General features: G+C 72.9%; 48 protein-coding genes. 19 read left to right on the forward strand and 29 right to left on the reverse strand.

The window, feature by feature from the left end; all coding sequences use genetic code 11:
* Positions 1-115: 115 nt before the first annotated feature.
* The gene (locus ACFVFR_RS28490; protein WP_349989863.1) at positions 116-490 is read right to left on the reverse strand and encodes an RNA polymerase-binding protein RbpA; all 375 of its coding nucleotides are present in this window, start codon (positions 488-490) and stop codon (positions 116-118) included.
* Between the two features lie 353 nt (positions 491-843).
* A complete protein-coding gene (locus ACFVFR_RS28495) occupies positions 844-1,488 on the reverse strand; it encodes a YitT family protein (protein WP_383706914.1) in 645 nt (214 codons plus the stop codon).
* 252 nt (positions 1,489-1,740) lie between these two features.
* On the opposite strand from ACFVFR_RS28495, the gene ACFVFR_RS28500 reads away from it, so the two are divergent.
* On the forward strand, positions 1,741-3,246 hold the full coding sequence (locus ACFVFR_RS28500; RefSeq protein ID WP_383706842.1) for a PLP-dependent aminotransferase family protein: 1,506 nt from the start codon (positions 1,741-1,743) through the stop codon (positions 3,244-3,246).
* A 64-nt stretch (positions 3,247-3,310) separates the two neighbouring features.
* Here ACFVFR_RS28500 and ACFVFR_RS28505 read toward each other — a convergent pair whose 3' ends face one another.
* Both ACFVFR_RS28505 and ACFVFR_RS28510 read right to left on the reverse strand, forming a co-directional pair.
* Positions 3,311-4,909, reverse strand: coding sequence for an FtsK/SpoIIIE domain-containing protein (locus ACFVFR_RS28505; protein WP_383706844.1), 1,599 nt, complete (start codon positions 4,907-4,909; stop codon positions 3,311-3,313).
* A gap of 28 nt (positions 4,910-4,937) precedes the next feature.
* Positions 4,938-5,132, reverse strand: a complete 195-nt coding sequence (locus tag ACFVFR_RS28510) for a hypothetical protein (protein WP_383706846.1) — start codon at positions 5,130-5,132, stop codon at positions 4,938-4,940.
* Between the two features lie 361 nt (positions 5,133-5,493).
* On the opposite strand from ACFVFR_RS28510, the gene ACFVFR_RS28515 reads away from it, so the two are divergent.
* Positions 5,494-5,916, forward strand: a complete 423-nt coding sequence (locus tag ACFVFR_RS28515; RefSeq protein ID WP_383706916.1) for an ankyrin repeat domain-containing protein — start codon at positions 5,494-5,496, stop codon at positions 5,914-5,916.
* A 189-nt stretch (positions 5,917-6,105) separates the two neighbouring features.
* Positions 6,106-7,461 carry an amidase gene (locus ACFVFR_RS28520; protein ID WP_383706848.1) on the forward strand — a complete coding sequence of 452 codons (1,356 nt, stop codon included), beginning with the start codon at positions 6,106-6,108 and terminating at the stop codon, positions 7,459-7,461.
* A 126-nt stretch (positions 7,462-7,587) separates the two neighbouring features.
* Here ACFVFR_RS28520 and ACFVFR_RS28525 read toward each other — a convergent pair whose 3' ends face one another.
* The 8 genes from ACFVFR_RS28525 to ACFVFR_RS28560 all read right to left on the reverse strand — a co-directional run bounded on the left by ACFVFR_RS28525 (position 7,588) and on the right by ACFVFR_RS28560 (position 16,603).
* Complete coding sequence (locus ACFVFR_RS28525; protein WP_383706850.1) at positions 7,588-8,280, reverse strand: lactate utilization protein C; 693 nt, start codon at positions 8,278-8,280, stop codon at positions 7,588-7,590.
* Positions 8,277-9,752 (reverse strand): lactate utilization protein B, encoded by a 1,476-nt coding sequence (locus ACFVFR_RS28530; RefSeq protein WP_383706919.1) that lies wholly within the window; start codon positions 9,750-9,752, stop codon positions 8,277-8,279. The genes ACFVFR_RS28525 and ACFVFR_RS28530 overlap by 4 nt, the downstream gene beginning before the upstream one ends.
* 17 nt (positions 9,753-9,769) lie before the next feature.
* Positions 9,770-10,522 (reverse strand): (Fe-S)-binding protein, encoded by a 753-nt coding sequence (locus ACFVFR_RS28535; protein ID WP_383706852.1) that lies wholly within the window; start codon positions 10,520-10,522, stop codon positions 9,770-9,772.
* A gap of 271 nt (positions 10,523-10,793) precedes the next feature.
* Entirely contained in the window at positions 10,794-11,855 is a 1,062-nt protein-coding gene (locus ACFVFR_RS28540; protein ID WP_383706921.1) for an FAD-dependent oxidoreductase, read from the reverse strand.
* A gap of 432 nt (positions 11,856-12,287) precedes the next feature.
* Complete coding sequence (locus tag ACFVFR_RS28545; protein WP_383706854.1) at positions 12,288-13,520, reverse strand: LLM class flavin-dependent oxidoreductase; 1,233 nt, start codon at positions 13,518-13,520, stop codon at positions 12,288-12,290.
* Positions 13,520-14,563: an ABC transporter substrate-binding protein gene (locus tag ACFVFR_RS28550; protein ID WP_383706856.1), complete on the reverse strand. Its 1,044-nt coding sequence runs from the start codon at positions 14,561-14,563 to the stop codon at positions 13,520-13,522. The genes ACFVFR_RS28545 and ACFVFR_RS28550 overlap by 1 nt, the downstream gene beginning before the upstream one ends.
* Positions 14,564-14,750: 187 nt before the next feature.
* Positions 14,751-15,485: an ABC transporter ATP-binding protein gene (locus tag ACFVFR_RS28555; RefSeq protein WP_383706923.1), complete on the reverse strand. Its 735-nt coding sequence runs from the start codon at positions 15,483-15,485 to the stop codon at positions 14,751-14,753.
* Between the two features lie 308 nt (positions 15,486-15,793).
* On the reverse strand, positions 15,794-16,603 hold the full coding sequence (locus ACFVFR_RS28560; protein ID WP_383706858.1) for an ABC transporter permease: 810 nt from the start codon (positions 16,601-16,603) through the stop codon (positions 15,794-15,796).
* Positions 16,604-17,351: 748 nt separating this feature from the next.
* Between ACFVFR_RS28560 and ACFVFR_RS28565 the strand changes: the two genes are divergently transcribed.
* A complete protein-coding gene (locus tag ACFVFR_RS28565; protein ID WP_383706925.1) occupies positions 17,352-17,648 on the forward strand; it encodes a hypothetical protein in 297 nt (98 codons plus the stop codon).
* Positions 17,649-18,019: 371 nt separating this feature from the next.
* On the opposite strand, the gene ACFVFR_RS28570 is transcribed toward ACFVFR_RS28565, so the two are convergent.
* Together ACFVFR_RS28570 and ACFVFR_RS28575 are read right to left on the reverse strand one after the other, a co-directional pair.
* Positions 18,020-18,649, reverse strand: a complete 630-nt coding sequence (locus ACFVFR_RS28570; protein ID WP_383706860.1) for a potassium channel family protein — start codon at positions 18,647-18,649, stop codon at positions 18,020-18,022.
* Between the two features lie 186 nt (positions 18,650-18,835).
* Positions 18,836-19,426: a hypothetical protein gene (locus tag ACFVFR_RS28575; RefSeq protein ID WP_383706862.1), complete on the reverse strand. Its 591-nt coding sequence runs from the start codon at positions 19,424-19,426 to the stop codon at positions 18,836-18,838.
* A gap of 505 nt (positions 19,427-19,931) precedes the next feature.
* Here ACFVFR_RS28575 and ACFVFR_RS28580 point away from each other — a divergent pair.
* On the forward strand, positions 19,932-20,414 hold the full coding sequence (locus ACFVFR_RS28580) for a GNAT family N-acetyltransferase (protein ID WP_383706864.1): 483 nt from the start codon (positions 19,932-19,934) through the stop codon (positions 20,412-20,414).
* Positions 20,415-20,688: 274 nt separating this feature from the next.
* Here ACFVFR_RS28580 and ACFVFR_RS28585 read toward each other — a convergent pair whose 3' ends face one another.
* The 6 genes from ACFVFR_RS28585 to ACFVFR_RS28610 form a co-directional block, all read right to left on the reverse strand.
* Positions 20,689-22,320 carry an ABC transporter ATP-binding protein gene (locus ACFVFR_RS28585; protein ID WP_383706927.1) on the reverse strand — a complete coding sequence of 544 codons (1,632 nt, stop codon included), beginning with the start codon at positions 22,318-22,320 and terminating at the stop codon, positions 20,689-20,691.
* A gap of 254 nt (positions 22,321-22,574) precedes the next feature.
* A complete protein-coding gene (locus tag ACFVFR_RS28590; protein WP_383706866.1) occupies positions 22,575-24,383 on the reverse strand; it encodes an ABC transporter ATP-binding protein in 1,809 nt (602 codons plus the stop codon).
* Between the two features lie 49 nt (positions 24,384-24,432).
* Complete coding sequence (locus ACFVFR_RS28595) at positions 24,433-25,479, reverse strand: iron-siderophore ABC transporter substrate-binding protein (protein WP_383706868.1); 1,047 nt, start codon at positions 25,477-25,479, stop codon at positions 24,433-24,435.
* A gap of 272 nt (positions 25,480-25,751) precedes the next feature.
* Positions 25,752-26,594, reverse strand: a complete 843-nt coding sequence (locus ACFVFR_RS28600) for an ABC transporter ATP-binding protein (protein ID WP_383706870.1) — start codon at positions 26,592-26,594, stop codon at positions 25,752-25,754.
* A 39-nt stretch (positions 26,595-26,633) separates the two neighbouring features.
* Positions 26,634-27,695, reverse strand: a complete 1,062-nt coding sequence (locus ACFVFR_RS28605; RefSeq protein ID WP_383706872.1) for a FecCD family ABC transporter permease — start codon at positions 27,693-27,695, stop codon at positions 26,634-26,636.
* Positions 27,692-28,750, reverse strand: a complete 1,059-nt coding sequence (locus ACFVFR_RS28610) for a FecCD family ABC transporter permease (RefSeq protein WP_383706874.1) — start codon at positions 28,748-28,750, stop codon at positions 27,692-27,694. Before ACFVFR_RS28610 ends, ACFVFR_RS28605 begins: the two co-directional genes overlap by 4 nt.
* 459 nt (positions 28,751-29,209) lie before the next feature.
* Between ACFVFR_RS28610 and ACFVFR_RS28615 the strand changes: the two genes are divergently transcribed.
* Positions 29,210-29,743 carry an AAA family ATPase gene (locus tag ACFVFR_RS28615; protein ID WP_383706929.1) on the forward strand — a complete coding sequence of 178 codons (534 nt, stop codon included), beginning with the start codon at positions 29,210-29,212 and terminating at the stop codon, positions 29,741-29,743.
* A 145-nt stretch (positions 29,744-29,888) separates the two neighbouring features.
* Here ACFVFR_RS28615 and ACFVFR_RS28620 read toward each other — a convergent pair whose 3' ends face one another.
* From ACFVFR_RS28620 to ACFVFR_RS28640, 5 genes are all read right to left on the reverse strand, one after another.
* Positions 29,889-30,512, reverse strand: a complete 624-nt coding sequence (locus ACFVFR_RS28620) for a CE1759 family FMN reductase (protein WP_383706876.1) — start codon at positions 30,510-30,512, stop codon at positions 29,889-29,891.
* Complete coding sequence (locus ACFVFR_RS28625; RefSeq protein WP_383706931.1) at positions 30,509-31,639, reverse strand: LLM class flavin-dependent oxidoreductase; 1,131 nt, start codon at positions 31,637-31,639, stop codon at positions 30,509-30,511. Before ACFVFR_RS28625 ends, ACFVFR_RS28620 begins: the two co-directional genes overlap by 4 nt.
* 416 nt (positions 31,640-32,055) lie before the next feature.
* Entirely contained in the window at positions 32,056-32,520 is a 465-nt protein-coding gene (locus ACFVFR_RS28630) for a VOC family protein (RefSeq protein ID WP_383706878.1), read from the reverse strand.
* 154 nt (positions 32,521-32,674) lie between these two features.
* Positions 32,675-32,950 (reverse strand): type B 50S ribosomal protein L31, encoded by a 276-nt coding sequence (locus ACFVFR_RS28635; RefSeq protein WP_383706880.1) that lies wholly within the window; start codon positions 32,948-32,950, stop codon positions 32,675-32,677.
* Positions 32,951-33,381: 431 nt separating this feature from the next.
* Positions 33,382-33,696: a tetratricopeptide repeat protein gene (locus tag ACFVFR_RS28640; protein ID WP_383706882.1), complete on the reverse strand. Its 315-nt coding sequence runs from the start codon at positions 33,694-33,696 to the stop codon at positions 33,382-33,384.
* 817 nt (positions 33,697-34,513) lie between these two features.
* On the opposite strand from ACFVFR_RS28640, the gene ACFVFR_RS28645 reads away from it, so the two are divergent.
* The 4 genes from ACFVFR_RS28645 (at position 34,514) to ACFVFR_RS28660 (ending at position 38,275) form a co-directional block, all read left to right on the forward strand.
* On the forward strand, positions 34,514-35,239 hold the full coding sequence (locus tag ACFVFR_RS28645) for a flavodoxin family protein (protein WP_383706884.1): 726 nt from the start codon (positions 34,514-34,516) through the stop codon (positions 35,237-35,239).
* A 20-nt stretch (positions 35,240-35,259) separates the two neighbouring features.
* The gene (locus ACFVFR_RS28650; RefSeq protein WP_383706886.1) at positions 35,260-36,219 is read left to right on the forward strand and encodes a DUF5996 family protein; all 960 of its coding nucleotides are present in this window, start codon (positions 35,260-35,262) and stop codon (positions 36,217-36,219) included.
* A 720-nt stretch (positions 36,220-36,939) separates the two neighbouring features.
* A complete protein-coding gene (locus tag ACFVFR_RS28655; RefSeq protein WP_383706888.1) occupies positions 36,940-37,515 on the forward strand; it encodes a TetR/AcrR family transcriptional regulator in 576 nt (191 codons plus the stop codon).
* Between the two features lie 532 nt (positions 37,516-38,047).
* Positions 38,048-38,275, forward strand: a complete 228-nt coding sequence (locus ACFVFR_RS28660) for a hypothetical protein (protein WP_383706890.1) — start codon at positions 38,048-38,050, stop codon at positions 38,273-38,275.
* A 44-nt stretch (positions 38,276-38,319) separates the two neighbouring features.
* Here the strand turns inward: ACFVFR_RS28660 and ACFVFR_RS28665 are convergent, their stop codons facing one another.
* Positions 38,320-39,183, reverse strand: a complete 864-nt coding sequence (locus ACFVFR_RS28665; protein WP_383706892.1) for a DUF4436 family protein — start codon at positions 39,181-39,183, stop codon at positions 38,320-38,322.
* Positions 39,184-39,218: 35 nt separating this feature from the next.
* On the reverse strand, positions 39,219-40,373 hold the full coding sequence (locus tag ACFVFR_RS28670) for an agmatine deiminase family protein (protein ID WP_383706894.1): 1,155 nt from the start codon (positions 40,371-40,373) through the stop codon (positions 39,219-39,221).
* A 1,285-nt stretch (positions 40,374-41,658) separates the two neighbouring features.
* Between ACFVFR_RS28670 and ACFVFR_RS28675 the strand changes: the two genes are divergently transcribed.
* The 6 genes from ACFVFR_RS28675 (at position 41,659) to ACFVFR_RS28700 (ending at position 46,527) form a co-directional block, all read left to right on the forward strand.
* Entirely contained in the window at positions 41,659-42,492 is an 834-nt protein-coding gene (locus tag ACFVFR_RS28675; RefSeq protein WP_383706896.1) for a HipA family kinase, read from the forward strand.
* A complete protein-coding gene (locus tag ACFVFR_RS28680; protein ID WP_383706898.1) occupies positions 42,489-42,884 on the forward strand; it encodes a DUF3037 domain-containing protein in 396 nt (131 codons plus the stop codon). The genes ACFVFR_RS28675 and ACFVFR_RS28680 overlap by 4 nt, the downstream gene beginning before the upstream one ends.
* Before the next feature lie 135 nt (positions 42,885-43,019).
* Entirely contained in the window at positions 43,020-43,781 is a 762-nt protein-coding gene (fabG, locus tag ACFVFR_RS28685; protein WP_383706900.1) for a 3-oxoacyl-ACP reductase FabG, read from the forward strand.
* Positions 43,782-43,818: 37 nt separating this feature from the next.
* On the forward strand, positions 43,819-44,589 hold the full coding sequence (locus tag ACFVFR_RS28690) for an SDR family oxidoreductase (RefSeq protein WP_383706902.1): 771 nt from the start codon (positions 43,819-43,821) through the stop codon (positions 44,587-44,589).
* Between the two features lie 204 nt (positions 44,590-44,793).
* Positions 44,794-45,474, forward strand: a complete 681-nt coding sequence (locus ACFVFR_RS28695; protein WP_383706904.1) for a uracil-DNA glycosylase — start codon at positions 44,794-44,796, stop codon at positions 45,472-45,474.
* A 291-nt stretch (positions 45,475-45,765) separates the two neighbouring features.
* Positions 45,766-46,527: a hypothetical protein gene (locus ACFVFR_RS28700; protein ID WP_383706933.1), complete on the forward strand. Its 762-nt coding sequence runs from the start codon at positions 45,766-45,768 to the stop codon at positions 46,525-46,527.
* 400 nt (positions 46,528-46,927) lie between these two features.
* On the opposite strand, the gene ACFVFR_RS28705 is transcribed toward ACFVFR_RS28700, so the two are convergent.
* Positions 46,928-47,464, reverse strand: a complete 537-nt coding sequence (locus tag ACFVFR_RS28705; RefSeq protein WP_383706906.1) for a DinB family protein — start codon at positions 47,462-47,464, stop codon at positions 46,928-46,930.
* A 367-nt stretch (positions 47,465-47,831) separates the two neighbouring features.
* Between ACFVFR_RS28705 and ACFVFR_RS28710 the strand changes: the two genes are divergently transcribed.
* Positions 47,832-48,731 carry a Gfo/Idh/MocA family protein gene (locus tag ACFVFR_RS28710; protein ID WP_383706908.1) on the forward strand — a complete coding sequence of 300 codons (900 nt, stop codon included), beginning with the start codon at positions 47,832-47,834 and terminating at the stop codon, positions 48,729-48,731.
* A gap of 142 nt (positions 48,732-48,873) precedes the next feature.
* On the opposite strand, the gene lnt is transcribed toward ACFVFR_RS28710, so the two are convergent.
* Entirely contained in the window at positions 48,874-50,556 is a 1,683-nt protein-coding gene (lnt, locus tag ACFVFR_RS28715; protein WP_383706935.1) for an apolipoprotein N-acyltransferase, read from the reverse strand.
* 260 nt (positions 50,557-50,816) lie between these two features.
* Here lnt and ACFVFR_RS28720 point away from each other — a divergent pair, with 260 nt between their 5' ends.
* Entirely contained in the window at positions 50,817-51,956 is a 1,140-nt protein-coding gene (locus tag ACFVFR_RS28720) for a CaiB/BaiF CoA transferase family protein (protein ID WP_383706910.1), read from the forward strand.
* 225 nt (positions 51,957-52,181) lie between these two features.
* The gene (locus ACFVFR_RS28725; RefSeq protein ID WP_383706912.1) at positions 52,182-52,592 is read left to right on the forward strand and encodes a DUF1992 domain-containing protein; all 411 of its coding nucleotides are present in this window, start codon (positions 52,182-52,184) and stop codon (positions 52,590-52,592) included.
* Positions 52,593-52,756 lie beyond the last annotated feature (164 nt).

The following is a 52,756-nucleotide window of genomic DNA, read 5'->3' on the forward strand; positions in this document are numbered from 1 at the left end:
TCACACCCTCGGCCGTCACCAGCCGGTAGGGGGTGGCGTCCGGGCCTACGGGCAGTGGCCCCGGCCCTCGATGTGGTGTTGTCTCGGTCGCCGGGTGGTCCCGGCGACGCGTCCGTCAGGCGGACTTGCGGTTGTCCCGCGGGTGCACGGCGATGTTCATGGCGCCGGAGCGCAGGACGGCCAGCCGCTCGGCCAGCACCTCCTCCAACTCCTCGCGGGTGCGTCGCTCCATGAGCATGTCCCAGTGCGTACGCGCGGGCTTGCCCTTCTTCTCCTCAGGCCCATCGCCATCCACCAGGAGCGCCTGGGCGCCGCACGCCTTGCACTCCCACTCCGGCGGAATCTCCGCCTCTACCGAGAAGGGCATCTCGAATCGATGTCCGTTCTGGCATGCGTACTCCACCGCCTGGCGCGGGGCCAGATCGATGCCGCGGTCGGTCTCGTAGCTGGTCACCACGAGTCGCGTGCCGCGGAGAGCTCGCTCACTCATGAATCGTGCCTCCCGGGCTTTGTCGCCCACAGGACAGGTGTCGCTGTCGTCGTCATCCGTTCAACGTCCGGTCGGCGGTGAAGATTCCCGTAGTGGGACATGCGTCGCCCGTCGTGCCGCCCCGTTGTTCTACCCACCGGCGCCCGGTTTGTCACATCTGACAGTAGATGTCACCCAGCGTTTGCCGTCCTTTAGCGCGCAGTAACGGTCCGCCTGGTAGGTCGAGGGCGTACACTACTCGCCCTCATGCGTCAGCTCTAAATCCGGTCCACTGTGCGGTCAGAAATCGACGTTCACTGATCGAGGGTCTAGCCCTTTCGTACCCTAGTGCGCCCTCTCCTATCCTGGACGCCTCAAGCCGCCCGATGGTTGCCACCGGCCTCCCGCGACCTCTCCGCGTCCGTGGCGTCCGAGGTGTCCGGGGCGTCCGCCGCTCGGCCCGGGCCGCCGGCCACGACGCCGCGCTGGTTCTGGTCCAAGCCCGGGATGGCGAAGAGCCTCAGGAAGAACTGGGCCAGCGGCCCGATCGCCACGGCGTACAGCAGGGTGCCCACGCCGACGGAGCCGCCGAGGGCGAAACCGGTGGCCAGGACGGCCACCTCGATGCCCGTGCGCACCAGACGGATCGAGCGGCCGGTGCGGCGGTGCAGTCCGGTCATCAGTCCGTCGCGCGGGCCCGGGCCGAAGCGGGCGGAGATGTAGAGGCCGGTGGCCGCGCCGTTGAGCACGATGGAGAAGACCAGCAGCGGAACGCGCACGGCGAGCGCCGTCGGCTCGGGCGTCAGCGCCAGCGTCGCGTCCATCATCAGGCCGATGACCACCACGTTGGAGACCGTGCCGAGTCCCGGGCGCTGGCGCAGGGGAATCCACAGCGCGAGCACCGCCGCGCCCGCCAGGATCACCACCGTGCCGATCGACAGCCCGGTGTGCTCGGCGACGCCCTGGTGGAACACGTCCCAGGGGTCCAGGCCGAGCCCCGCGCGGAGTTGGAGCCCCATGCTCACCCCGTACAGCGTCAGGCCGACGTACAGCTGGGTGAGGCGGCGGGTGAGGTGGGTCCCCCTCGGTATCGGCACGGTGCGCTCCTTCGGGTGTGCGGGGTGCGGCCGGGGCCGGTGTGGCGGGGCCGCGTGTGGCCGGGGCCGTCCTCCCGGAGGTGCCGGGTGGTGACGGTGGCCTGTCTCGTGACACCCTGTGGCCCGGTAGTAGGCCACTTCCAGGGCCAATCTCGGAAGGGTGGACTGGTGATCATGGGTGAGTGGACCTCTGCGGTGGGGGCGCCGCAGTTGGCGCGGCTCTTGGGGTCGCAGCGTCCGGCGCCGGGCGCCGCCGAGGTCGCCGGGCGCCGAGTGCCGGCCTACCGGGCCCTGGCCGACGGTGTGCGTCTGCTGGTGATCGAAGGGCGGCTGCCGGTGGCCGCGCGGCTGCCGGCCGAGCGCGAGCTGGCCGCCGCCCTCGCGGTCAGTCGAACCACCGTCGCCGCCGCGTACGAGGCGCTGCGCGGTGAGGGATTCCTGGCCTCGCGTCGGGGCTCGGGGAGCTGGACGGCGGTGCCGGCCGGCAGCCCGCTGCCCACCCGTGGCCTGGAGCCGCTGCCGCCGGAGGCCGCCGGCTCGGTGATCGACCTGGGCTGCGCGGCCCTGCCCGCCCCCGAGCCGTGGCTGACCCGCGCGGTGGGCGGTGCGATGGAGGCGCTGCCGCCGTACGCCCACACCCACGGCGACTACCCCGCCGGGCTGCCCGCCCTGCGTCAGGCGCTCGCCGACCGCTACACCGAGCGTGGCATCCCCACCATGCCCGAGCAAATCATGGTGACCACCGGCGCGATGGGCGCCGTGGCCGCCATCTGTCGCCTGATGGTCAGGCCCGGCGAGCGCGTCGCGGTCGAGTCACCCTCGTACGCCAACGTCCTGCAACTCATGCGCGACATGGGGACCCGGCTGGTGCCCGTGGCGATGGCCGACGGGCTGCGGGGATGGGACGTCGCGGGCTGGCGTCAGGTCCTGCGCGACGCCGCGCCACGGATGGCCTACGTGGTCGCCGACTTCCACAACCCGACGGGGGCGCTCGCCTCCGACGACCAGCGGCGCGCCCTGGTCGAGGCCGCGCGTTCGGCGGGCACCGTGCTCGTGGTGGACGAGACGATGGCCGACCTGCCGCTGGAGCCCGAAGTGCGGATGCCCCAGTCGATGGCCGCGTTCGACCCGTCGGGCAGCGCGGTGATCGCGCTGGGCAGTGCGAGCAAGGCGTTCTGGGGCGGTCTGCGTATCGGCTGGGTCCGGGCCACGCCGGAGGTGATCCGCACCCTGGTCGCGGCCCGCGCGCACGCCGACCTCGGCACCCCCGTCATCGACCAGCTCGCCGTGAACTGGCTCTTCGGCAACGGCGGCTGGGAGGAGGCGGTCGCCATGCGGCGGGCCAGCGCGCGGGAGAACCGGGACGCGCTGGTGGCCGCGCTCCAACGGCACCTGCCCGACTGGGAGTTCACGATCCCGCGCGGCGGGCTCACGCTGTGGGTGCGCACCGGGGGTCTGTCCGGCTCGCGGATCGCCGAGGCGGGGGAGCGGCTGGGGGTGCGCGTGCCGTCCGGACCGCGCTTTGGCATCGACGGGGCGTTCGAGGGGTACGTCCGGCTGCCGTTCACGGTCAACGGCGCGGTGGCCGACGAGGCCGCCGTCAGGTTGGCGTCCGCGGCCCGGCTGGTGGCGACCGGGGGCGGCGCGGAGACGGAGCCGGCCCGGCTGTTCGTGGCGTGAGCGCGCGAGGCCGTACGGGTGACCGTGCGCCCTTCACGCCGCTCTCGGTGGCGTCGGGGGTGCCTCAGCGGGCGGGGGCCGGCCGGGCGCCGGGCCCGGGGTCGCCGCGCCCGCTCTCCCCGGGCGCGGTCATGGCCTCGACGGCCACGCCGACCGTGGTGGGACCCGGCAGCAACGCCAGGACCGCCGCGCGCTCGGCCTCGTTGGTGGCGTCGTCGTACGGGTCGGGTGTGGCGGGGACCTGGAGGCGGTAGACGGGGCCGTCGCCGAGGCGGGCGAAACCACGGCCCGGCGGCACCTGGGGCAGCGGCGAGGTGGGTGGCGGCGCGCCGAGCGTGTGGTGGAGCTGTTCCCGGGTTGCGGGGCCGAGCACCACGCGGGCCCGGGCGCAGGCGGCGACGTAGGGGCCGAGGGTGTCCAGGCTGTCGGGCGCCTCGGCGACCAGCACGCTGATGCCCGCGGGGCGGCCGTGTCGCAACGGGACGCGGAGCGACTCCTGGGGGCCGGGGCGGCTGTCGGCGCGCGGCAGGTGGGTGAGGGCGGCCGGGCGGTCCACCACGATCCACAGCGGACGCCGGGTCTCCTCGGGGACGGGCTGGCCGACCCGCCGTGCCTCGTGGGCGCGCACCAGCCGCCGCTCGGTCTCGTGCGCGGCCCAGTCCAGGGCGGCCAGCGCTCCGGCCGGGTCGCTCTCCACGGCCAGGACGCCGGCCTGGCCGTGCAGGAAGCCGTAGCCGCCGCTGCCCGCGCCGTCGATGACCAGCACGTCGGCGTGCGGCAGGGCCTGCAGGACCAGCGAGCGCAGCAGTGTGGTGGTGCCGCTGCCCGGCCGGCCGAGCACGAGCAGATGCGGCTCGGTGGACCGGGCGCCGGTGCGCCACAGGACCGGCGACGCGTGGTGGGTGGGCCGCCCGCCGAGATCGGTCACCGGGACGGTGCGCCGCACCGCGTCCGGGTCGGTGAAGCCCAGCACCGCCTCGCCCGGCCCCGTCACGAAGCGCTGGGCGCACAGCGTGGTGGGCAGGGCGGGCAGCACGCTGAGGGTGAGCCGGCCCGCCTCCGGGTCCCATGCGAAGCGGTACTCGCGGCCCCGCCCGGACTTCGCGGCCAGCAGCCGTTCGATGTGCCAGCGCGCGGCGGGCTCGCCGTCGGCGAAGTAGGCCGGGTAGCGGAGCGTCAGGTGGGTGGGGCGGCCGTCGTCCGCGAAGGCGTACTCCTCGAAGGCCCGCTCCCAGGTGTTGGCGTACGCGTAGAGCGGGTCGGGGTCGTCGGGGGCGGCGAAGTGCGGCACGAGCGCCTCGTACAGCGTGCGCAGCCGCGCGGCCTCGGCCTCGCTCGGCGCGCCCCGCGCCCGTGTCCGGCGGCGGCCCGCCCAGCCGGCCGCGGCCAACAGGCCGAGCAGCCCCACGAGCGGCCCGTACGGGGCCAGTCCGAGGGCCAGCGCGCAGGCGGCGACGGAGAACAGCGCGGGGCCGCGCCGTTCCCGGGGAGTGCGCTCCCACCGGCCGCGCCCGGCCGAGGCGAGTGCCGGCAGCCCGCGCCCCACGACGAGCAGCGGGTACAGGACGTCGGTGACGCCGCCGGCCAGGGTGCGCGCGAGGGCGCGGCCCCGGGCGTGGGGGGCCTTGGCGGACGGGGCGCGGAACGGGGCGAGGCGGGCCACGGCGATCTCCTGGTGGTGGCGGACGCGGTCAGATCCTGATGTCGCCCAGCAGGGTGGCCAGGCTGGCGCTGCCCGCCTGGATGCTGGGGGCGATCGCCGTGCCGGCCAGGTAGAAGCCGAAGAGGGCACAGACGATGGCGTGCGACGCCTTGAGGCCGTCCTTGCGGAAGAACAGGAAGACGATGACGCCGAGCAGCACGACGCCGGAGATGGAGAGGATCATGACGGGTCTCCTGATGAATGGGACGATCACCGCGAGTGGCTCAAGACTCACAGAAAGTGCGAAAGGGAGAAAGTTGCGAATGGGTGATTTATCGGTCAATTCATTCGCGCGGGAGTGATGATCGATCCGTAGGGTGGGAGTGCGGCGCGGGCCACGCCCGCGGCGACCCGGTGCGGCCAACCGGGCCCGCCCGCACATCGGGGCGGGCCCTCTTCCACAGAGCGAAGGGCGGAATCTCATGAGCGAACACGGCGGTCGCGGCGAGCGGGCGGGGCAGGTCGAGGGGGCGGAGCGCCGCGACCCCACGGGTGTGGCCGGCCAACCCGCGCCCGGCCAGCCCCAGGGGGCGACGGCGAGCGGGGTGGCTTCGGGTGCCGAGGCGGCCCAGGGCGGCGAGCCGGCTCACGACCCGGAGGTGCTGCAACTGGCGGCGAAGGTCTTCGACCTGGCCCGGCACGGTGACACGGACACCCTGGCCGCCTACGTGGACGCGGGTGTGCCCGCCAACCTCACCAACGACCGGGGCGACTCGCTGATCATGCTGGCCGCCTACCACGGTCACGCGCCGACCGTGGAGGCGCTGCTGCGGCGCGGCGCCGATCCGGACCGTGCCAACGACCGGGGGCAGACGCCGCTGGCCGGCGCGGTGTTCAAGGCCGAGGACGCGGTGGTCCGACTGCTGGTGGCGCACGGCGCCGACCCGGCGGCGGGCACCCCCTCGGCCGTCGAGGCGGCCCAGGTCTTCGGCCGTCAGGACCTGTTGGGGCTGTTCACCCAGGAGTGAGCGGCGGCCGTCGAGCCCGGGCGGCGGCCCGCCCGCACGTCGGGTGGACGCGTGGGGCGGGCCGGGCGCGGGGCCTGGTTCCGCGCGTCGCGGGCCGCCGCCCGGTGGCTGGTTCCGGCCGTACGCGGGCCGGGCCCCGGTCTCCCACGAGCCGGGGTGGCGGACGGGGTGCCCCGTAGCCTGTCCGCCATGACAGACAGGGAAGAGCTGGTCAGGAACCGTCCGTTGGGGGCCGAGGCGGCGGCCCTGCGATCGGGTGCGTGGGACGTGCTCGCCCATGTCGCGCGGACCTGCGAGCGCGTTGACGCGCTGGACGGCCGGATATCCGCGTTCGTCGCCGAGCCGGACCGGCGCGGGCGGCTGCGGGCCGAGGCGAAGGCGGCCCTGGCCCGCTGGCCCGAACCGGCGGAGCGGCCCGCGCTGTACGGCGTGCCAGTGGGCGTGAAGGACATCATCCACGCCGACGGGCTGGCCACCGCGGCCGGATCGGCGGTGCCCACAGCGGCTCTGACGGGAACTCAGGCGACGGTGGTGGAGCGGCTGCGCGCGGCCGGGGCCGTGGTGGCGGGCAAGACGGTGACCGCCGAGTTCGCTGTCACGGCCCCCGGCCCCACCCGCAACCCGCACCACCTGGAGCACACGCCGGGCGGTTCCAGCAGCGGCTCGGCGGCGGCCGTCGCCGCGGGCATGGTGCCGCTGGCGGTCGGCACCCAGACGGTGGGTTCGATGATCCGGCCGGCCGCCTACTGCGGTGTGGTCGGGTTCAAGCCCAGCTACGGCCGCGTTCCCGTGGACGGTGTCATCGCCAACGCGCCCGGCCTGGACACGGTCGGCCTCTTCGCCTCCGACGTGGCGGGCGTGGCCCTCGCGGCGGGAGTGGTCTGCGACGACTGGCGAGCTGGAGCGGTGCGAGAGGCGGGCGACGCGGGGCGCGGCCTGCCCGTGCTCGGCGTCCCCACCGGGCCCTACCTCGACCGCGTCGACGCGCCCGCCCTCGCGGCCTTCGACGCGCGGGTCGAACGCCTGCGGAGGGCCGGCTTCACGGTGCGCCGGGTGCCGTTCATGCCGGACTTCGAGACCGTCTACACCCAGCAGTTCCTCGTCAACCGGTACGAGGTGGCGCGCACGCACGCGGAGTGGTTCCCCCGCTTCGGCGACCTCTACCGCCCCCAGACCCTCGCCGCGATCCGCGAGGGGCACGCGGTGACGGAGGCCGACTACGCGGCGGCCCGCGAGCACCAGCGGCGCTTCCGTGACCGGGTGCACGCCACCATGGCGACCGAGGGCCTCGACCTGTGGATCACCCCGGCCGCGACCGGCGCGGCCCCCGAGGGGCTGGCCACCACCGGCAACTCGGTGATGTGCCTGCCCTGGTCGTACGCGGGGTTGCCGGCGCTCACCGTCCCCGCCGGCACCCTCGCCCCCGGCCTGCCGGTGGGGGCGCAGTGTGTGGCACGGTTCGGCGCCGACGAGGAACTGCTGGGCCTGGCGGCGGCCGTCGAGACGGTGACGGCACCGGACACCGCCGCGCCCGACGCGGTCTGAGGCGGTCGCCGGCGGCACCCCGAGGTCCGGGCGGCCGCGCCGACGGGAGCCCGCCCGGGTGCGCCGGCGGCCTCCGCCGGGGGACGGGCGCCACGTCCCGCCCCCGGCCACCTCGGGCGGGGCGGCTCACGGTGTCGGGGGCGGCGGTGGGGCCTCGGACACCAGCACCACGTCCAGGGCGCGCGGGCCGTGCACCCCCTCCACCCGGCTCAGCTCGATGTCGCTGGTCGCGGAGGGGCCCGAGATCCAGGTCAACGGGCGGCGCGGGTCCAGCCGTTCCAGCGCCTGCGGCAGGGAGTCCACCACCTGCGTCGGCACCCGTACGACGCACACGTGGTGGTCGGGCACCAGGGTGAGCCGGCGTCGCCCCTGCCCCGGGCCGGCGTCCAGTACCAGCGTCCCGGTCTCGGCGATCGCCACCGCGCATCCGGTGACCACGCTGTCCACCGCGTCCAGGTCACGGGCCGTCAGGGCCGCCGCGTCGGGCAGCCGCTCGGCGCCGACCTCGGACAGCCAGTCGGCCGGCAACCCGTCCGGCACCACCACCGCGCGCGCCCCGCGCTCGGCGAGCAGCCCCGCGACGACGGCGGGCAGCCCGGCCGCCTCCGTGTGGTGGACCCGGGCGCGGTAGTCCGCCAGGTGCGCGGCGAGCAGTTCGACGCGCTCGGCGGCCGTGCGTCGACCGTGAACCCGGAGGTAGTCGCGGGCCACGTCGTCCCGGTCGGGCCCGGGTCGTGCGCCGTCCGGGCCCGCGGGCCCCTGCCGTGTGTCGGCCAGCGCCCGGCGTACCCGCCCCAGCACCCGCTCCCGGCTGCTCACGCCGTCCCCCGCTCGCCACGGGTGCGCCGCCACCAGTCGCGGAAGGACTCCGCCGGCACCTCGGGCACCTCGCGGCTGCGGGTCCACGCGCGGCCGGGGCCCGGCAACCGCCGTGGGTGCAGCGACCGGGTGCGGGCGGCCAGCCGCTGGCCGGCGCGGAGCGCGCGCGGGTGCTCGAAGGTCCAGCGGGCGGCGCGCATCGCGGCCCGCTCGGCCGCGTGCCCCCGGGCCGGCCGGATCACGGCCCGGGTGCCCCGCACGGTCACCGGGCCGCCCTCCACCACCCGCTCCCGCAGTCGCACCAGCACCTCGGGGATGTCGATGGCTACCGGACAGACCTCGTAGCAGGCGCCGCACAGCGAGGAGGCGTAGGGCAGGGAGGCGTCCAACGGACTGACGGTGCCGCGTAGTTGGGGCGTCAAAATGGCGCCGATCGGGCCCGGGTACGCGGAGCCGTAGGCGTGGCCGCCGGCCCGCTCGTAGACGGGGCACACGTTCAGACAGGCCGAGCAGCGGATGCAGCGCAGGGCCTGGCGGCCCACCTGGTCGGCGAGCGCGTCGGTGCGTCCGTTGTCGAGCAGCACCAGGTGGAAGGCGCTGGGCCCGTCGCCGTCGGTGGTGCCGGTCCACATCGAGGTGTAGGGGTTCATGCGCTCGGCGGTGGAGGAGCGCGGCAGCAGTTGCAGGAAGACCTCCAGGTCCCGCCAGGACGGGATGACCTTCTCGATACCGACGACCGAGATCAGCGTCTCGGGCAGCGTCAGGCACATCCGCCCGTTGCCCTCCGACTCGACGACGACCAGCGTGCCGGTCTCGGCGACGACGAAGTTGGCGCCGGAGACGGCGACCCGGGCCGTCAGGAACTTCTCCCGCAGGTGCAGCCGCGCCGCCTCGGCGAGCTCGGCCGGCTCGTCACCGAGCCCCGGAGGTGCCGGCCGGCCCGCGCGGCCCATCCGGTCCCGGAAGATGTCGCGGATCTCGGCGCGGTTGCGGTGGATGGCCGGCACCAGGATGTGCGAGGGCAGGTCGTCGCCGAGCTGGACGATCAGCTCGGCCAGGTCCGTCTCGTACGCGGTGATCCCGGCCGCCGCCAACGCCTCGTTGAGCCCGATCTCCTGGGTGGCCATCGACTTGACCTTGACCACCTCGCGCTCGCCGGTCTCCCGCACCAGACGGGTGACGATCGCGTTGGCCTCGGCGGCGTCGGCGGCCCAGTGCACCTGCCCGCCCGCCTCCGTGACGGCGGCCTCCACCCGCTCCAGGTAGTGGTCCAGGTGGCGCAGCGTGTGGTCCTTGATGGCGGCGCCGGCCGCGCGCAGCTCGGCCCAGTCGGAGAGCTCGGCGACGGCCGTGGCGCGCTTGGCGCGGATGGTGTGCGTGGCGTGCCGCAGGTTCCGCCGCAGGGTGATGTCGCGCGTGGAGCGCTCGGCCGCCTCGGGGAAGGTGGGCGCGGCACCCGGCGGGGTGGGCATGCCCAGGTGGACGCGGGTCACCACGGGTCTCCTTCCGTGCTGGCCAGGATCTCGGCGAGGTGCACCGGGCGCACCGCGTGCCCCTGGCGGGCCAGGGTGCCGCCGATGTGCGTCTGGCAGGAGTTGTCCACGGTGCAGACCGCCTCGGCGCCGGTGGCCACGATGGCGCGGGCCTTGTCGGCGCCCATGGCGGCCGAGACGGCGGCGTTCTTGACGGCGAAGGTGCCGCCGAAGCCGCAGCACTCCTCGGCCCCCGCCAGCTCCACCAGCTCCAGCCCGCGCACCCGGCGCAGCAGGGCACGCGGCCGGTCGCCCAGCCGCAGCACGCGCAGCCCGTGGCAGGTGGGGTGGTAGGTGACGGTGTGCGGGTAGTACGCGCCGACGTCGGTCACCCCGAGGACGTCCACGAGGAACTCCGTCAGCTCGTACGTCCGCGCCGCCACGCTCCGCGCCGCCTCGGCCAGCGCCCCGCCACGCCCCTCGGCGCGCGCTCTGGCCCCCAGGCGCGGGTAGTTGTCGCGCACCATGGCCGCGCAGGAGCCGGAGGGGGTCACGATGTGGTCGTAGTCGCGGAAGACGTCGGCGTGGTGGCGTAACAGGGGCTCGGTCTCGTGTCGGTAGCCCGTGTTGTACTGCGGCTGCCCGCAGCAGGTCTGGCCGACGGGGAAGTCCACCGCGACGCCCAGCCGTTCCAGCAGGGTGACCACGGCCTGGCCGGTGCGCGGATAGAGGGTGTCGTTGACGCAGGTGACGAAGAGGGCGACGCGCACAGACGCTCCTTTTGGCCCCGACCCGCCCCGCGAGGCGGCCCCGGGCCCTTCCGGTTCGGCCGTTGCCCGGGCCGCTGGCGCCGGCCGCTCGCCGGGGTGTCCCGGGGAGATCGGCCGCGGTGGTCATCCTGCCGCAGCGGGTGAGCGGTGTGAAGGAGGACCGGGCGCGCTCTCCCCGTGCCCGTCGACCGGGTTCGCCCGGTTGGCCGGGGCGGGTGCCCGGCCGGCGACCGGTTCCGTGACCGGGGCGGGCCGGCGGCCGGCGCGAGGCTCAGGCGGCGACCGGCGCCGGTCGGGCGAGCAGCCGGTCGATCTCGCGGACGGCCGCGCCGCCGGCCCGGTTGGCGCCGATGGTGCTGGCCGATGGTCCGTACCCGACGAGGTGGACGCGCGGGTCGCGGACCGCCCGGGTGCCGTCCAGGGCGATGCCACCGCCGGCCTCGCGCAGCCGCAGCGGCGCCAGGTGCTCGATGGCGGGCCGGAAACCCGTCGCCCACAGCACCACGTCCGCCGCGAACGTCCGACCGTCGTCCCAGGCGACGCCCTCGGGCGTGAGTCGGTCGAACATCGGCAGCCGCTCCAGCACGCCCGCCGCCCGCGCCCGCTCCATCGCCTCGGTCATCGGCAGCCCCGTCACCGAGACCACGCTGCGCGGCGGCAGCCCCTGCCGCACCCGCTCCTCGACCATCGCCACCGCCGCGCGGCCGTGCTCCGCGTCGAAGGGCCCGCTGCGGAACACCGGCGGCCGGCGGGTCACCCAGGCGGTCGCGGCGGCCACCTCGGAGACCTCCAGCAGGTGCTGCACGGCGGAGGTGCCGCCGCCGACCACGACGACGCGCTGCCCGGCGAACGGCGCGGGCCCCGGGTAGCGCGCGGTGTGCAGTTGGCGGCCGGCGAACGTCTCCTGGCCGGGGTAGCGGGGCCAGAACGGGCGGTCCCAGGTGCCCGTCGCGCTGATGAGCGCGCGCGGCGCCCAGTCACCGGCCGACGTCCGCACCAGCAGCCGCCCGCCCTCGCCCTCGCGCACCGCGCTGACCTCGACGGGGCGGCGTACGGCCAGCTCGAAGGCGCGCTCGTAGTCGGCGAAGTACGCGCCGATCACCTCGGACGAGGGCCGTAGCGGGTCCGCGCCCGTCAGCTCCATGCCGGGCAGCGCGTGCATGCCGTGCACCTTGCCGTACGTCAGGGTGGGCCAGCGGAACTGCCAGGCGCCGCCCGGCGCGGGGGAGTGGTCGAGCACGACGAAGTCCCTGCCCGGTCGGTACCCGCGACGCCGCAGGTGGTACGCGCTGGAGAGGCCGGCCTGACCAGCACCGACGACCACGACGTCCAGCGGCGTCGGCGCGCCGCCCCCGCGGCCACCCGCGTCGGGGCCCAGGTCCTCGCCCGCCGCCGGACCGCCCGCCGCCGCCCGCTCCCGTACCGCCTCAGCATTGTTCACGCTTCTACTAACTGGGACGGCCCGGAAAACCTTCCCGCCGCCGCGAGCTCGCCGTGTCCCGGCGCGAGCCGGTCGCGCGAGCCGCCGCGAGCCCGCCGGGCGGCCCTTCCGGCCGGGCGGCCCCACACGGCCGGGCGGCCGCTGGCCGGGGAGGGCCGCCGGCCGCGTGGACCCGGCGAACCAGGGCCCCGCCCCGTCCGCCGCGCACCCGGCGTCATCCGTCGTGCGCCCGGCGGCGGTCGCTCGGCTGACCGGCCGGGCGGTCGAAAGGGCCCGTCCGACCCCGCTCGCGCTGGCGGGGCCGGACGGGAACGCCGCTGCCCCTCACCGCCCCCCGGCGATCAGCAGCGGCGCGCCACCCGACGCGGGCGTCGGGTGGCCGTGTGGGGTGGGCGCCCGCGTGTCCTCGAACGAGGTGGCCAGCAGCCCGCGCGCGGCGAGCTCGGGCCGTACGCCCTCGCCGAACCAGTACGCCTCCTCCAGGTGCGGGTAGCCCGAGAACACGAAGTGCTCGATGCCCAGCGCGTGGTACTCCTCGATCCGGTCGGCGACCTCGGCGTGGTTGCCGACCAGCGCGGTGCCCGCGCCGCCGCGTACCAGGCCGACCCCGGCCCACAGGTTGGGGGAGATCTCCAGCTTGTCCCGCGAGCCTCCGTGCAGCGCCAGCATCCGCCGCTGGCCCACCGACTCGCTGCGCCCCAGCACCTGTTGGGCCGCCGCGACCGTGTCCGCGTCCAGGTCCTCCAGCAGCCGGTCGGCGGCGGCCCACGCCTCGCGCGCGGAGTCCCGCGAGATGGTGTGCAGCCGGATACCGAACCGCACCTCGCGCCCCTCCCGCTCGGCCAGCCCCCTGATCCACTCGACCTTCTCCCGCACCTGCGCGGGCGGCTCACCCCAGGTGAGATAGACGTCCGCGTGTCGCGCCGCGACCGGCCCGGCGGCGGCCGACGAGCCGCCGAAGAAGATCGGCGGCCGGGCCAGCCCGCCGGCCGACTCCGCCGTCGGCGGGGCGGGCGGCAGATGCGCCAACCCGCCCTCGATCCGGAAGTGCTCGCCGGCGAAGTCGTACGGCTGCCCGCGCCACGCGCCGCGCACCACCGACAGGAACTCCGCCGTGCGGGCGTACCGCTGGTCGTGGTCGAGGTGGTCGCCGAACCGACGCTGCTCGGCGGAGTCGCCACCGGTCACCACGTTCAGCAGCAGCCGGCCGCCGGTCAGCCGCTGGTAGGTGGCCGCCATCTGCGCGGCGAGCACCGGCGAGAGGACCCCGGGCCGGAAGGCGACCAGGAACCGCAGCCGCTCGGTGTGCTGGGCCAGGGCCACCGTCGTCAGCCACGCGTCCTCGCACCAGGTGCCGGTCGGCGTCAACACGGCCTCGAAACCCAGGTGTTCGGCGGCCTTGGCGATCTGCGTCAGGTAGGCGAGATCGGGGGCGCGTACCCCGCTCACCGGACCGATGCCCGAGCGTCCGCCGTCGGCGGCGGCGTAGGCGTACCGGTCCACCAGGGTGCGGCCGTCGCCGCCGGTGGGCAGGAACCAGTGCAGGTGCACGGACATCAGTGAGCCTTTCCGTAGGAGCGGGGCTTGGCGGTGGACGGCGGCAGCCCGGCGTTGAACCGGGTGTCCACGAAGTCCCCGAAGTCGAACCGGCGCGGGGTCAGGCCCAGGTCCGCGAAGGTGTCGGCGATCTTCTGCTCGGAGGCGATCGCGGCCTGGTCCACCGCGACGGTCACCCGGGTGCCGTGCGACCGGCGCACCGAGTCCAGCGCCGTCTCGTAGGGCAGCCCGGTCTCCTTGGCCCACACCTTGGCCCACTCCTCGGGGTGCTTGAACACCCAGCTCTGGGCGCGGCGCAACCGCTTCAGGTAGTCGGCGATGGCCTTGGACTTCCCGTCGTTGCCGAGCGCGGAGGGGGCGGCGACCTGGAAGCCGAGACCGTTGACCACACCCTGTCCCGTGGTGAGCACCCGGGCGTCCGCGCTGCGCAGGGCCTGTGAGGTGTACGGGTCCCAGATCGCCCACGCGTCCACCTTGCCCCGGGTGAACGCGGCCAGCGCGTCGGCCGGCTGGAGCAGGCTCACCTTCACGTCGTCGATCGACAGCCCGGCCTTGGCCAGGGAGGCGGTCAGCTGGAAGTGCGCGGAACTGCCCTGGGCGACCGCGACTGACTTGCCCTTCAGATCGGCCGTCCGGCGGAACGAGGACCCGTTCTTGACCACGATCGCCTCGCCGTACGAGGTGCCGTGCGTGGCCGCGACCACCTTGATCCGCGACTTGGCGGCGGCGGCGAACACCGGCGGCGTGTTGCCCACCGCGCCGATGTCCACGGCCTTCGCGTTGACCGCCTCCAGCAGCGGCGGCCCCGAGGTGAAGGTGGACCACCTGATCTTGTACGGCAGGTCGTCCAACTCGCCGGCGGCCCGCAGCACCGCCTCCGAACCACCCTTCTGGTCGCCGACGTTCAGCGTCACCGAACCCTTGCCGTCGGTGTTGCCCGACCCGCCCGAACCGCTGGCCGACGACGTGCCCGAGCAGCCCGACAGCAACAGGGTCAGCGGAAGCAGCAGGGCCGGGATGGTGATGGTGGTGCGCGCTCTCATGTCAGCGAGTCCGTTCGGGTGCGAAGGCGGGCGGTGGTCCGGGGGCGGGTGAGTGGCGCCGAGCCCGGGGCGGAGCGTGCGGCGCGGCGCTCGCTCGAAGGGCGGCGGCACCCGTGGTCCGCGAACGGCGCGGGGCCGGCGGGCCGCCCGGGGCCCGCGAGCGGTGCGGACGAGGGGAGGTGCACGCTCACGCCTCCCCGCCTACGTCGACCGAGGCCGGGGCGGCCACACCCAGGTGGTCCAGGAGCGTGGCGCGCAGCGCGGTGAACGCCGGGTCGCCGATGTCGCGCGGCCGGTCCAGACCCACCGGCGTCTCGTACGCGATCACCCCGCGGTCCATCACCAGCGCGCGATCGGCCAGCAGCAGCGCCTCGTCCACGTCGTGGGTCACCAGCAACACCGCGCAACCACGCCGCTGCCACACGTCGGCCACCAACCGCTGCGCCGTGATCCGGGTCAGCGCGTCCAGCGCGCCGAAGGGCTCGTCGAGCAGCAACAGATCGGGCTCGCGCACCAACGCCCTTGCCAGCGAAGCACGTTGGGCCTCCCCGCCGGACAGGGTCTTGGGCCAGGCGGTGGCCCGCTCGGCCAACCCGACCTCGGCCAGCGCCTGCTCGGCCTTCGCCCGATCAGGGCGCCCCGGCAGGCCCAACAGCACGTTGCGCCACACCCGCTTCCACGGCATCAGCCGGGGAGCCTGGAAGGCGACCGCCCGAGCGCGCGGCACCCACACCCGGCCCTCGATCTCGCGATCGAGACCGGCCAACACGCGCAGCAACGTCGACTTCCCGCACCCGCTGCGCCCCAGCAGGGCCACGAACTCGCCCGGCCGGACCGTCAGATCGAGGTCGTCGATCACCCGTCGCCCGCCGAAGGACCGACTGAGCCCAGCCACCTCGATGGCCGTCTCGGCACCGTCCACAGCGGCACCCGCCTCACCCTGGGCGGTGCGGGCCCGGGTGGCGGTCGGGGCGGCTGCCTTCGGCTCCGCGTCGCTGGCCGGTGCGTCGGTGGCCTTCGCGGGGTCGGTGCGCGCGCTGGTGGCCTTCGCGGGGTCGGTGCGCGCGCTGGTGGCCTTCGCGGGGTCGGCCCGTGCGGTGTCGGCCCGTGCGGTGTCGGACGCCGTGGCGTCGGTGGCCGCCGCGTCGCTCGGCGCTGTCGCGCCCCGCGCCGGTGGCACGTCGCTCGCGTGCTGCTCGGCCCGGTCGGCGGCCGTCTTCTCCAGGGGGCCTACGCGCCCGTGAACGTCGGTCGCCATTGCAGCAACAGCCTTTCCAGAGTGCGGACGATGAAGTCGGCGAGCAGCCCGAGGACCGCGTACACGAGCAGGCAGACCACGATCACGTCGGTCTGGAAGAACTCCCGTGCCCGGTTGAGCAGGAAGCCGATGCCCTCGTCGGCGTTGATCGTCTCGCCGAAGACCAGCGCCAGCCACGCGGTGGCCAACGAGTACCGCAACCCGGTCATCGCGCCCGGCAGCGCGCCCGGCAGGACGACGTGCCGCACCAGGCCCCACCGTCCCAGGCCGAGCGCCGTGCCGGCCTCGATGAGTCCGGCGTCCACGCCACGGATGCCGGCGTAGACGTTGAGGTAGAGGTGGAAGGCGACGCCGAGCGCGATGAGCGCGATCTTCGGGGCCTCGCCGATGCCGAGCCAGATGATGAACAGCGGGATCATGCCGACCCAGGGAATGCTGCGCAGCATCTGCACGCTGGCGTCGATCAGGTCCTCACCGAGCCGGGAGAGCCCGGAGAGCAGGGCGAGTGTGACGCCGACGACCCCGCCGAGCAGCAGCCCGACCAGCACCCGCTGTACGGACACCGCCATGGCGTCCGGCAGCGTGCCGTCACGGGTCATGTCGGTCGCGGTGCTGGCGATGGTGCCGGGCGAGGCGAGCGTGTCGGGGCTGAGGACCCCCGTCGCGCTGCACACCTGCCACAGGGCGAGCAGGACGACGGGGCCGGTGGCACGGCGCAACCAGCGCGGCACGGACCGGCGGCGCGAGGACAGGGGAACAACCGGTTCGAGGACCGGAGACATGGGGGCTCCACGGAAGTGGGTAAGCCGAAGCGACCGTCGGCGCGCGGCGCGCGCAGCACACACCGGGGGCGGTTCGGACGAGCGGGGCGAGCGGGGGCGGCGACAGCGCGTACCCCACCGTCGAGCCATGTCGACGGCGGCACGCGCGCCGGTTACCGGTCCGACCGGGCCGCCTGGCTCAGGAGCGAGCCGGGCGGAGCGGCGGAGCTGTCAGCGCGAGGGGGAACGCGGTAGGGAAGCGGGAAACGGTGCGTCAGCGGGCGCGGCGACACGCGGCGGAGACCACCCGCAGCAGGTCGATGTGACCGCGCGTGGTGAGCAGAGCTGACGTAGACATGCGCTCGAACGTAGCGACGGGTCCCGTACGGGTCAACGCCCGTCTCGCCTGCCGGACCTTTGTTGCGGTGGCCTTACGGACGTGCGTACCGGCGCGAGGGACCGGCGTACGCGGGCGGGTGGGTGGTGGCGGGTGGGAGTGGGGCGCGCGGCTGTCGGACGGCTCGTCAGGGTGGGACAGGCCAGGGGCGCCTGGGAAGGGCTTCGTACCGAGTGGCGGGGTGTTGTCGCCCGAGGTCGGGCGGGTGGTGGCGCGCTCGGGTCCAGCGCGCCGTGGTCGCACTGGCGATGGGGCGGCCACGCGATGGGGTGACGGCCGGATGGGTGGTGTTCCGCTGGGGCAGGACGCCTACGGCCACCCAGTCAGTGGCCGTCAGCCCGTGGTGAGTCCTCCAAGGAGCCGTTCGTGTCCATGATCCAGACCGGCAAGGTCACCCTGTCCTCCAACCAGCCGATCGAGACCCGGGGAGGCGAGACCTCCACCTTCACTCGCGTCACCTTTCCCACCCCGTTCCCCGACGGCGCGCAGGTGGTCGTGCTCACCCAGACACAGACCTTCAACGGCCCGGAGACCCCTGGCATCCGCCTGCACGACGTCAACCCGCGCGGCTTTTTGATCCGCTTCAACGAGGTCAACGTCAACGCGAACGTGCGGAGTGACGGCCGGCACGCCTCCGAGACCGTTGGCTGGATCGCCAGCACCGTCTGACAGCGGGCGCGGGACCGGGGCGCTGGTGTGCGACGCGCGTCCGCGCGGACGACGAGACCGGTGCGGCACCCCGCGGGGCCTGTCGCACCGGAGTCGGCGGGGCGGCCGTGACGGTTGTGGCCATGTCGGAGCCCGCGACAGGGGAGAGGACGCCGAGCGCCTTGGCACGCTTCTCGCCCTCGAAGTTGGTGGTGACCAGGGAGAGGGCGCTGGGCACGGCGACCGCCGCATCGACGCCCTGTCCGGGCCAGGCCCGCGCTCCGGGTCGGCCTGCGTCGGCCACCGTGCCGGCGCCTCCTTCGCGGGACCACGCTCGGGCGCGGCGAGCGGCGGTAGCGGTGAACGCGCCGCGGACGGGTGACGCGGACGGGTTACGGCCCGGCCACGGGCCCTTCCCGGTGACCGGCATCGGAGTGCGACGAGGCCGCCGGGGTCCGGTGCTGTCGGTCCAGCCCCGCCCGTACCGCGCCCGCCAACACCCGGACGGCGACCCCGACGAGCAGCAGCCCACCCGCCATCTGCGCCATCGTGAGCGCCCGCCCGGGCTCCGAGCGTGCCGTGATGTCCCCGTAGCCGACGGTGCTGAACGTGGTCAGGGTGAAGTACAACGCGTCCGTCCTGGTCAGCGGCTCGCTGAAGGAACCGGGCGCGGAGCGGCCCAGCAGGTAGTACGAGGCCGCGAAGAGGAGCAGGAACAGCACCAGTGTGGTGGTCAGACCCTCGATGGCCCGCAGCCGTGGATGGGGGGACCGCGTGATGGCCCGAACCTCCCAGCAGAACACCAGGAGAACCGCGAGCAGGCCGCACACCAGCAGCAGCGACGTGCCGGCCGTGAGCCGCTCGTCCAGGGGAAGCAGGTAGTAGGCGGTGACGAGGCCGCCGGCCACGAGACAGGCACGCGTGACGGCGACCCAGGCGGCGCGTCGGAGCAGGCCGAGCCATCCGCGCGGGGCCGCTTCACGCGGGTCCCGGTCCCTGTCGCCGGCGCTCGTGCCGCCCATCTCACCTCTCCTCGCACCGTCCAACCCCCGTGGTCCGAGCATGCCCGCAGCTCACCCCGCCGCCCCGACGACAAGGCGGGATCACCCCTGACGGGTGACCCCTTCCCCAGCTCCGACCCACCCTCGGGAACAGACCCGGAGGTGCGCCCGGTGCGCACCTCGTCGTCGGTGTTCCCGGGAAGCCCGTCAGAGGTTTAGACCGCGATCACGCTTCCCGCCTGCCACTCGTTCCGTGGCGGCTGTGTCCACCCTGTTGCGTCGCTTGTGGTACGCGACGGTCAGCACGGCCAGCAGCGGTCCCCACAGAATCAACGGCGTGTAGCAGATGTAGAACCAGGCGGATTCCCAGCCGCCGGCCTTTCCGGGGAAGTCGTCGGGCAGGTCGTCGCCACGGATCGTGGTGTCCTGGATCTCGTTGACGACGGCCAGGACGGTGAACACGGCCGTGAGGAGCGTGGCTCCGAGGGCGGCCGGGATGACCGCGACTCTCGTCGGGACACGGCGCCCGCGCAGGCCGGGGACCCAGTGCGGGAACACCTCGCCCCAGCGGGCCACGAGCCCGATCGCGGTGAAGGCGAGAAGCTCGGAGAGCACGGAGAGGAAGAGGATGTACAGGTTGAACCCCCTCTCGAACGCCGCGGGAAGTCGCCACAGGCTTGAGGGCAGGACGACGAGTGGTACGGCGTAGGCGGTGAGCCGCAGCCAGCGGGGCACCGTGGCGACGGGCTCGTGGGCGGCCCGCCAGGCCGAGCGGAGCCGACCGGGCGGGGCGACCACGAGGGTTTCGATGTCTGGGAGGGGTGCATGTCAGTCCTCGGCTTCGGCAGGCTGGCGCTTGGCGCGTTCACGACTGACCATCGCAGCCGCCCCGGTGCGCGGGATCGCGCCACGGAGTGAACTCGCCTCCGCCGCTGGGCGTACGGCCGGCGCGACCTCGGGATGACACCGGGTGCTTCGACATCGGAGGGTGTGTCCGAACGACGAGTTCACCGCCCTCCGGGCCTGGGCACTCGTCGCGGATCGCCTCAGGCGGGTGGCGGGAGTGCGGCGAGGCGGGCCGCTCCATGGTGGCCGTCCTCGTCGCGGCGTCAACGAGTGGCTGTGATCGAAGCACTGGGAGCACGCACCGGCCGCTACGATGCGGGCCATGGAGTGTTTCGACGCCCGGCGTACCCGTCGCTGAGGAGCCCGTCTCACCGCCGTTTCTCCGGCAGGGAGCGGGCTGAACGATGTCCGTGTTCCACCCCGGGTATCAAGCCCTTGGCCTGAGAGGCACACCTCCGTGCTCATCCGCGCGTTCACCCAGCACGACCTCGCGGCACTGACCGCACTGACCATCGACACGTTCCGGCCGTTCTACGAGGAATCCTTCCGCCCACGGGTGGGCGAGGCCGTCTTCGCCGTTCAGCACGGCGACTGGCGCGACGACTACCGCGAACAGGTCGCCGAACTCCACGCCCCCGAACGGCACACGCACGTGGCCGTCGCCGAAGTGGAAGGCGCCGTCGCGGGTTACGTGGCGTGGAGCGTCGACCCTGCCCGCAGGAAGGGCGAGGTCACGATCCTGGCCGTCGCGACCCAGCACCGCCGTCACCATGTGGGCACGGCACTGTGCGAGCACGCCTTCGACCGGATGCGGGCCTTCGGCGCCGAGGTCGTCGAGATCGGCACCGGAGGAGACCCGTTCCACGCGCCGGCTCGAGCGCTCTACGAGGCGCTCGGGTGCACTCCCTACCCGGTCACGGTCTACTTCCGTCAACTCTGACACCTCCCGGGCGGGCGCCCCCGGACGCCCGCCCGGGGGCGGCGGTCAGCTACAGAGCCCCTTCCGCAACGGGCCCCGGCGCCACCTCGGGCACCATCCGCCCTGTCCCGCGACGACGCGTGGGCGCCGGGTGTCGGCATGCGGGTCGTGCCAGAGGGCGTAGCTCCGCACCACGCCCGGCCGCGCCGCCGGGGCCCCGGTCGGACCCCTGTGCCGGCCCGGGCCCGCCGGGAGTGATAGCGGGTGGGGCGGCCCGAACGCGTCCACGCGGATGTCAGCGGGCCACGGCCCGGCGGTAGCGCTCGTCTCCGGCCAGGAGGGCGCGGTGGGTGTCCTCGGCGGTGATGACGCCGTCGTCCAGGACCAGGACGCGGTCGGCGACGTCCAGAAGTGGCGGACTGCTGGTGATCACGATCGTGGTGCGGCCACGGCGCAGCCGCGCGAGGTTGCGCGCGATGAGTTGTTCGGTGACCGCGTCGACGGCTGTCGTCGGGTCGTGCAGGACCAGCGTGTCGGTGTCGGCGGCGAGTGCGCGGGCCAGGGACAGGCGCTGGCGCTGCCCGCCGGACAGGTTGGCGCCACGGTCGCGTACCGCGTAGTCGAGGCCGTCCCGGTGCAGGGCGACGACATCGGTCAACATGGACGCCGCGACGGCCTCGGCCACCGTGCCGCTGGTGCCGGACGGGTCGATGTTCGTACGGAGGGTGCCCGCGAAGATCTCCCCGTCGTACGGGTTCACCAGCAGGTGGGCGCGGAGTGCCTCGATCGACAGGTCCGCGATGGCGCGCCCGCCGATCCGCACCACCCCCTCGTACGTCTGGGGCGCGGTGCGCACGGCCAGGATCGAGGCGAGATCGGCCGCCGCGCGGGGCTCGTAGGCGGCGATCGCCACGAAGTCGCCGGGGCGGACTTCGAACGTGAGCCCGCGCAGGGACCCGTGTCGGACACGGTCGACGTCGAGTTCGTCGCCGGTGACGGGGTGCTGGGAGCCGGGGGTGGTCACCGGTGGCGCGGCGAGCACCAGGGACATGCGCTCGGCCGAGGCGCGGGCGATCATCACGTACTTGGGCATCTCCGAGAACAGCTTGAGCGGCTCCATGACGAACTGCGCGAGGCCCACCGCCATCACCAGCTCCCCGACGGTGATCCGGCCGTCGAACGCCAGCCAGCCGGCGGTCAGGGACACGGCGGTGGCGAGGGCGGCACTCAGGGCCAACGCGGCGCCCTCGTACGCCCCGTGCACCCGGGCGACCGTGATGGCCTGCTCCTTCGCGTCCGTGCTGACCCGGCGATAGGACGCGAAGGCGGCGTGGTTGCCGCCGAAGCCGTGCAGCGGGCGCAGGCCGGTGATGAGGTCGGCGACCTTGGCGCCGGCGCGTGCCACGCGGGCCTGCTGTTCGCGCGTGCTGGCCCCGATCCGTTGGGACATGACGGCCAGGATCGACAGGACGGCGACGGTCCCCACGATCACCAGCAACCCCAGTCGCACATCGGCCAGGCCGAGCGCGGTGGCCGCGACAGCGATCGCGACCAGGGAACTGACCAGCAGCGGCACCACCTCGACGATGTCGGCGGTCTGGTCGGCGTCCTCGGTGGCGATGGTCAGCACCTCGCCGGACTTCAGATCGACGTCCCTGGCCACCGGCTGGAGCCCGCAGGCGGCCACCTGTACGCGCCAGTGGTGGGCCTCGGTCGTGTTGGCCTTCTGCAGGACGCGCATCCCGAACCGCCACGACAGCGACACCGTGGTGATGATGACGGCCAGGGCGCCGACGGACAAGCCCAGCGCGAGCAGGCTCCGGTCCCGCATCGTGTGTTCGACGATGAGGCCGAGCGCGATGGGGAACGCCGTCTCGCCCGCCTGGTACAGGCCCATGAGGGCGGTGCCCCCGGCCATGGCGCCCATGTTGCGGCGCAGCGCGACCCGCAGGATGTCCGACCCCGGGCGGGGTCGCTGGGTGTCAGGGGACTTCGTCACGGTGGCAGGCCATCGCTTCCGGGGTACGCGGAGCCGTCGGTTGAGGGGTCGGGCCGTCGGGACCGCGATCCCGGGGGAGCGGTCAGAGCGGCCACAGACGTGGGAGTGGTCGGGGCGTCGTCGGGAGGGGCCCGCCGCGCGACGCGACCTCGCTCACCGCGCCCGCCCCGTCATCGCCGGGGTCAGGAGTCGGGCACGCGGGCCACCTCGCTGCCCCTGGTCCAGGCGCGCCACAGCCGGGCGTACGGCCCGCCCCGGGCCACCAACTCCTCGTGCGTTCCCTCCTCCACCACGCGCCCCGCGTCGAGTACGGCGATCCGGTCGGCGGCCATCGCCTGGGTCAGCCGGTGGGCGACGAACAGTGCCGTACGCCCCGCGCACGCGGCCCGTACGGCACGCTCCAGCTCGGCGGCTCCCGCGCTGCCCGCCTCCGCGGTCGACTCGTCGAGCACCACCACCGGCGATGAACCCAACGCCAGTCGGGCGAGCGCGAGTTGGGCGACCTTGGTGCTGTCCAGGCGCGCCCCGCCCTCGCCGACCACGGTGCGTATCCCGTCGGGGAGCAGCTCCACCCACTCGGCGGCACCGACCGTGCGCAACGCGTCCGTCAACTGGGCGTCGCTCGCCCCGGGCGCGGCGAGCCGCAGGTCGTCGGCGAGGGGGCCCGAGAACACGTGGGTCTCCTGGGTCAGGATGCTCACCAGGGCCCGCGCGCCCGCCTCGTCCAGCCCCGCGAGGTCGTGCGGCCCGACGCGTACCGACCCGTGCTGCGGGGTCCCGATGCCGGCGACCAGCGCGGCCAGGGTGGACTTGCCCGCGCCTGTCGCTCCCACCAGGGCGAGCGAACCACCCGCGGGGATGGTGAGGTCGACGTCCCGTAGTGCCGGTTCCTCGGAGTCGGGGTAGCGGAAGGTCAGGCCCGCCACCCGCACCGGGTACGGCCCCTCGCTCGCGGGAGCGACGGACGCGTCGCCCACCAGCCGCTCCTCCGCTGGCTCCTTCACCACCCCGACCAGGCGGGTCAGGCTCGCGCCCGACTTCTGCGCCTCGTCGAAGGTGAACATGATGGCGCCCAGCGGTGTGAACAGCCGGTGGAAGACCAGCGGGGCCGCCGCCACCTCGCCCAGGCTGGCGGCGTCGGCCTCCAGCAGGGCGTAACCCACCACGAGGATCAGCACCAGGCCGATGAACTCGGCGCGGTTCTCCCGGCCGACGAACCGGCCGAAGAAGCGAAACACCTCGACGCCCAGGTCGCGCACCCGCCAGGACTCGCGGGTCACCTCAGCCCGGACGGCGTCCTCCATGCGGTACGCCCGGACGGTGTCGATCCCGTTCAGGCCGCTGATCAACGCCTGCGCGCGATCGGCCTGGGCCAACCGCTGCGCACGGTAGAGCGGCGCGGAGCGGGGCAGGTACCAGCGCAGGGCCAGCCCGTAGGCGGGCAGTGCGCCGGCACCGGCCAGGCCGAGTCGCCAGTCCAGCCCGAACATGCCCACCGTGGCGATGACGACCAGCACCCCGGCGGAGAACACCGTGGGCACGGCGGTCCGGATGCCCTTGGACAGCACGGCCACGTCGTCACCGACCCGGGAGAGCACGTCACCGCGCCCGACCCGTTCGACGCGCGCGCTCGGCATGCCCAGCACCGCGCGTACGGCGCCCTCCCGCAGCCGGGCGAGCAGATCCGCGCCCAACCGCCCGACCAGGTACGTCGAGACGGCCGTGGTCGCCGCACCGAGCAGGGCGGCGACCACCATCGTGACCCCGACGGTGACCAGTACCGAACGGGACCTCTCCGCCACCACCCCGTCGACCACCCGCCCCAACAGGAGCAGGGGAAGCACCTGGAGTGCCGCGCCGGCCACCGTGGTGAGCACGGTGGCGGCGGTGAGCCACGGAGCCCGGCGACAGTGCGCCGCCACCCACCGGGCGGCCTCGGGGCCGGTCGCGGTCCGCAGGGTAGCCGGCGCGGGGCGGTCGTCGTCGCTCACCGACCGACCACGTCCGGCCGGCGGGAGGGGAAGCGCGGGAACCTCATCCCTACTTGACCGACTTGACGAGTTCGTCGATCGCGTACGGCAGCGACAGCAGCGTGCCCTGGGACATGGCCGCGCCGACCGCCGGCCCCTCGCTGTCCAGCAGGTACGAGACCTTGCCCTGCTTGACGGCGGACAGGTTGGCGAACAGCTTGAACTTCTTGAGCGCCTCGGTGTCCGCCTTGTCGTTGATGACGAAGACGCGGTCGACGTCGACCAGGTCGATGCGCTCGGGGGAGAGTTCGGTGGAGAAACCGCCGCCCGCGATCTTGTCTATCTCGGTCTGGTACGTGAACCCGGTGCCCGTCACCAGGCGCCCGCGTACGTCGGTCGAGGTGAACGGAACCACCGAGTCCTTGTACCAGGACAGCGCGACGGCCTTCTGCTTCGCGAACTCCGGGTGGGCCTTCTTCGCCGCGTCGAGCCTGCCCTGGATGCCCTGGACCAGCTTGGCGCCCTCGTCCTCCTTGCCGAGCGCCTTGGCGATGTGCTTCGCGTTGTCCTGCCAGGGGGCGCTGAAAGGTTCCTTCTCGGTCTTGGTACGCCCCACCGTGCGCGCGATGGCGGACAGCTTGTCGTAGGCGGCCTTGTCGATCTCGGAGTAGACGGCGATGATCAGGTCCGGCCGCAGCGAGGCGATCTTCTCGTAGTTGGGGCCGGAGTCACCGTTTTCCATGATGACCTCGGGGCGGGTCTCACCCCACTTGTCCTTCACCCAGGGCCACTGGGTGTTGATGTCGAGGGAGGTGCCCGCCGGGTTCGGATACTGGTCGACCATGCCGACCGGCTTGACGCCGAGCGCCAGGACGGCCTGGTCGTCCGTGTAGCCCACCGTGACGATCCGGCGGGGGGCCTTGGTGATCTCGGTGGACCCGAACGCGTGCTCCACGGTGACCGGGAAGGTGCCGCCGGCCGCCGGCGAGCCGCCGCTCTCCTCGCCCTTGGAGTCGGCACCGCATCCCGCGAGCAGGGTGACGCCCAAGGTCGTGGCGGACAGCACCGCCGCCAGCCGTCGCCATGGCCTGGCAGGCGTCGATCGGGGAGTAGGCATGCGAAATCCCTTGCTTTCGTGCTGTCCACTGCGCCCCGATGTGGGGCAGGCACACCTTATACCGCGCGATTTAGGCCAGCCTACCCTCACCAGATCGTCCGGTTCCTCGCGCCCGAGGCACCGCCCGCCCTCCCGCGCGAAGCGGGCAAGTCGCCCGGCACACCGCACGGATGGGGCCGCGCGCACCCGCCCGTGGCGGTCGGTTCGCGAGGCCGCGGGCGCCCCGGGCGCCATGGGTGGCCTCGCGTGGGTGGGCCTGCCACGCGGGCGGGTTACGCGTCGAGCCGGACGTGCGTACGGCCGATCGGCACGATGAGGGGCCGATCACCGACCGGGTCGTCGATCACCTTGGCGCGCAGCCCGAACGCCTCGTGCAGCAACTCGGCGGTGATCACCTCCCGTGGGGACCCCTGTGCCAGGATCGCCCCGTCGCGCATCACGACGAGGTTGTCGCTGTAGCGGGTGGCCAGGTTGAGGTCGTGTAGCACCATCACCACGGTGCACCCCGACTCGTGCAGGTCGTCCACCAGGTCCAGTACGTCGATGGCGTGCGCCAGGTCCAGGTAGGTGGTCGGCTCGTCCAGCAACAGCAGGTCGGTTCCCTGGGCCAGGGTCATCGAGATCCACACGCGTTGCCGCTGCCCACCGGAGAGCGAGTCGACCGGGCGCCCCGCCAGGTCGGACACCCCGGTCATGGCCAGCGCCTTCGCCACGATGTCGGCGTCGTCCGACGACCACTGGCGCAGCCAGCTCTGATGGGGGTGGCGCCCCCTGGCGACCAGGTCGGACACCGTCAACCCCTCCGGGGCGACCGGCGCCTGCGGCAGCAGGCCGAGCTTCCTGGCCACGTCCCGGGTCCTGAGCCTGGCGATGTCCTCCCCGTCCAACAGCACCGCGCCGCTGGCCGGCTTGAGCAGTCGCGTCAGGGTGCGCAGCAACGTCGACTTGCCGCATCCGTTGGGCCCGATGATCGTGGTGACCACCCCGGGCGGGATCGCCACGTCGAGTGCGTCGATGACCGTCTGGCCGCCGTAACCGACCGTGATGTCCCGGGCCGCCAGCCGCGAGGCGGCGGTGTCGCCGGACCCGGTCGTGGCGCTGAACTGAGCCTCCACAAGCCCCCCTAGCTGAGCTTCGTCGTACTGTGCCGCCATTTACCTGAGGTTCGCTCGTACGAGCAGATAGACGAGGAACGGGCCGCCGATCGCGGCGGTGACCACGCCCACCGGGAGACTGATCGGTAGCGCCGTGCGGGCGATCAGGTCCGAGCCGATCAGCAGCAACGCCCCCACCAGGCCGGAGGCCGCCATCGGTGGCGTCGGGCACCGCGCCAGTCGCATCGCCACCTGCGGTGCCACCAGGGCGACGAACGGAACCGGTCCCGCCGCGCCCACCGCGGCGGCGGCCAACAGGACCGCGCACAGCATCAGCACGGCCCGAACCCGTACGTACCGCACGCCCAGCCCGGCGGCGACCTCGTCCCCGAGGTGCATCGGTTTGAACTGGAAGGCGACACCCGCCACCACGACGCACAGGACGAGCGTGCACCAGAACGCCACCCGCACCTGGTCCCACGACCGGTCGTCCAACGAGCCGACCAACCACGCCTGCGCCCTGGCCACGTCCCGGATGTCGGCCGAGACCAGCAGCCAGGTCGTCACCGCGTTCGTCACGGCGCTCACCGAGATGCCGATGAGGATGAGCCGGAGACCGTCGATCCCACGCCGCCACGCCAGGAAGTACACCAGCAGCCCGGTGGCGAGGCCGCCCACGAGCGCGGCGACCGACAGGCCCACCGCGTTGACGACCGCTGCGGAGACCCCGCCCGACACCGTCACCAGGAACACCGCGACCGCGCTGGCCCCGCCCGTGATGCCCAGCACGTCCGGGCTGGCCAGCGGGTTGCGGGCGAGGGACTGCAGGATCGCGCCGGAGACGCCCAGGGCGATGCCCACGACGACCCCGGCCAGGGCGCGCGGCATCCGCAGGTCCATGACCACGAACTCGTCGATGCGCTCACCCCGACCGACGACCGTGGCCATCACCCGGGGCAGGCTGATGGCGAAGTCCCCGACGCTGATGGAGACGCAGAACACCAGGAAGGTCGCCGCCGCCAGCACCAGCGTCACCAGTACGAGCCAGGGGCGCCATACGAAGGACACGCCGCCCAGCCGTACGCCCGGTGTCACCGACGACTTCACGTCTGTCGCGTTCATGCGCTCCTGAACTTCCCTCGCCACACCAGCACCGCGAAGAACGGGGCGCCCAACAGAGCGACCACGACCCCCGCGTCCAACTCGCCCGGCCGCACCACCAGGCGCCCCACGATGTCGCACACCAGCAGGACGACCGAGCCCAGCACACCCGCGTACGGCACCAGCCAGCGGTAGTCGGGACCGGTCAGATAGCGGGCCACGTGCGCCACCATCAGGCCGAGGAAGGCGATGGGGCCACAGGCGGCCGTGGCCGCGCCCGCCAGCAGGGTGATGGCGACGATGCCGACCGTCCGGCTCCGCGCGATGTTCACACCCAGCCCCCGCGCCACGTCCTCACCCAGGTTGAGCAGGTTGAGAGCGGGCAGGATGACGGCCGCCAGCACCAGGCCGACGACGATGAACGCGCTCACCGGCCAGATCACGTCGAACCCGACCCCCGCCACGGAACCCGAGCTCCAAAAGCGCAGCGCGTTCAGCGACTTCTGGTCGCTCAGCGCGACCGCCGTGGTCATGGCCGTGAGGAAGACCGTGATCCCCTGCCCGGCCAGGGCGAGCGTCAACGGGTTGCCCGTACCTCGGCCGATGCTCGCCAGACCGAAGACGACGACGCCGGCGACCGCCGCCCCCGCGAAGCCGAACCAGACATACTGGAGCGGACTGGTCAGCCCGAACACGGCGATCACCGACACCACGGCGAAGGAGGCGCCGGCGTTCACCCCCAGCAGGCCCGTGTCGGCTATCGGGTTGCGGGTGTACCCCTGGATCAGCGCCCCGCCAACCCCCAGGGCCAGGCCCGCCACGATCGCCAGCACCGTGCGCGGCACCCGTACGGTCCGCATGATGAGCCGGATCTCGGTCAGGCGCTGATCGGGGTCGGGCGAGCCGAACAGCCCCTGCCAGATCTCGGAGGGGCTGAGCGCGCGCGCCCCGACCGCCAAGGACACCCCCGCGAGGAGGACGAGGACCAGTACCAGCGTGCCCAGGCCCACGCTCCGCCGCCGGTGGGCTTCCGCGAGATCCCCGGGTGCGGGGCGCTCAACCGCAGTCGTGCACATGTCGAGTTACGTTGTTCCCTTGGTCTTCCGGGCCTGGTAGCCAGGTGAGCGCCTGACGTCCGAGGCCGGCAGGGCACACGCGTGGTTCGCGCTCCGACTCGCCCGACAGGGCGTCGCGGAGCGGGTCCGTCGTCGGCTCCTCACACGTGAGGGCGTACGAGAGCCGGGCACGCTGACGGAGCGAACCAGTTGATTTAGGCGAGCCTAAGCTAATGGCGTACCGGTGTCGACAGGGGGGCGGTGATCCCGGCGAGGCGGGGACCAGCGCGCCCGGGCTCCGGGCGGGCGATGCCGCACTCCCACGCGGTGAGCGCGTGTCGCGCGCCGGCGACGCGCGCGACGCGGTGCCGGTGGCCCGCGACCCAAGGCGCACCCGCCCGCGCCGGGCCGGAGTGCCCCGGCGCCGGCGGCGAGACGCCCGCCCCGGTGACAGCGGACGCCCGTAGCGTGATTGTCGTGATGATGGGAACCTTGGAAACCCGACTGGTCGTGCTGCGCGGCAACAGCGGATCAGGCAAGTCGTCCGTCGCGGCCGGCCTCCGCGAGCGGTTCGGCCGCGGCCTGGCCCTGGTCGGCCAGGACAACCTGCGCCGCACCGTGCTCCGCGAGCGGGACCGACCCGGCGCCGCGAACATCGGCCTGATCGACCTGACGGCCCGCTACGCCCTCGACGCGGGCTACCACGTGGTGGTCGAGGGCATCCTCTACGCCGACCGCTACGGCGACATGCTCGACCGCCTGCGTGCCGACCACCGTGGCCCCACCCACGGCTACTACCTGAACGTGCCGTTCGAGGAAACCCTCGCCCGACACGCCACCAAGCCGATCGCCGACGAGGTCAGCGAGACACACCTGCGCGACTGGTACCGCCCGCGCGACCTGTTGCCCGACGGGTGGGAGACCGTCATCCACGCCACGAGCACACTGCCGGAGACCGTCGACCGCGTCATGCGGGACACCGGGCTGGCCCACCTTCCCACGCGCGACCGCTGAGCGGCTCGGCGAGCGGGTCCGGCACTCGCCGTACCTGTCGTGAGCGCGCCGCCTCGACCTCTGAGCACCCCGCTCGCAGCCGCCAGCCGGCTCGGCGCTGCGCCGCGGGGGCTGCCGGAACCACCGTGACCAGTACGGGTTCTGGTCAGCTGGAACCGTGGGGTGAGTCGCCGAGGAGTCTCTCCATCGAGGCGAGGTCCTCGGCGAAGGTGTCCCGACGTCGGCGGGGGCCACATCCATCGATCAGACGCGCGTAGTCGGCCGCGGCGGCGGTGATGCGGTCCCCGAGGGCCGAGTCCTGCTGGGTGCCGAAGTCCTCCGTGGCGGCGTAGACGCCCCTCGGCGAGACGATCGCGTGCAGGTAGGAGAACATCGGCCGCAGCGCGTGCTCCAGGACGAGAGAGTGGCGTTCGGTCCCCCCGGTGGCGCCGATGAGGACAGGCATGTCCGAGAGGGTCTCCTGTGGCAGTACGTCGAAGAAGCACTTGAACAGGCCGCTGTAGGAGGCGTTGAAGGCCGGCGTCACCGCGATGAGGCCGTCGGCGTCCGCGACCGTCTGGAACGCCTCCTCCAGCGGGGGCGTGGCGAAGCCGGTGAACATCGCGTCCATGATCGCGTGGCCCAGGGGGCGCAGTTCCACGAATGACCCCTCAGCCGTCATTCCGCGTTCGGACAGCCCGGTACGCACGGCTGACTCAAGCCAGTTGGCGAGGAGACGCGTCGAGGACGGCTCGCGCAGGCCGCTGGTGACAATCGCGACTTTGGTCACGGTCGCTCCTGTTCTTCGCCTGTGTTCGGACTCGGGTCCGGTTCCCGGTCGGCTTCTCGCGCCGCCTCGACCCTCGCCTGGTGGGTGGGGGCGGCGGGGACGTCGTCCGGCCTGCCGGTGGCGAATTCCTTCCGAAGCACTGGCACCACCTCTTCACCGAGGAGATCCAGTTGCTCCAGCACGGTCTTCAGCGGCAGTCCGGCATGGTCGATGAGGAACAGTTGGCGCTGGTAGTCCCCGACGTAGTCGCGGAATCCCAGTGTCTTCTCGATGACCTGGGTGGGCGACCCCACCGTCAGGGGCGTGAGGGAGGTGAACTCTTCCAGTGAGGGGCCGTGGCCGTACACGGGCGCGTTGTCGAAGTAGGGACGGAAGTCGCTGACGGCGTCCTGGCTGTTGCGACGCATGAAGACCTGTCCGCCAAGCCCCACGATGGCCTGGGAGGCCTTTCCGTGGCCGTGGTGCTCGAAGCGCCGACGGTACAGCTCCACCATGCGCTGGGTGTGGGACGCGGGCCAGAAGATGTGGTTCGCGAAGAACCCGTCTCCGTGGTAGGCGGCGAGTTCCGCGACCTCCGGCGTGCGGATGGACCCGTGCCAGACGAACGGTGGCACGCCGTCGAGCGGGCGGGGAGCGAGGGTGAATCCGTGGAGTGGACTGCGCAGCTCGCCTTCCCAGTCCACCACCTCCTCCCGCCACAGCCGGCGCAGCAGGCCGTAGTGCTCGACGGTCAGGGGGAGTGCCTTGCGGATGTCCTGGCCGAACCACGGGTAGACGGGACCGGTGTTGCCGCGTCCGAGAATGACGTCCGTGCGCCCCTGGGACAGGTGTTGCAGCACACTGAAATCCTCGGCGATCTTGACCGGGTCGTTGGTGGTGATCAGTGTCGTGGAGGTGGACAGGACGATCCGCTCGGTGCGTGCCGCGATGTAGCCGAGCAGGGTGGTGGGGGAGGACGGTACGAAAGGCGGGTTGTGGTGCTCGCCGGTCGCGAAGACGTCCAGTCCGACCTCCTCCACTTTCTCGGCGATGGTGACCGTGGCCCGGATGCGCTCCGCCTCGGTCGGGGTACGGCCCGTGGTGGGGTCGGGAGTGACGTCACCGACGGTGAAGATGCCGAACTGCATGTCTGTCATCGCACTGGCCTTTCCGCTTCCGCGTCCTGGCTCACCCAGCCTTCGGCCCTGGCGCCGAGGCACCCCGAGATCCGTGTGTAGGCCGCTTTGCGGCAGCACTCTCGCGGTGGGTTCCGGCGCTTCTGGTTGCCGAGGCTGCCTGCCGGCCATGGCCGTCCCGTCGCGTCTGTTTCGGTCACGCGGGACATGTCCCGGTTCCACCATAGTCTCGATATGCCGGGGAGGACTTTCGAAGCTGATGCCACGCGATACCGCTTTCTTGTCGCCGGGTCGCCTTGCCACCCGCTGTGGTCGACCGCGACGTCCCCTGCGGTCGCCATGCCCGCCGGTCAGCGCGGAACGGCCCGAGGAGGCCGATACGGCGAGACCCGGGCGCCGCATGAGCGGATAGCCGCCCGTACGGGGGATCATTGACCATTTTCTGCGGGCGGGTCGGCGAATATCCCCTCCAGCATTCCGGTGGCCTGACCGATCTCGATGAGATAGCCGTCCGGATCACGCAGATAGCAGCGGAGTTCTGCCTTGCGGTCCAGCGGGGCGGTCAGGAACTCCGCGCCCTTGGCGGTGGCGTCGGCGTGGAAGGCGGCGATGTCGGCCACGCGCACGTTCATGAAGCTGGAGACGGTGTTCCCGCTTTCAGGGGTCGGGGGTGCCAGGGTGACGCCGGGCTTGTCGGGAGTGGGGCCGCCGCCGGGGTTCATGATGATCCAGCTGTTGGTGACCTTCACGATGCCGGGGTTCTCCTCCAGCACGATCTCACCACCGAGGATGTCGGCATAGAAACGCCGCGAGGTCGCGACATCGCGAACAGTCAGAAAGTGGGTGAGGATCAATCCGTGCTCGGGTGCCGGCAAATCATCGCGGCTCGTCATCATCGTCCTCCCGTGGAGACGGTTGTGGCTCTCCCGCTGTTCGCTCCGCGTGTGACCCCTACCGTCGTGAACACCACGGGCAGCTCGTCCGCGCGAGCCGCATCCGCCACCGCCGTGACGGTGGGACCGGACGACCAGGGTTCGAGCGACGCGGTCAGGCGTCGCTCCCGCCGTCAGGCGCATCACTCGTGCCGCCATAGCGCCGCTCGAACTGCGCTATGCGTCCCTCGGGGTCGACGTTCCGCGCCTTGCCGGTGTAGAACGGGTGGCTCTCCGAGGAGATTTCCACATCCACGACCGGGTAGGTCGCACCGTCGTCCCACTCGATCAGATGATCGCTGTGCGCGGTGGAGCGTGTGAGGAAGGCGTAGCCCGCCGCACGGTCACGGAACACCACAGGGTGGTACTCCGGGTGCTTGTCCTGCTGCATGAGCCCTCCTTCAGGACCACGGGTGCATCGGCCGACAACAGAAGCCAGGAACGGGTGGGTACTCTCCCCGCGGCTGGCACGCACCGCCCGCGCTTCCCGACGCGTGAGCCGCCCGACCGTCGGTGCATTTCCGACCGGCCTTCGGCCATTCCGTCGGAGACTCCCAGAATCTCAGCTTCCCTCGTCTCCAGGCACTCCGCAACAACGCGTCCGAAGCTCCCAGCCCACACGAATCCCTGCCGTCGCACAGCGCGAAGAGACCGATTGACGCCCTCGGGGAGAGGACTGAATCTCTCGCGGTTTCACGGCAGGTGGCTCTGTCTGTGTCAAAGAGGCGAAACAGTCAAAGCTCGGCCCCTCCGCGGTGCGGGAAAGCTGGACGGTAACACCGGTCTCGGTCAGGATCTCCGCGCCGTCCTCGCTGACCTCAGTCACCCCTCATCGATGCCCATGGCGCGTGCCAGCCGGAGATGCCTAGCGGCTTCCTCCTCCCTGCTCTGCCGTTCCAGCGTGCGGCCGAGCATGAGGTGGGCATACGCCTCGGAGGGGTCCTGCTCGAGCACGGTGCGCAACTCGCCCTCGGCGCGTGTCAACTGCGCGGAGTGGTAATAGGCGCGAGCCAGGAGCATCCGGGCGGCCCTATTCTCCGGAGCACTCTCGACGAGGCTGTGGAGTGTCCGGGCCGCGGCGGCGTAATCCTTGGCCTCGAAAAGCAGTTGAGCGCGCTCGTATTCCTCAGCGGGCATTCCTGTCACGGTCGGTTCCCTTCTCGATGCGGTGGTACCCGTTCGCGCCCGCCTGTGCGATCCGGAATCCGTCGCCTGGTGCAGGCCGCTCTGTCGCGGACCGCGCCGGCCTGCGTCCTCACCCTGACCCGGATCGCCGGCCAGGTCTTCGCGCGCCGAACACGGACCGATTCCGGGGCCTGCTCCACCGTTCGCCGGTAGGTCAGCCCCACTCCTCGCGGTACCCGCCCACCACGGGCCCGGTGAAGCGGACCGCCAGTCCTCCGCCCGTTGGGTCACCGGCGCCTCGGTGCTGTCTCCCGGGAACTCGTGCCACCGGTGTGGTGCGCAGACGTACCGCACATCGGCTTCGACCAGGCGAGGGAGAGCCACGACGGATTCGGCGCGGCGCTCCCGCAGGTCGGTCAAGGCGGGAGGGTTCACCTGATTGGGGTGACCACGTGCTCCAGTGTCATCCGCGCGGGGCCGCCGCGCGACAGGGATGGGCCTTCCGGGCACCCTGAGGCTTCGCGATGTGGAGAACCGGGGTCCGGGGCTTGTCACGAAAGTGGTTTCCCACCGTAGATGATCATGCTCGGTGGGGCGTGGTGATCGGACCTACGACCAGCGGGTTCGGCCGGGCCGTCGCCGCCGCTCCGAACACTCGACGCGGGCCGGTCGGGGCCGAGAGCCCGCCACGCCCGTCACCGGCTGGGGGGACGGCTCGGCGCTGCGAGATCCCCCAGGACGTCGTAGCGTGCTGGTCGTGGTGCCTTCGATCTCCCCACATCGCATCCGAGGAGGACCGACCATGGGAGGGCCAGGATCGGAAGCGAGCGTGGCACGGGCAGACAGCGCCGAGCCCCGCTTCGACGGGTTGCGCGCGCTCTTCGTCAACGCCACCCTGAAGCGGTCGCCGGAGGTCAGCAACACGGGCGGACTCATCGACCGCAGCGCCGGCATCATGAGGCACCACGGAGTGCGGGTCGACACCATCCGGGCCGCCGACCACGACATCGCCACCGGAGTGTGGCCGGACATGACCGAGCACGGCTGGGCGGGCGACGAGTGGCCGCAGCTGTTCCAGCGGGTGATGGATGCCGACATCCTGGTGTTGTGCGGGCCGATCTGGCTCGGCGACAACAGCTCCCTCATGAAGCGGGTGATCGAGCGGCTGTACGCCTGCTCCAGCCTGCTCAACGAGGCCGGGCAGTACGCGTACTACGGCCGGGTCGGCGGGTGTCTGATCACCGGCAACGAGGACGGCGTCAAACACTGCGCCATGAACCTGCTCTACAGCCTGCAGCATCTCGGCTACACCATCCCACCGCAGGCCGACGCCGGCTGGATCGGCGAGGCGGGGCCCGGCCCCTCGTACCTGGATGCCGGCTCCGGCGGGCCGGACAACGACTTCACCCGCCGCAACACCACCTTCATGACGTACAACCTGCTGCACCTGGCGGCGATGCTGCGCGCGGCCGGCGGCATCCCGGCATACGGAAACCGGCGCAGCGAGTGGGACGCCGGCTGCCGTCCCGACTTCAGCAACCCCGAGCACCGGTAGAACTCCGGAGGCGGACGCCCGTGAGCACTCACCACTCCTCCACCAGTCCGGGGGCGCCGGAGCGTGCGGTATGGCCCTCGCTGCGCGTCGCCGACTGGACCGCGACCCGGGACACGCTGCACATGTGGACGCAGATCGTCGGCAAGCTCCGGCTGGCCCACGCGCCGCTGCTCAACCACTGGTGGCAGGTCACCTTGTACGTCACCCCCAGAGGGCTGACGACCGGTGCGGTGCCCTACCGCGACGGCGCCTTCGATGCGGAGTTCGACTTCGTCGGCCACCGGCTGCTCATACGCGGCAGCGACGGCACGAGCCGCGAGGTGCCCCTGGAACCCAAATCGGTGTCCGCCTTCTACGCCGAGACGATGGAGGCACTCGACGCGCTCGGCATCCACGCGGAATTCCAGCGGCGTCCCAACGAGGTGGAGCCCTCGATCCCGTTCGCGGAGGACGATCAGCACGCCTCCTACGACGCGGAGGCGGCGCACCTCTTCTGGCGGCAACTGCTGCAGGCACACCGGGTCATGGGCCGCTTCCGTGCGCACTTCACGGGCAAAGTCAGCCCCGTGCACTTCTTCTGGGGCGGGATGGACCTGGCCTGTACCCGCTTCTCGGGCCGCTCCGCTCCGCCGCATCCCGGCGGCGCTCCGAACTGCGACGACCGGGTGATGGTCGAAGGCTACTCGCGCGAGCTGTCCAGCTGCGGCTTCTGGCCGGGTGGCGGGGAGGAGGGCGCGTTCTACGCCTACGCCTACCCCGAGCCGGATGGCTTCGCCGACCACCCCGTGTGGCCGGAGGACGCCTACTACAGCACCGAGAACGGCCAGTTCCTGCTGCCGTACGAGGCCGTGCGCACCGCGCGCGACCCCGACGGCACGCTGACGACGTTTTTGCGCACCACCTACGAAGCCGCGGCCGAGCACGGCGACTGGGACCGCGCGCACCTGGAGGACGACCCGAAGCGCTGGCGTCTGAGGTGAGCTCGCCCCCCTGCCGGAGTACCGGCACAGGGCGGGCCCGGGAAACGTTCAGGGCCTCGGCGTGGGCCGGTGTCACTCCGCCGCCTGCCGAGGGGGCGACGGTGCGGCAGGGGGCGGCGACCCCGAAGGACGGCTCCCCCGTGCTTCGGCGCACCCACGCCGCGATCGCCACCGAAACCGCAGAGTCTGCGGTGACCTTGACGCGGCGGCTCGGGCACCCACGGCCCGCGATCACCCCCGGTTGCCAGGTGCGTACGCCGTGAAGTCGTCCACCGCACCCCGCTCATCAGCGAGTTCGCCTCCTGGCAGTGTGCTGACCTGCGCTGATGAGTCGTTCCGGTCCTTTTACGGCCGTACGGTCCTGTGCGGCCGGTTCTCCCCGGGCGCTCCCCAGCGGGCGTGCACCGTTCAGCTCGCTCGCTGGTGAACTCCCACGTGTGGCGCAGGATGCCGGCCCGGTCCTGGAAGTGGTGGTAGACCGGTGCGGTGGAGACCCCGACTTCGGCCGCCAGGCCCTCCGTGCGAAGCCCCTGGAACCCGCCAGGCGATGACTTGGGCGACGCCTTCCACGATGGACTTTCGGCGGTCCGTCGCCACGTGATCCCCTCGTGCGTGGGCAGGGCCCACAGGCTCGCACGCTGGCTGAATCATCAGTCAGTATGACCCGGTGCGGGCAGGTCGTGATGTCCCGGACGGAAGGTGCCGGATAGGGTTCGGATCATGGCGTCTCGTAGCACTCAGATCCTTGAAGCCGCAGCCCGGGTGATCGCCCGACGCGGGGTTCGTGGTCTGCGCGTGGAGGAACTGGCCGAGGAGGCGGGCGTATCCACCGCGCTGATCTACTACCACTTCAAGGACCGCACCGGGATCCTGCGCAGGACACTGGAGTTCATCAGCGACCGCGCCGAGCGCTACACGACTCAGGTCCCGCAGGCCGAGCCGCTCAGCCCGCGCGAGGAACTGGAACGGACTCTGCTGCTTGAGCTCCAGGACACGACCGAGGTCAGGGAGAACAGCAGCGCCTGGGGTGAGTTGCGGGCCAGCGCCGTCTTCGAGGAAGCCCTGCGTGAAGACCTCGCGAGGGCCACCTTGGTATGGGTCCAGGACGTGGCGGCCCTGCTGGGCCGGGTCCGGCCCATGGCCCCGGCGGCGGCCCTCGCGGCGGCAGCCGAGCGGCTCACCGCCCTGACGGAGGGCCTGAGCATGCGCTGGCTCAGCGGCATGCTTCAGATCGCCCACGCGCGGACCCTGATGAGCGAGGCCATCGACGCCGAGCTCGAACGACTGGGCCGCTGACTGCGCGTACCGGTAGCCGCTCACTGCGCGTACGCGTACCGAAGGCTCCAGGCCCGCGATCGGTCGTCGTCCTCCGGGGCCGTTGCGGGTTCGGTGCGGCAGATCGACGCGGACTGCGGGGATGGTCGCTGTCAGCCGGCCCTCCGACATCCCCACCGCACGCAGCGAGGCCAAGGGCGTGCTCACCGGGCTCGTCCCGTCCCTCGCCGGGGTCGCACTGCTCGTCGGTGGTGTCGGAATCGCCGCCACCAGGTGGTGGGCGTGTGGGAACGCCGTGGCGAGATCAGGCTGTGCCACGCGCTGGGTGCCAGGGGCGGGCGGATCGCCGTTCAGTTCCCGCTTGGGGTCGTGCTGACGGGCTTCATCGGCGGGCTGGTCGTGGGCGGCCTCGCCGTCTACGGGTACGCCCTGGCCCAAGGCTGGCCCCTGTCCGCCCCCCTCCACGCGACCGTCGCCGGTCCCGCCGTCGCCGTCCTGGTCACTGCCGTCGCGGGCAGCCACCCGGCCCCGCGCGCGGCCAAGCGTCACCGACGTGGTGACGGAGATCCAGGTCGAGGCGGCGTTCGACGACGGCACCCGCCTGGCCGTGATCAGTGCCCCGTTCGGCGGCACCGCCAAGGACGCGGCGGCCAGGTCGGCGATCGCGGCTGCGTGCGGCAGGCCCGTCGGTCAGCTCAACCTCGACAAGCTCTACGGCAACGGCAACGGCAACAGCAACAGCGGCGCGCACTGCGTCACGACGCGGGAACCAGGCGCCTGAACGCCGTGCGCCCGGGTATCGGCTGTGAGACACGGGCACACGATTCAGTCCCCTGGCTCCGGCGGATGAGCCTCTGCCCGCATCCCCATCACGGCCACGGTGATGATGCAGAACGCGATGAGCGTCTCCGCCCAGAGGAAGGCCATGTAGTCCAGGAGCGAGCCGATCGGCGGTGCGCCAGGTGCGGTGTTGCGGAAGGCCGCGAGGGCGAAGAGCGTGGCGGCCATCCAGCCGAGGGCGGGCCAGGTCAGGCCCTTGCGTCGGCTGAGCAGGAACCAAGCGCCGATGAGTACGGCGAGGGCCAGGGCCCACATGGCGGCCATCATGAACACCGCGAAGATCAGGGCGCTGGTGGAGCGGGCGAGGCCGACGTCGAACACCGCGGCGCCGTCCGCCTCGTACGCGTCGATGTCGGCGGCGAACAGCGCGTCACGGTTGGACAGCGTCATACGGACGGGCACCGCCTCGCCGCCCTGGACGACACCGAACTCAAGCGCCGCGTCGTAGGCGTCGAACGGATAGTCCGTGACCGACCCAGCCGTCAGGGCCACGCGCACGTCCACGGTCGAGATCCGACCGTGGGCCGGGAAGGTGAGATCGCCACGGACCGAGGGCGAGGTCTGCAGGGTGAGGGTCCGCGCGGGGGAGATGCCGCCCGCCTCCGCCAGGTTCCCGCGCGGGGTGACCAGGACGCGCAGGGCCATCTCCCGGCCGGCGGCGTCGACACGTTGAACGGACGCCGCGATGTCCACTCGGTCGGGGACCGAGGCGCCCGCACGGTAGCGGGTGTCCAGAGCCTGACGCTCGCCGACCTGCACCCAGATCCCGATGGCCGCTGCCGCCGCGACGGCGAGCAGGACCAGCCCCGCGATCAGGAGTCTGTCGCGGGATCGGGGGAGTCGTCGCATCGTGACCACTGGTGCTTCGTGGGGTGGGCCGGGGCTCAGTCGACCGGCTTGCCGGGCTCGTCGTGCGTAGCACAGTGGATGCCGCCGCCACCGGAGGCGATGGTGTCGATCTTGACCGGCACGATGTCGCGGCCGGGGAAGTGCTCCCGCAGGATGCTACGGGCCCGCTTGTCGGCCTTGTGGTCGCCGAACTGGGGCATGAACACCGAGTCGTTGGCGACGTAGAAGTTCGCGTACGTCGACACGAAGTCGTCGCCCTCGCCGGTGATCTCGTACAGGTCGGGCTGCGGCAGATCGATGACCTCGAACGGTCGGCCCTTGGCGTCGGTGGCCTTGCCGAGCACGGCCCGCGCCTGGTCGGAGGAGCGGGACCAGGAGTCGGCCGGCGTGTCCGGGTGCGCCGTGTCCAGGAGTACCACGCCGGGGGCCGTGAACCGTACGAGGCTGTCCACGTGCGCGTCCGTGATGTCCTCACCGCGCACGCCCGCCAGCCAGATCACCTTCTCGATGCCCAAGGTCCGCTTGATCTCGGCCTCGATCTGATCCCGGCTCTTGCCGCGGTTGCGGTTGGCGTTGACGACCGAGCTCTCGGTGACGAGGAGGGTGCCCTCGCCGTCGGTCTCGAAGGAGCCGCCCTCGGCGACCAGCGGGGCCTTGCGACGGGGGATGTCGTACTCGGCCAGGAGGGTGGCGCCCACCTCGGCATCGTTGGTGTGCTCCTGCTTGTCGCCCCACCCGTTGAAGTTGAAGTCGACGCCGGTGGTCCTGCCGTCGTCCTCCACGAACACCGGCACCGTGTCACGGGCCCACAGGTCGTCGACCATCAGCGGGATGACCTCGACATCGCGCCCGCATGCCTTCTGGGCAGCCTTCCGCTGGCCGGGCCGGGCCATCATCACGACGTACTCGTACTCGGCGATGGCGCGCGCGATTCGGGCGATGTCCTCGCGTACGTAGGGGAGGTCCTCGCCCCACACCGAGTCCAGTGCGGGCCACGACATGAAGGTGCGTGCGTGGCTCTCCCACTCGGCGCCCAGGCGCAGGCCCTTCGCCTCTGTGTCCGTGCTCTCGGAGGTGCTCGTGGTTCCTGGCTCGTTGCCGGAGCCGCAGGCCGAGGCGCCCAGGACGACGGCGCCGATTCCGGTGAGGGTACGGAGGGCTGAGCGGCGTGAGGGGAGGAGGGGGGACACGGTGAGCTCCGATCATCGTGGTGGGATCAACGTAGTCGTCCGCATCGGCTTGACGCTCGGTGAGCGCAGCGCGGGAGTGACGTGCCAGGGGCGCCAGTGCGGTGAAGCCGTGAGGGACGTCGAGCGCGAGCGCGATGAGGCCTCTGCGGACGAAACCGGGCGCTGCCAGCGACTCTGACACAAACTGAAAATTCAGTCAAAAATATCGGACCGTATCGACCGGACTCGACGCGGTGAGGTGGCTGCGGGCTGTGGCTCATCCACGGTGAGTCCGTGGTTCTGGGGCGGGTTCTGGGGTGACGCGGAGAAACGATTGCACTAACTGAAATTTTAATTAGCGGCGCGATCGCCCTCCGACGGCAGCTCAGCGGTCGCTGCGCCCTCGCGTGCCGGTGTGGCAACCGCCCGCCCGTGTTCGCCCCCTTGCCGAAAGAGTCACTGTGCCCCTTCAGCCCTTCTGGGTGTGGGCCACCCACAACCCCCTGTCGGCCCACGCTCTCCACCAGATCGGCGGCTACCGCCTGCCCGCCCGGCTCGGCGCCGGCGGGAGGGGCGTCGTGTATCTGGCCACACGCCAGGCGGCCGGCCCGGCGCGCTCCAGGTGGTGCGGGAGGAATTCGCGGCCGACCCGGAGTTTTGACGGCGCTGCGCCGGCGATGTGGCCCGCGCCCGGAGCATCCACGGCCTGTTCACCGCTCAGGTGGTGGACTCGGGCGTGGACGCCCCACACCGTGGCCGCCACCGCCCACGCGGCCGGCCCGTCCCATGGGCCCGACAAGAGCTCGCGCAGACAGGTGGCGCGAGGAGACCCGGCGGCAACGCGGGCACAGGTCTCCATGACCACAGAGGCGCGACGCTCTGCCATCACCCGGGAGGCTGTGCCCGGCCTGCCGTCATGACGGCCGCAGCCTCTCTGACGGACCGCTGGCCGCCCTCGGCCAGTGGGCCGTCGATCACGCCGATCGGCTCCTTGCCGCCCAGGAGCGGCACAGCACTGGCATCGGCAACGGGGCGGCGGTCAGATAAGCGTGCGCCCATGGGTGGCGCTCAGTGGCTCGGACATTCCTCGCCGGCGGTCACTTTCGGTTACTATGCTCACTTCGTGTCGGAGGCCGGCAGCGAGGGGCGTGGTGTCCTCGACGGTCTGCCGGGGGAGCGGGGAGGCCGATGCGTCGGTCGAGGTCCCCGGATGCGTTCCAGCGCCGTTGACCCGGTAGTTTTCGCCTCGGTGTCCTGGAGAGGTCGTCATAGACCGTGAGGCTGTAGAGATGGGTGGCCTGGGAAAGTGCTGACAGAGGTCACAGCGACCCGTTACGTCACGCCGCTGCGTGAGGGTGGCTCGCTCCCCGGGATCGTCGAGGCCGACGATCTCGGTACGTATGTCATGAAGTTCACCGGTGCTGGTCAGGGGCGGAAGACCCTGATCGCCGAGATCATTTGCGGGCAGTTGGGCCGGCGGCTCGGGCTGCGGGTGCCCGACCTGGTCCGGATGCAGCTCGATCCGGTGATCGGGTTGGCCGAGCCGGACGAGGAGGTGCAGGAACTCCTCAAGGCCAGTGGCGGGCTGAACCTGGGCATGGACTACCTGCCCGGCTCGCTCGGCTTCGATCCGCTGGCCTTCGCGGTGGACCCGCTGGACGCCGGGCGGCTGGTGTGGTTCGACGCGCTGATCAACAACGTCGACCGCTCCTGGCGCAATCCCAACCTGTTGGTGTGGCACGGCGAGCTGTGGCTCATCGACCACGGCGCCACCATGATCTGGCACCACAACTGGCCGACCGCGCCCCAGGCCGCGGCCAGGCCCTACGACGCGTCCGACCACGTGCTCGCCCCGTTCGACCCGGACGTCGAGGCGGCGGCCGGGGCACTCGCGCCCAGGGTCACCCGCGACCTGCTGACCGAGGTCGTCGCGGACGTCCCCGAGGAGTGGTTGCTCGGCGAGCCGGGCTTCGAGGGGGCGGACGGTCCCGAGCGACTGCGCGCGGCGTACGTCGAGCGCCTCCTGGACCGCGTCGAGACCATCCACGAGCGGATCACGCTCGGCCCGCCCACGACCCGACAGCCCTCGCGGGCGCCGGCGTGGCTCCGCGTCTGGGCCGAGGGGAAGGCGGCGAAGTGAGCGGACTGCACAACGGGCGCGACGTGTTCGAGTACGCCGTGCTGCGCGTGGTGCCCCGGATGGAGCGGGGCGAGCTGATCAACGCGGGTGTGGTCCTGTACTGCCACGCGCGATCCCTGGTCGCCGCACGCACCCATCTGGACGAGGACCGGCTGCGGGCGCTCGACCCCACCGCGGACGTGGCGAGCGTACGTGCTGCCCTCAGCGCCGTCGAAGGCGTCTGTCACGGCGGCGTGGAGGCCGGTCAGGCGGCGGGCGACGCGGCCGGGCGCCGGTTCCGGTGGCTGGTGGCGCCGCGCAGTACGGTCGTGCAGCCGGGCCCCGTGCACACGGGGCTGACCACGGACGCGAACGCGGAGGTCGACCGACTGCTGGACCTGCTGGTGCGCTGAGCGGGCGGCCCGTTGACAGGGGGTGGCCGGGCTTCTAGCGTCTCGTCTGCTGAAGCTACTAAGCGGTTGCTCAGTTCTCGGGTCGGGGTGCCGACGCCGAACGCGGGCGACGCTTCCGAGGCGAGGAGAACCCGCATGTCCACCACCGAACAGCGCGTCGCCATCGTGACCGGCGCGGCCCGTGGCATCGGCGCGGCAACCGCCGTCCGCCTGGCCGCCGAGGGCCGTGCCGTCGCCGTGCTCGACCTGGACGAGGCGGCCTGCCAGGGCACTGTCGAGGCGATCACGGCGGCCGGCGGCACGGCGCTGGCCGTCGGCTGCGACGTCGCCGACGGCCCCCAGGTGGAGGCCGCCGTGGCGCGTGTGGCGACCGAACTCGGCCCCCCGGTGATCCTGGTGAACAACGCGGGTGTCCTGCGCGACAACCTCCTGTTCAAGATGAGCGAATCCGACTGGGACACGGTCGTGAACGTCCACCTGCGCGGTGCGTTCCTGATGGCGCGCGCCTGCCAGAAGCACATGGTGGACGCGGGGTTCGGGCGCGTGGTCAACCTCTCCAGCAGCTCCGCGCTCGGCAACCGTGGCCAGGCCAACTACGCGGCGGTCAAGGCCGGCCTCCAGGGCTTCACCAAGACCCTCGCCATCGAGCTGGGCAAGTTCGGTGTCACCGCCAACGCCGTCGCCCCCGGCTTCGTCGCCACCGACATGACCGCGGCGACGGCCGAGCGCGTGGGCATGGGCTTCGAGGACTTCCAGGCCGCCGCGGCCACCCAGATCCCGGTGGGCCGGGTGGGCGAGCCCGCCGACATCGCGAACGCCATCGCCTTCTTCACCGGCGAGCAGGCGGGGTTCGTCTCGGGCCAGGTCCTGTACGTGGCCGGCGGCCCGCTCAACTGACGCGTACCGCATACCCGAACACGAGGAAGGACGGCTCATGGGAGCAGCGGACACGGACAAGGTCGCCCTGATCACGGGCGGCAGCCGGGGCATCGGATACGGCGTGGCCGAGGCCCTGGTGGCCCGTGGCCATCGGGTGTGCGTCACCGGCCGGGGCGAGGACGCGCTGGCCGCGGCCGTCGAAGCGCTGGCCGCCACGGCGTCCGGCGGCGAGGGCCGGGTGATCGGCGTGGCGGGCAAGGCGCACGACGAGGCGCACCAGGCGGTGGCCGTCGAGCGGGTGATGGAGGCGTTCGGCCGTGTCGACTACCTGGTCAACAACGCCGGCACGAACCCGGTGTTCGGGCCGCTCGCCGAGCTCGACCTCGGCGTGGCGCGGAAGGTCTTCGAGACCAACGTGGTCTCGGCCCTGGGCTTCGCCCAGCAGACCTACCGGGCGTGGCAGAGGGAACACGGCGGCGCGATCGTGAACATCGCCTCCATCGCGGGCGTCGCGCCCTCGCCCTTCATCGGCGCCTACGGCATGAGCAAGGCCGCGATGATCAACCTCACGGTGCAACTCGCGCACGAGATGGCACCGCTGGTGCGGGTGAACTCGATCGCCCCCGCGGTCGTCAAGACGAAGTTCGCCGCCACGTTGTACGAGGGGCGCGAGGAGGAGGCCGCCGCGGCGTACCCGCTGGGCCGGCTCGGCGTGCCCCGTGACATCGGGGGCGCCGCCGCCTTCCTGCTGTCCGAGGACTCCGCCTGGATCACCGGTCAGACGCTGGTCGTGGACGGCGGCCTGTTCCTCAACGCGGGCGTCTGAGGCCCCGGCGTCCGGGCGCACCGCCCTTTCCGGGGCCGCGCCCCGGGCGGCTGGCCGACCCCACGGGTGCGCGTCGGGCCACGGGTGCCCGGGGGCCGGTGGCCGGCGCGGAGGAGCGCGACGGGCCGCCACGCGGCGGCCGTTGTCAGTGGTCGGGGGTACGTTCGTATCCGTCAAGCACGAACGGACCGGAGGAACACCCAAGTGACCGACATGCTGCCCGCATCCTGGCAGGACGCCCTGGGCGACGAACTCGACAAGCCGTACTTCGCGCGGCTCACCGAGTTCGTCGAGGAGGAGCGGACGCGGGGCCCGGTGTACCCGCCGCGCGAGGAGGTCTTCGCGGCGCTGGACGCCACGCCGTACGACCGGGTCAAGGTGCTGATCCTCGGTCAGGACCCGTACCACGGCGAGGGACAGGGGCACGGGCTGTGCTTCTCCGTGCGGCCGGGCGTCAGGACCCCGCCCTCGCTGCGGAACATCTACAAGGAGATGCGGGACGAGTTGGGCCACCCCGTCCCCGACAACGGCTATCTCATGCCCTGGGCCCAGCAGGGCGTCCTGCTGTTGAACGCGGTGCTCACGGTGCGGTCCGGCGAGGCCAACTCGCACAAGGGCCAGGGCTGGGAGACCTTCACGGACGCGGTCATCCGCGCCGTGGACGCCCGGCCCGACCCGGCCGTGTTCGTGCTCTGGGGCAACTACGCGAAGAAGAAGCTGCCGCTGATCAACACCGATCGGCACACCGTCGTGCAGGGCGCGCACCCCTCGCCGCTGTCGGCCCGCAAGTTCTTCGGCTCGAAGCCGTTCACGCAGATCAACGAGGCGATCGCGGCCCAGGGCCACGAGCCCGTCGACTGGCGGATACCCGACCTCGGCGCATAGCGGCGAAGCGCCCGCACCGGCGGCTGCCGGAAGGCGGTGGTCGGGACGGGCGGCCTGCCCGCCGGTCGACGAGCGGCCCCCCCCGGCGCTGCCCGTGCGCCGTGCCGGAGCCCGTCGCCGCGCCCGGCCCGCTGACGTGGGTCCGGGCGTGGTGCGTACGCCGCCCGGGTCGTCTCCGGGTCGGCCCCGTCCGCCCGCTGGCGCCTGAGCCGCATTCGCGGCGGCGCCGGCTAGCGTCGGCCCCGACCGAGGGAGACGCCGACAGGAACGGGAAGACGGGAGGCGGCCATGGTGGCCGAGCGGCAGGAGGAGGCGTCAGCGGACGCCATGCTGACCCGCATCGGGCAGGCGGTGATGCTGCACCGGGGCGGTGACCGCGAAGAGGCGCGGAACCGGCTCGGGGAGCTGTGGCTGGAGCTGGGCGCGGACGGTGACACCTTCCACCGCTGCACGCTGGCGCACTACCTGGCCGACACCCAGGACGACCCGACCGACGAGCTGGCCTGGGACCTGCGCGCGCTGGCCGCCGCCGACCGGCTCCTGCACGGGCAGAGTCCCGAGTGCGGGTGGGAGACGCCGGCGCGATGGTCCGTGTCGGCCACCTCGGACGGGGCGACCGATCCGGAGGTGACGGCTGACCGGGACGAGGTGGCCGGGCGTGGCGCGGGCGCGCCGGGTGATCGGGGGCGGGCGTCGGAGGCGACCGGGCCGGGGCGCGTTCCGGAGGATGAGCCGTGGGGGGCCATCGCAGGCGACCGTGACCCCGGGGCGGCGGAGTGTGACGGCGGGATCGAGGCGAGGCGGCGGGCGGCGGTCGCGGCCGTTCGGGGCCTGTATCCGTCGTTGCACCTCAACCTCGCGGCCGACTACGCCAAGCTCGGCCGCCCGGACGCCGCTCGCGCCCAGCTCGACCTGGCCAGGGGGGCGTCCGGTGCGCTGGGAGACGATCCGTACGGGCACGGTGTGCGCGCCGCGATCGGGCTCCTGGCCCGACGCCTCTCGGACGCGCCGGGCGAGCACGCGCCGCCGCCCGGCCACCGTCCGTGGTCCTGACGGACCGGCCGGCACGTGACCGCCGCGCGGCGGGTGGGCGGCGGACCGGCACGCGGTGGGTGGGCTGGTGGGCGCGGGGCGCCGGGACGGACCTGACCCGGGTGTGGCCCGCGTCGGGCCGGTAGGCCACCGGCCCGGGACCAGGCGTGGTGCCGGCCGAATGGCGGGAACGCCCGCCCCGCCGGACGGCGCCTGCCGAGCGCGCGGCCTCTGTCGAGCGCGCGGCCGCCGGCGGCCGTGGCCTCTGCCGGCCGTGGCCTCTGCCAGGGTCGGGTTCCGATGAGGGACGGTCCTGGCCCGGCCGGGTGGCGGGCTCGCCGGGGGGCGTGCCGTGTCGGGTGCCGCTTCCCGGCCGTGGGCCTCGCCGGGGGCGGGGTGCGCGTCGGCTGGCGGCGTCGGTCTACTCGCCGGTTGCGCCGTCGATGCGCTGTCGGATGAGGTCCGCGTGGCCGTTGTGCCGCGCGTACTCCTCGATCATGTGGATGTAGATCCAGCGCAGGCTGAAGACCTCGTCCCGCCGCGTGGCGGTGTCGTCGAGGGTGCGACCCGCCGCGGCTTCCCGGGCCAGCTCTATCTCGGCGCGCCAGGTGGCGAAGCCCGCCGCGGCGTCGGCGTGGGCCACGTCGAAGTCGCCGTCGTTGTTCTCGTCGGTCCAGTACAGCGGCGGGGCGTCCGCGCCGCACAGCACGCGGCGGAACCAGTTGCGCTCGACGTCGGTCATGTGCCGCACCAGGCCGAGCAGCGAGAGATCGGAGGGTGGCGTGGACACCTCGCGCAACTGGGCCTCGGTCAGGCCCTCGCACTTCACGGCCAGCGTCTCGCGGTGGTAGTCGAGCCAGCCTTCCAACATGCGGCGCTCCTCCGCGATCAGCGGCGGTTCCTCGCGGTGGGCGTGGACGGCCACGGGGGCGTCGGGTTCGTTCCTGGGGGTGGTCATGCCGATCATCATGGTCCGCCGGTCGGCCACGGGCCACGCAATATCCGTCCGCCCCACCCCTTGGCCCAGCTCGCGGCGGGCGCCGCCCGCCGCGTCAGCCGAAGGCGCCCGCTCCCAACCGCCCGTCGCCCCTCCCCGTCCTGGCCCCCCGCACGCGCCCGCCCCTCCTGCCCTTCGGCGCGCCGCTCGCCCGTCGGGACCAGGCGCTGGTCAGCGGCGTGCCCTCGACACGTATGCTGCCCGCGCGGAGCACGACGAACAGAGCGACGAGCACGAGAGCGCGCACGCGCCGCCGCCGGGACACACCGCCCCGGGCGGGTGCGGGCGCCCGAGGCGCGCGGTGGGCGCGTGAGACGAGGGAGGACCTGTGAAGGTCGGCTGTATTGGCCTGGGAGACATCGCGCGCAAGGCGTACCTGCCGGTGATCGCCGCGCAACCGGGTATCGAGCCGCACCTGTCGACACGTACCCCGACCACCTTGCACAGCGTCGGGGACGCGTTGCGCGTCCCCGACGCGCAGCGCCACACCGACCTGGACTCGCTGCTGTCGGCCGGTCTCGACGCGGCGTTCGTGCACGCGCCGACCGCCGCGCACGTCGAGATCGTCACCCGCCTGATCGAGGCCGGCGTGCCGACCTACGTCGACAAGCCGATCGCCTACCACCTCGCGGACAGCCAGCGCGTCGTCGACCTCGCCGACAAGCGTGGGGTCAGCCTGATGGTGGGCTTCAACCGGCGTTACGCCCCCGGTTACGCGCAGTGCGCCGACCACCCGCGCGATCTGATCCTGATGCAGAAGAACCGCGTCGGTCTCGCGGAGGAACCGCGTGCCCTGGTGCTCGACGACTTCATCCACGTCGTCGACACGCTGCGGTTCCTGGTTCCGGGGCCGATCGAGCACGTCGACGTACGGGCGAGGGTCCGGGACGGGCTGCTGCACCACGTGCTGCTCCAGCTCTCCGGGGACGGCTTCTCCGCCGTCGGCACGATGAACCGGATGAGCGGCTCCACCGAGGAGATCCTGGAGGTCTCCGGCCAGGACGCCAAGCGGCAGGTGGTGAACCTGGCGGAGATCGTGGACCACAAGGGGCAGCCCAGCGTGCGCCGTCGGGGCGACTGGGTGCCGGTGGCCCGGCAACGTGGCATCGAGCAGATCACGCTCGCCTTCCTGGAGGCCGTACGCGCCGGGCGGCCGCTCGACGCGCGGGACGCCCTGCGCACCCACGAGCTGTGTGAGCGCGTCGTCACGGCCGCACAGGCCGCCTGACCGCCTTCGCGGCCCGCCCGACGACGCGGTACGACCTGCCCTGAGCCACCCGTCGCGGCGGGCCGCGCCGATGGCCGCCTCGTGTTCACGAGCCCGCGCGCGGCCCGCGTGCCCGCCGCGTGGCTCGGACGCGTACCCAGGCTCAGGAGCCCACCGGGCTGTCCGCGCTGTCCGCGTCCCGTCGTGGCCGCTGTCGCGGGTCGAGCCGGCGCCCGGCCTCGGCACGCCGTCGGCGCGCCCGGCCGCCGGCCACCGCCCCGGCGACCAGCAGTGTGGCGATCGCCCCGTACAGCGGCCAGTCGCCGAACCGCACGTAGGGGCTGGTGCCGTCCGCCAGCGGCACGTCGTAGACCGCCGCCGCGCTGCGCCGGGTGTCCAGCCGGCCGCCGACCGGGGCGCCGCGCGGTCCGAAGACGGCGCTGGTCCCGGTCAGCGTGGCGTGCGCGGTGGGGCGCCAGGTCTCGGCGGCGCGCAGCGCGGCCAGCGAGGCGTGCTGGGCGGGGGCCCAACTGTGCTGGAAGGAGGCCGTCGCGGCCTGGGCGACCAGAAGCTGCGCCCCGTTCCGCACCAGCCGGCGGCTCATGTCGGGGAAGGCCGACTCGAAGCACACCAGCGGACCGAGTCGCAGCCCGGCGGCACTCGCGGGAGCGGGCGCGGTGCCGGCGCCGGCGGGGCGGCGCGCCGGGAGCCGCGCGCGGCGCGTGTCCGGGACGCGCATGACCACCGAGCGTGCCCCGCGTCGCCGGTCCACCTCGGCCGCCTGGCCCACCGAGGTGGACCAGCCGAGCAGGGAGCGGGCCGGGACGTACTCGCCGAAGGGCACCAGCCGCATCTTGTCGTACCGCTCCCCGATGGGGCCGCGCGGGCCCACCAGTACCGAGCTCTTGTAGACGCCGGGCTGGCCGGGGCGTTTGGCGTCCACGTTGACCAGCAGTTCCGCGCCCACCTGGCGGGAGAGGGTGGCCAGCCGCTGCCGCAGGTCGGGCCGCTCCACCAGATCGCCGCCCACGCTCGACTCGCCCCACACCACCAGGCTCACGCCACGGCCGGCCAGCTCCCGGGTGAGCGTCTCCTCGCGGTCGAAGCGGGGGCCACCGCCGTCGATCATGCCGGGCTGAACGAGCGCGACGCGTACCGTGCCCGCGGCCTGCGGTGCCGGGGACCACGCCCACACGCCGGCCACCCCCGTGGCGCAGCCGACCAGCCCGACGACGGCCGCCCGGCGGGCCCGGGGCAGGACCAACAACACGACCAGCGCGGTGTTCACGGCGACCACCAGCAGGCTGGCCAGCCACACACCGCCCAGCGACACCAGTCGTAGCACGGGCGCGACCTGCCACTGGCTGGCTCCGAGCAGCCCCCACGGCCCGCCGAGGTACTGCCAGGACCGCACCAGTTCGACCATCAGCCACCCGCACGGCAGCAGCACCAGCGCGGCACTGGCCCGCCGCCCGCCGGCCGACCCGGGCCCCAGCAGCCGGTGGGCCAGCCACCCCCACGGCGCCCACAGCGCCCCGAGCCCGATGGCCACCAGCACGATGAACCCGTGCAGGACGGGCAGCAACCAGTGGTGCACCGCCAGCAGGAATCCGACGCCACCGAGCCAGCCGTCCCACGCCGCCCGCCGCCCGGTGGGCGCCGACCGGACGAGTAACAGCCAGGGAACCAGGGCCGCGTAGGCCAGCCACCACAGCGCGGGAGCCGGGAAGGCCAGCGCCGGCAGCGCGCCGGCCGCCAGGGCCACGAGCCCACGGACCCCTCGCGGGGTGTGCCGGGGAGGCCGTGGGGAGGCGGGTGGGGTGCGTGCGGGGTTGCCCGGCGGCATCGACACCTCGCGGGGTTCTCGTCCGGCCAGGGCACCAGTGTGCGCGCCAAGACGCTCGCGCACCCGGCGAACGGCGCCACCCATGTCGCCTCCTCTCTCGTTCCGGCTCCTCGCCATGGCGACGGCACGCCCCGCCGTGGCCGGCCGTTTGGGCCGTCGCGGCACCGGGGCCGCGACGGCCCGTGGGCCGCACGATGTGGGCACACACCAGCACCGGTGCGCGGGCGGGTCCGCGCACCCCGGTACGAGGAGTTGACCGCATGTTGCCTCTGGAAGGCGTCACCGTAGTCTCGCTCGAACAGGCGGTGGCCGCTCCCTACGCCACCCGCCAGTTGGCCGATCTCGGGGCCCGGGTCATCAAGGTCGAGCGGCCCGGCGGCGGGGACTTCGCGCGCGACTACGACCACGAGGTGCGCGGCCAGTCGGCGTACTTCGTGTGGTGCAACCGGGGCAAGGAGAGCGTGGTGCTCGACCTCAAGGACGCCGCCGACCGGGCCCTTCTCGACCGGCTGCTGGACGCCGCCGACGTCTTCGTCCAGAACCTGGCCCCGGGCGCGGCCGAACGGCTCGGCCTCGGGGCGCGGGCGCTGTGCGAACGCTGGCCCCGGCTGATCGTGTGCGGCATATCGGGCTACGGGGAGCACGGGCCCTACCGCGACCGCAAGGCGTTCGACCTGCTGGTCCAGTGCGAGACGGGACTGGTCTCGACGACCGGGACCGAGGAGACACCCGCACGCGCCGGGATCTCCATCGCGGACGTCGCCGCGGCCATGTACGCGTACACGGGCGTCCTCACGGCGCTGTACGAACGCGAGCGCACCGGCCGGGGCGGCGCCTTCGACGTCGCCATGCTCGACGCGCTCGGCGAGTGGATGGGACAGCCCCTCTTCCACGGCGTGTACGGGAGCGCACCGCTGCCGCGCAGCGGTGCCCGGCACCCCTCGATCGCCCCGTACGGGCCCTACCGGGCGGGCGACGGGGGCGAGGTCTTCCTGTGCGTGCAGAGCGACCGGGACTGGGTGGGACTATGCGAACGCGTCCTGGGGCGGCCCGACCTGACCCGGGACCCCCGGTTCGCCGACAACCCGCTGCGCCACCGGCACGACGCGCAGCTGACGGAAGTGCTGCACGCCGCCTTCGCCCAGCTCACCACCGAGACGCTGCTGGCCCGGCTCGACGCGGCGGGCATCGCCAACGCCAGGCTGCGAAAGGTGACCGAGTTCGCCGCGCACCCGCAGCTGGCCGCCCGCGACCGGTGGCGGACCTTCGACACCCCGACGGGGCCGCTGCGCGGGCTGCTGCCCCCGGTGACGGTGCGCGGGCGGGAGGCCCGCATGGGCGCGGTACCGGCGCTCGGCGCGCACACGGAGGCCATCCGGACGGAGTTCGGCCCGGGGTGAGCCCGGGCGCGGGGCCGCCCGGCACGGGGAGATCCGGCACGGGGACTTGGCACGGGGGACAGGGGGGCGGGCGGGGAGGAGCGGAGCCCCGGGGCCGGGCGGGCGAGGTGCGGACCCCCGGGGCCGGGCGGGCCGTGTGGCCGTGCCGTTCGATCTCCGGGGCGCGTCTCCTACCCTCGGGAGTACGCCAGGTAGTACCCCGACGCGTCGAGGGAGAGCCGCACCATGACCGAGCGCAAACCACCCGGTGTCGACTTCGAGAGCTTTGTCGACAAGCAGATCCGGGAGGCCGCCGAGCGCGGCGAGTTCGCACGGCTGCCCGGCTTCGGCAAGCCGCTCGACCGACCGGACGCCCCGTACGACGAGTCCTGGTGGATCAGGGAGAAGATGGCGCGCGAGCAGCTCTCGTTCCTGCCACCCAGCCTGGCGTTGCGCAAGGAGGCCGAGGACGCGCTGGCAGCCGCGACCAGCGCTCCCTCGGAGCGGGTCGCGCGGCGCCTGGTCGAGGAGATCAACGAGAAGATCCGCGCGGCGCTGGCCCGCCCCCCGCAGGGCCCGCCCCTGAACCTGGTCCCCTACGACGTCGAGGACGTGCTCACGACCTGGCGCGCCGCGCGCCAGCGGCCGACCGCCTGACGCGCGGGCCCGCCGCTACGGCGCGCCCACCGTGGGGTACGCGCCCCGCCGGTGCGCGCGGGCCCGCCCGTCACGCACGACGCCCCGCCCGCGACCTGACGGCGCGGGCGGGGCGTGGGTAGGGTTGGTAGAAACCACCCGGGGGTGCGCCCCCCACCACCACA

This window comes from Streptomyces sp. NPDC057702, from assembly GCF_042799315.1.
Lineage (GTDB): Bacteria > Actinomycetota > Actinomycetes > Streptomycetales > Streptomycetaceae > Streptomyces.

What these genes read in the sequence shown, in the direction of transcription:
- ACFVFR_RS28520 (WP_383706848.1), top strand. Translation starts at nt 6,106, where the DNA reads ATGACAGACAGGGAAGAGCTGGTCAGGAACCGTCCGTTGGGGGCCGAG.
- ACFVFR_RS28585 (WP_383706927.1), bottom strand. Translation starts at nt 22,320, where the DNA reads ATGGGCGCCATGGCCGGGGGCACCGCCCTCATGGGCCTGTACCAGGCG.
- ACFVFR_RS28545 (WP_383706854.1), bottom strand. Translation starts at nt 13,520, where the DNA reads ATGTCCGTGCACCTGCACTGGTTCCTGCCCACCGGCGGCGACGGCCGC.
- ACFVFR_RS28640 (WP_383706882.1), bottom strand. Translation starts at nt 33,696, where the DNA reads ATGCCCGCTGAGGAATACGAGCGCGCTCAACTGCTTTTCGAGGCCAAG.
- ACFVFR_RS28510 (WP_383706846.1), bottom strand. Translation starts at nt 5,132, where the DNA reads ATGATCCTCTCCATCTCCGGCGTCGTGCTGCTCGGCGTCATCGTCTTC.
- ACFVFR_RS28605 (WP_383706872.1), bottom strand. Translation starts at nt 27,695, where the DNA reads ATGAACGCGACAGACGTGAAGTCGTCGGTGACACCGGGCGTACGGCTG.
- ACFVFR_RS28705 (WP_383706906.1), bottom strand. Translation starts at nt 47,464, where the DNA reads ATGACCACCCCCAGGAACGAACCCGACGCCCCCGTGGCCGTCCACGCC.
- ACFVFR_RS28655 (WP_383706888.1), top strand. Translation starts at nt 36,940, where the DNA reads ATGGCGTCTCGTAGCACTCAGATCCTTGAAGCCGCAGCCCGGGTGATC.
- fabG (WP_383706900.1), top strand. Translation starts at nt 43,020, where the DNA reads ATGTCCACCACCGAACAGCGCGTCGCCATCGTGACCGGCGCGGCCCGT.
- lnt (WP_383706935.1), bottom strand. Translation starts at nt 50,556, where the DNA reads ATGCCGCCGGGCAACCCCGCACGCACCCCACCCGCCTCCCCACGGCCT.
- ACFVFR_RS28560 (WP_383706858.1), bottom strand. Translation starts at nt 16,603, where the DNA reads ATGTCTCCGGTCCTCGAACCGGTTGTTCCCCTGTCCTCGCGCCGCCGG.
- ACFVFR_RS28570 (WP_383706860.1), bottom strand. Translation starts at nt 18,649, where the DNA reads ATGGGCGGCACGAGCGCCGGCGACAGGGACCGGGACCCGCGTGAAGCG.
- ACFVFR_RS28615 (WP_383706929.1), top strand. Translation starts at nt 29,210, where the DNA reads ATGATGGGAACCTTGGAAACCCGACTGGTCGTGCTGCGCGGCAACAGC.
- ACFVFR_RS28635 (WP_383706880.1), bottom strand. Translation starts at nt 32,950, where the DNA reads ATGCAGCAGGACAAGCACCCGGAGTACCACCCTGTGGTGTTCCGTGAC.
- ACFVFR_RS28530 (WP_383706919.1), bottom strand. Translation starts at nt 9,752, where the DNA reads ATGCCCACCCCGCCGGGTGCCGCGCCCACCTTCCCCGAGGCGGCCGAG.
- ACFVFR_RS28495 (WP_383706914.1), bottom strand. Translation starts at nt 1,488, where the DNA reads ATGGGGCTCCAACTCCGCGCGGGGCTCGGCCTGGACCCCTGGGACGTG.
- ACFVFR_RS28550 (WP_383706856.1), bottom strand. Translation starts at nt 14,563, where the DNA reads ATGAGAGCGCGCACCACCATCACCATCCCGGCCCTGCTGCTTCCGCTG.
- ACFVFR_RS28565 (WP_383706925.1), top strand. Translation starts at nt 17,352, where the DNA reads ATGATCCAGACCGGCAAGGTCACCCTGTCCTCCAACCAGCCGATCGAG.
- ACFVFR_RS28665 (WP_383706892.1), bottom strand. Translation starts at nt 39,183, where the DNA reads ATGCGACGACTCCCCCGATCCCGCGACAGACTCCTGATCGCGGGGCTG.
- ACFVFR_RS28690 (WP_383706902.1), top strand. Translation starts at nt 43,819, where the DNA reads ATGGGAGCAGCGGACACGGACAAGGTCGCCCTGATCACGGGCGGCAGC.
- ACFVFR_RS28630 (WP_383706878.1), bottom strand. Translation starts at nt 32,520, where the DNA reads ATGACGAGCCGCGATGATTTGCCGGCACCCGAGCACGGATTGATCCTC.
- ACFVFR_RS28625 (WP_383706931.1), bottom strand. Translation starts at nt 31,639, where the DNA reads ATGCAGTTCGGCATCTTCACCGTCGGTGACGTCACTCCCGACCCCACC.
- ACFVFR_RS28725 (WP_383706912.1), top strand. Translation starts at nt 52,182, where the DNA reads ATGACCGAGCGCAAACCACCCGGTGTCGACTTCGAGAGCTTTGTCGAC.
- ACFVFR_RS28610 (WP_383706874.1), bottom strand. Translation starts at nt 28,750, where the DNA reads ATGTGCACGACTGCGGTTGAGCGCCCCGCACCCGGGGATCTCGCGGAA.
- ACFVFR_RS28490 (WP_349989863.1), bottom strand. Translation starts at nt 490, where the DNA reads ATGAGTGAGCGAGCTCTCCGCGGCACGCGACTCGTGGTGACCAGCTAC.
- ACFVFR_RS28720 (WP_383706910.1), top strand. Translation starts at nt 50,817, where the DNA reads ATGTTGCCTCTGGAAGGCGTCACCGTAGTCTCGCTCGAACAGGCGGTG.
- ACFVFR_RS28500 (WP_383706842.1), top strand. Translation starts at nt 1,741, where the DNA reads ATGGGTGAGTGGACCTCTGCGGTGGGGGCGCCGCAGTTGGCGCGGCTC.
- ACFVFR_RS28595 (WP_383706868.1), bottom strand. Translation starts at nt 25,479, where the DNA reads ATGCCTACTCCCCGATCGACGCCTGCCAGGCCATGGCGACGGCTGGCG.